34 protein-coding genes are annotated in these 40678 nt (G+C 70.0%); 16 read left to right on the top strand and 18 right to left on the bottom strand.

Features of this window, described 5'->3' with window-relative positions; all coding sequences use genetic code 11:
* From C1I95_RS06740 to C1I95_RS06710, 7 genes are all read left to right on the top strand, one after another.
* The coding region (locus tag C1I95_RS06740) for a PfkB family carbohydrate kinase (protein WP_146605654.1) at window positions 1–1207 on the top strand (1207 nt) is incomplete at its 5' end.
* A 62-nt stretch (window positions 1208–1269) separates the two neighbouring features.
* Window positions 1270–1521, top strand: a complete 252-nt coding sequence (locus tag C1I95_RS06735; RefSeq protein ID WP_111212895.1) for a phosphopantetheine-binding protein — start codon at window positions 1270–1272, stop codon at window positions 1519–1521.
* Window positions 1522–1629: 108 nt separating this feature from the next.
* The gene (locus C1I95_RS06730; RefSeq protein WP_111212894.1) at window positions 1630–4857 is read left to right on the top strand and encodes a non-ribosomal peptide synthetase; all 3228 of its coding nucleotides are present in this window, start codon (window positions 1630–1632) and stop codon (window positions 4855–4857) included.
* Between the two features lie 79 nt (window positions 4858–4936).
* A complete protein-coding gene (locus tag C1I95_RS06725) occupies window positions 4937–7165 on the top strand; it encodes a peptidase domain-containing ABC transporter (RefSeq protein ID WP_111212893.1) in 2229 nt (742 codons plus the stop codon).
* Between the two features lie 50 nt (window positions 7166–7215).
* The gene (locus C1I95_RS06720; RefSeq protein ID WP_111212892.1) at window positions 7216–7578 is read left to right on the top strand and encodes a VOC family protein; all 363 of its coding nucleotides are present in this window, start codon (window positions 7216–7218) and stop codon (window positions 7576–7578) included.
* Between the two features lie 68 nt (window positions 7579–7646).
* On the top strand, window positions 7647–8378 hold the full coding sequence (locus tag C1I95_RS06715) for an SAM-dependent methyltransferase (RefSeq protein ID WP_233513402.1): 732 nt from the start codon (window positions 7647–7649) through the stop codon (window positions 8376–8378).
* A gap of 22 nt (window positions 8379–8400) precedes the next feature.
* Complete coding sequence (locus tag C1I95_RS06710) at window positions 8401–9159, top strand: thioesterase II family protein (protein WP_111212891.1); 759 nt, start codon at window positions 8401–8403, stop codon at window positions 9157–9159.
* Here C1I95_RS06710 and C1I95_RS06705 read toward each other — a convergent pair.
* Window positions 9147–9413 (bottom strand): hypothetical protein, encoded by a 267-nt coding sequence (locus C1I95_RS06705; protein ID WP_233513401.1) that lies wholly within the window; start codon window positions 9411–9413, stop codon window positions 9147–9149. The genes C1I95_RS06710 and C1I95_RS06705 overlap by 13 nt on opposite strands.
* Window positions 9414–9678: 265 nt before the next feature.
* Between C1I95_RS06705 and C1I95_RS06700 the strand changes: the two genes are divergently transcribed.
* From C1I95_RS06700 to C1I95_RS06690, 3 genes are all read left to right on the top strand, one after another.
* On the top strand, window positions 9679–10800 hold the full coding sequence (locus C1I95_RS06700; RefSeq protein WP_146605653.1) for an effector-associated domain 2-containing protein: 1122 nt from the start codon (window positions 9679–9681) through the stop codon (window positions 10798–10800).
* Window positions 10801–10945: 145 nt separating this feature from the next.
* Window positions 10946–11164: a hypothetical protein gene (locus C1I95_RS06695; protein ID WP_111212889.1), complete on the top strand. Its 219-nt coding sequence runs from the start codon at window positions 10946–10948 to the stop codon at window positions 11162–11164.
* Entirely contained in the window at window positions 11154–13025 is a 1872-nt protein-coding gene (locus C1I95_RS06690; protein WP_111212888.1) for an HEXXH motif domain-containing protein, read from the top strand. Before C1I95_RS06695 ends, C1I95_RS06690 begins: the two co-directional genes overlap by 11 nt.
* A 24-nt stretch (window positions 13026–13049) precedes the next feature.
* Here the strand turns inward: C1I95_RS06690 and fxsT are convergent, their stop codons facing one another.
* From fxsT to C1I95_RS06675, 3 genes are all read right to left on the bottom strand, one after another.
* The gene (gene fxsT / locus C1I95_RS06685) at window positions 13050–16994 is read right to left on the bottom strand and encodes an FxSxx-COOH system tetratricopeptide repeat protein (RefSeq protein WP_111212887.1); all 3945 of its coding nucleotides are present in this window, start codon (window positions 16992–16994) and stop codon (window positions 13050–13052) included.
* 73 nt (window positions 16995–17067) lie between these two features.
* The gene (locus C1I95_RS06680) at window positions 17068–18564 is read right to left on the bottom strand and encodes a VMAP-C domain-containing protein (RefSeq protein WP_146605652.1); all 1497 of its coding nucleotides are present in this window, start codon (window positions 18562–18564) and stop codon (window positions 17068–17070) included.
* A 49-nt stretch (window positions 18565–18613) separates the two neighbouring features.
* Window positions 18614–19048: a hypothetical protein gene (locus C1I95_RS06675; protein ID WP_146605651.1), complete on the bottom strand. Its 435-nt coding sequence runs from the start codon at window positions 19046–19048 to the stop codon at window positions 18614–18616.
* Between the two features lie 409 nt (window positions 19049–19457).
* Between C1I95_RS06675 and C1I95_RS06670 the strand changes: the two genes are divergently transcribed.
* From C1I95_RS06670 to C1I95_RS06650, 4 genes are all read left to right on the top strand, one after another.
* Window positions 19458–19808 (top strand): PadR family transcriptional regulator, encoded by a 351-nt coding sequence (locus C1I95_RS06670; RefSeq protein WP_233513400.1) that lies wholly within the window; start codon window positions 19458–19460, stop codon window positions 19806–19808.
* Entirely contained in the window at window positions 19805–20866 is a 1062-nt protein-coding gene (locus C1I95_RS06665; protein ID WP_111212883.1) for a hypothetical protein, read from the top strand. The genes C1I95_RS06670 and C1I95_RS06665 overlap by 4 nt, the downstream gene beginning before the upstream one ends.
* 157 nt (window positions 20867–21023) lie before the next feature.
* Window positions 21024–21209 (top strand): hypothetical protein, encoded by a 186-nt coding sequence (locus tag C1I95_RS06660; RefSeq protein WP_111212882.1) that lies wholly within the window; start codon window positions 21024–21026, stop codon window positions 21207–21209.
* 683 nt (window positions 21210–21892) lie between these two features.
* Entirely contained in the window at window positions 21893–22099 is a 207-nt protein-coding gene (locus C1I95_RS06650) for a DUF397 domain-containing protein (protein ID WP_111212881.1), read from the top strand.
* 146 nt (window positions 22100–22245) lie between these two features.
* Here the strand turns inward: C1I95_RS06650 and C1I95_RS06645 are convergent, their stop codons facing one another.
* The 3 genes from C1I95_RS06645 to C1I95_RS06635 all read right to left on the bottom strand — a co-directional run bounded on the left by C1I95_RS06645 (window position 22246) and on the right by C1I95_RS06635 (window position 25098).
* Window positions 22246–23061 (bottom strand): SAM-dependent methyltransferase, encoded by an 816-nt coding sequence (locus C1I95_RS06645; RefSeq protein WP_233513399.1) that lies wholly within the window; start codon window positions 23059–23061, stop codon window positions 22246–22248.
* Between the two features lie 78 nt (window positions 23062–23139).
* Window positions 23140–23961, bottom strand: a complete 822-nt coding sequence (locus C1I95_RS06640) for a helix-turn-helix domain-containing protein (RefSeq protein WP_111212879.1) — start codon at window positions 23959–23961, stop codon at window positions 23140–23142.
* A gap of 501 nt (window positions 23962–24462) precedes the next feature.
* Window positions 24463–25098: a DUF998 domain-containing protein gene (locus tag C1I95_RS06635; protein WP_158566311.1), complete on the bottom strand. Its 636-nt coding sequence runs from the start codon at window positions 25096–25098 to the stop codon at window positions 24463–24465.
* 223 nt (window positions 25099–25321) lie between these two features.
* On the opposite strand from C1I95_RS06635, the gene C1I95_RS06630 reads away from it, so the two are divergent.
* A complete protein-coding gene (locus C1I95_RS06630; RefSeq protein WP_111212899.1) occupies window positions 25322–25846 on the top strand; it encodes an HAD domain-containing protein in 525 nt (174 codons plus the stop codon).
* Window positions 25847–25890: 44 nt separating this feature from the next.
* Here the strand turns inward: C1I95_RS06630 and C1I95_RS06625 are convergent, their stop codons facing one another.
* Window positions 25891–26316: a DUF6069 family protein gene (locus tag C1I95_RS06625; protein ID WP_111212877.1), complete on the bottom strand. Its 426-nt coding sequence runs from the start codon at window positions 26314–26316 to the stop codon at window positions 25891–25893.
* On the bottom strand, window positions 26313–27707 hold the full coding sequence (locus C1I95_RS06620; RefSeq protein ID WP_111212876.1) for an FAD-binding oxidoreductase: 1395 nt from the start codon (window positions 27705–27707) through the stop codon (window positions 26313–26315). Before C1I95_RS06620 ends, C1I95_RS06625 begins: the two co-directional genes overlap by 4 nt.
* 47 nt (window positions 27708–27754) lie before the next feature.
* Between C1I95_RS06620 and pdxR the strand changes: the two genes are divergently transcribed.
* On the top strand, window positions 27755–29173 hold the full coding sequence (gene pdxR, locus C1I95_RS06615; protein WP_111212875.1) for a MocR-like pyridoxine biosynthesis transcription factor PdxR: 1419 nt from the start codon (window positions 27755–27757) through the stop codon (window positions 29171–29173).
* A gap of 672 nt (window positions 29174–29845) precedes the next feature.
* Here pdxR and C1I95_RS06605 read toward each other — a convergent pair.
* The 9 genes from C1I95_RS06605 to C1I95_RS06560 form a co-directional block, all read right to left on the bottom strand.
* Window positions 29846–30325 carry an SRPBCC family protein gene (locus tag C1I95_RS06605; protein ID WP_111212873.1) on the bottom strand — a complete coding sequence of 160 codons (480 nt, stop codon included), beginning with the start codon at window positions 30323–30325 and terminating at the stop codon, window positions 29846–29848.
* Window positions 30322–30669 (bottom strand): ArsR/SmtB family transcription factor, encoded by a 348-nt coding sequence (locus C1I95_RS06600; RefSeq protein WP_111212872.1) that lies wholly within the window; start codon window positions 30667–30669, stop codon window positions 30322–30324. Before C1I95_RS06600 ends, C1I95_RS06605 begins: the two co-directional genes overlap by 4 nt.
* Before the next feature lie 93 nt (window positions 30670–30762).
* Window positions 30763–32100, bottom strand: coding sequence for a TIGR04013 family B12-binding domain/radical SAM domain-containing protein (locus tag C1I95_RS06595; protein WP_111212871.1), 1338 nt, complete (start codon window positions 32098–32100; stop codon window positions 30763–30765).
* A 77-nt stretch (window positions 32101–32177) separates the two neighbouring features.
* Window positions 32178–33125: a sugar phosphate isomerase/epimerase family protein gene (locus tag C1I95_RS06590; protein WP_111212870.1), complete on the bottom strand. Its 948-nt coding sequence runs from the start codon at window positions 33123–33125 to the stop codon at window positions 32178–32180.
* A gap of 19 nt (window positions 33126–33144) precedes the next feature.
* Window positions 33145–35277, bottom strand: coding sequence for a PQQ-dependent sugar dehydrogenase (locus tag C1I95_RS06585; RefSeq protein ID WP_233513397.1), 2133 nt, complete (start codon window positions 35275–35277; stop codon window positions 33145–33147).
* A gap of 291 nt (window positions 35278–35568) precedes the next feature.
* On the bottom strand, window positions 35569–37209 hold the full coding sequence (locus C1I95_RS06575; RefSeq protein ID WP_111212897.1) for an arylsulfotransferase family protein: 1641 nt from the start codon (window positions 37207–37209) through the stop codon (window positions 35569–35571).
* A 278-nt stretch (window positions 37210–37487) separates the two neighbouring features.
* Window positions 37488–37763 carry a hypothetical protein gene (locus C1I95_RS06570; protein ID WP_111212869.1) on the bottom strand — a complete coding sequence of 92 codons (276 nt, stop codon included), beginning with the start codon at window positions 37761–37763 and terminating at the stop codon, window positions 37488–37490.
* Window positions 37764–37953: 190 nt separating this feature from the next.
* Entirely contained in the window at window positions 37954–38772 is an 819-nt protein-coding gene (locus C1I95_RS06565) for a ribonuclease HI (protein WP_111212868.1), read from the bottom strand.
* Window positions 38773–38914: 142 nt separating this feature from the next.
* Window positions 38915–40657, bottom strand: coding sequence for a DUF6119 family protein (locus C1I95_RS06560; protein ID WP_111212867.1), 1743 nt, complete (start codon window positions 40655–40657; stop codon window positions 38915–38917).
* Between the last annotated feature and the right edge of the window lie 21 nt (window positions 40658–40678).

Genomic DNA, 40678 nt, shown 5'->3' with positions numbered 1-40678 from the left:
GGGCAGGATGCTGCGCGCCGGGCTGGGGGCGGCCGGTGTGCCGCTGACCTGGTTGGTGGACACGGACCGGCCGACGGTGGTCAAGAAGCGCATCAGCGTCGGGGGGCACACCCTGCTCCGGCTCGACGAGGGGCTCGAACCGCGGCCCAACCCGGCCACGGCGGGAACGACGTTGGTGGCAGCCGCGCAAGCGGCGATCGAAACCGCGGACGCCGTCGTCATCAGCGACTACGACCACGGCACGCTCGGCAACCCGGAGCAGATGTTCGGCGGCGTCGGCGACATGGTGCTCGTCGTCGACGCCAGACACCCCCACCAGTACGCCGGGCTGCGGCCGACCGCGGTGACACCGAACTACGCGGAGGCCGTGACGGCTCTGGGCCTGACCGCGCTCGACGACGGTGCCCAGCGGCTCGAACAACTCCGGGACAAAGGGCCGGATCTGCTCGGACGTACCGGCGCCGGATGCGTCGTGGTGACCCTGGCCTCGCTCGGCGCCATGGTGTTCGAGCCGAACCGGAGGCCGTACCACAGCCGGGCCCCGCAGCGGGTCCCCGGCGAGTCGATCGGTGCCGGCGACGCGTTCGCCGCGGCCTTCGTGCTTGCCCTGGCGTCGGGCGCGGATCCGCCCGTGGCCACGGAGCTTGCGACCCAGGCCGCGACCACGGCGGTCGCGGCGTCTGCGGGAACGGCCGTCGTCGATCGCGCCAGCCTGATGGCCCGGTGGCACCAGCCCAGCAAGCTGCTGACGCCCGACGACCTCGGGCAGTGGGTCGCCGCCACCCGCCGCGCCGGTTGCCGCATCGTGTTCACCAACGGCTGCTTCGACCTGCTCCATGAGGGACACGTGACGTTCCTGAGCCAGGCCAGAGCCTTGGGGGAGGTGCTCCTGGTCGCGGTCAACGACGACGCGAGCGTACGGGCACTCAAAGGGGCCCAGCGCCCGGTCGTCCCGCTCGACGGACGGTTGCGGATGCTGTCGGCGTTGAGCTGTGTGGACGGCGTCTTCGGGTTCGCCGCAACGACGGCGACCGAGCTGATCCGGCGGGTACGCCCGGACATCTACGCCAAGGGCGGCGACTACCGGGACAGCCGGCTACCCGAGTCAGCCGTTCTGGCTGAACTCGGGATCGAGGTCCGTGTGCTGGACTACCTTCCAGAACGCTCGACAACGAGCATCATCGATCGTGTCCGGGCGCTGGGTTGAGCGCCAGCGCGCCACTACCGAAGCGGGCCAACGTGGGTGCGAGCCGAGTAAGCGAAGAGGCGATGATCGCCGTGCTGGTCGACGCGTTCGAGGAGATCGGCGCGGCCGACCGTACGGCCCTCGGGCCGGCCTGCCGGATCGGTGATCTTGATTTCGACTCGCTGGACGCCGCGGAGATCTTCAACAAGGTCTCGGTCGCCTTCGACACGGATATCGAGCCACGCCAGGTGCGCAACAACTGGTCGGACCTGACGATCGCCGGACTGGCCGCGCACTTCGCGGAAGTGATCGACCAACATCGACGATTGGTCTAGTCCGGGTCGGCACGCGCGGCTGTATCTGGGAAACCGGATGTTTGGCTAGGTTGGCCGTGTCGGTCGTCACCGCACCGCTTAGGCCAGAGCATCCGAGGAGGTCTACCCATGACGCTTCCCGGCACGGCCGGCATCCCGCCACGGACAACGGACCCGAACCACCCGGCCCGCAGGCATTCCTGGAACGACACCGACCGGCCCTACCCCGGCGGACTCACCATGCACGAGCTGGTCCACCGACAGGCACTGCGCAATCCCGACGCGATCGCCGTCCGCCACACCAGCACCACATTGACCTACGCCGGCCTCGAACGCCGCGCCGACACCTGGCGCCGCCGACTGAACGCCCACGGCGTCGGACCCGGCGACCGCGTCGGAATCCACCTCGACCGCAACGCCGAGCTCGTGGCGGCGCTGCTCGGCGTCCTCAACTCCGGCGCGGCCTACGTGCCGCTGGACCCGGCCTATCCCGACGACCGGCTGGCGTTCATGACCGCCGACGCCGGCGTCCGCGCCATCGTCTCCACCGACGAGCGGCTGGCCACGGTCCTGCCGGGCACGCCCCTCCTGCACCCCAACGCCACACCACCGGCACGGCACCACCCTCCGGCGCCCACCCAGATCACCGCCGAGAGCCCCGCCTACGTGCTGTACACCTCCGGATCGACCGGGCAGCCCAAGGGAGTCACCCTCACCCACGCCAACGCCGTGGACCTGCTCCACTGGTCGGCCGAGACGTTCGGCGACGACCTGCGTCAGGTCCTCGCCTCGACGTCCATCTGCTTCGACTGCTCGATCCTCGAGATCTTCGGGCCGCTGGCCTGGGGCGGCACCACCGTCGTCGTCGACAGCGTCATGGACGTCGCGACCCGCCCGGAGGCGTCCGGGGTACGCCTGCTGCACAGCGTCCCGTCCGTCATCGAGGAACTGCTGCGGTCCGACCGGCTACCGCCGGCCGTACGCACCGCGATCGTCGGGGGAGAGGCGCTCTGGGCGAACCTCGTCGACAAGGTGTACGCCCGCAGCGCCATCACCCGGCTGGTGAACCTGTACGGGCCCACCGAGTGCACGAGCTACGCCACCATGGCCATCGCCAGGCCCGACAGCGGTGACACGCCGCCCATCGGCCGACCGATCGCGAACACCCGGATCTACCTGATCGACAGCGGCCTACAGGCGACCGAACCGGGCGAGCCGGCCGAGATCTGCATCGCCGGTGCCGGCGTGGCATCGGGATACCTGGGCCGGCCGGCACTGACCGCGCAGCGGTTCCTGCCGGAGCCGTTCAGCGGTCGACCAGGAGAGCGGATGTACCGCACCGGGGACCTCGGACGGGTCGACGACAACGGCGAGCTGTACTTCCTGGGCCGCATCGACGACCAGGTCAAGGTCCGCGGCGTCCGGGTGGAACCGGTCGAGGTGGAACAGGCACTGCTCGGACACCCCCACGTGCACGAGGCCGTGGTACTCGCCGCACCGGATCCCACCCGAGGGCTCGCGCTGACCGCGTACGTCGTGGCCGACCTCGACCTGTCCACCGGACCGGGACAGCTGCGCTCCTACCTGCGGGACCGCCTGCCAACCCCGCTCCGGCCCAGCGCATACGTCTTCATGCAGCGCCTGCCCCGCGCACCGAACGGCAAGATCGACCGTCGTCGCCTTCCCGCCGCCGCGCCCGCCGTGCCCTGCGCCTCGGCCGTCTCCCCGGCGCCACCGTCCGGGCTGGCGGGGCTGCTCGCCGGATACTGGGCGGAAGAGATCGGCATCGCCGCCGTCGACGTCGACGCCGAGGTGTTCGACCTCGGCGCGCACTCCCTGCCGGCCCTGCGGGTGCGGGCCCGGACGGCACAGGCGCTCGGCGAGGAACTACCGCTGCGCCTGTTCTTCGAACAACCCACCGTGGCGACGCAGGCTGCGGAGATCAGCCGGATCCTCGGACCGAGACTGCGCATACCCGACGGCTCCCCGACCCCGTCCCCCACGAAACCGGGCGCGCCGACCAGGGGCCGCCTGTCGCCGACCCAGGCGGCGATCCTGAGCCGCGCCCAGGCCCGCCCGGACGGCCAGCACGTCACCGTGCCACTGGTGGTCCGTCTCGCCGGCGACATCAACCCCACCGCGCTGCGGCACGCCCTGGATACCCTGCAGCGGCGGCACCACCTGCTCACCGACGTACTCCGCCGCACCGCCGACGACACCGTGACCTGGCAGCCCGGACAACCACAACCCGTGCCCCTCGTCGACCTGACAGGCTGTCCCGTGGACCGCCGGTCGCACCTCGCCCGCACGGCCGTAGAGCGCCTGCTGCGCCGGCCATGGCGGCTCGAACGGGAACCGCCACTGCGCTGCGCCATCATCCGGATGGCCGACGACGAGCACGTCCTCTGCGTCGCACTGCACGCCATCGCCGCCGACGCCTGGACCGTCGAGACCGTCAGCCACCAGATCCTCGCCCTCTACGCCGGCGCCATCCACGGGCGGCCAGCCGACGACGACGGCAACGGCTTCACCCAGTACCAAGAGGTGGCCGACGAGCGCCGCGCGCTCCTGGACAGCCCGCTGGGCGAACGCCAGCGCCGCCACTGGCAACGTCGGCTGCGCGGCCTCACGCCGTTGAGGCTGACCAGCGACAGCCAACGGACCGCGGATCCGGGGTCGAGCACCCAGACCGTCTGCACGATCCCGGCACCGATCGTCGAATCTCTCCAGCACGCGGCCAGGACCGAAGGGGCGACACCGTTCATGGCCCTGCTCGCCGCGTTCGCCGTGGTCCTGCACCACCGCTCAGGGCAGGACGACATCGCGATCGGTTGCCCCACATCCGGGCGACTGCGCCCCGAACTGGCCACCGTCGTCGGCCCCTGTATGGACGCCATCGTCATCCGCGCCGACCTGACCGGCCGCCCCACCTTCCGCGCCCTGCTGCGCCGGCTACGGGAGCAGGCGCTGGAGGCGTACGCCAACGCCGACGTGCCGTTCGTCGAGTTGGCGGCCACGGCACCGACGGAATCGAGCCGACATCCGCTGTTTCAGGCGAGCATCGTCATGCAGCAGCGACCATCACTTCTCGACCCCTCCTACAGCGCGGAACTGGCCTGGCGTCACCCCATCGGCGCGGTGGAACTGTCCGGATTCCTCGACCACCCGCCGATGACCACGCTCGACGTGGAACTCGCGCTGTTCGAGCGCGACGACGACATCGAGGCCGTACTGACATGCCGGACCGACGTCTTCGCACCGACGGACGTGCCGGCGCTGGCCGACGCGTTCGTCACCGCGGTGACGCGAGCGGCGCGGGCACCCGACCTGCCGGTCACCGAGCCGGCCCTCGCATAACTCCCATGTCCAGACCCCCGGGTGCCGCCTCGCAGCGACGACCCCGACATTCCCTCTCCCGAAAGGCTCAGACAGGCAGATGAGCGCAGCGATCCGGTCATGGTGGCGGCGACGGGTACCGGTCCGGCTCCAGCTCACCACGGTCGAGTGCGGAGCGGCATGCCTGGCGATGGTGCTCTCCCACCACGGCCGCCGAACCTCCGTGTCCCACACACGGCAACGCTGCGCACCTGGACGTGGCGGCGTCAGCGCCCTGGCCATCGCCCAGGCCGCCCGCTCCTACGGCATGCGGGTACGGGGCCTACGCGGCGAACCCACCGCGATGCCGCACGTCGCGCTGCCCGCCATCGCCCACTGGGAACGCGATCATTTCGTGGTAGTGGAACGGTGGAACCCCCGCTACGTCGACATCGTCGATCCCGCCTGGGGCCGTCGCCGGGTGACGAAGCAGCAGTTCGACGAAGGTCTGTCCGACGCGGTGCTCGAACTGCGCCCCGGCCCCGACTTCGACACCTCCGGCGACGAAGGCCCGTCCAGCGCCAAAATCCTGGTCCACATGATCACGCGGTTGCCCGGCATCCGGTTCCTGCTCCTGCAAGTACTGCTGGTCACCGTTGCGCTGCAGGTGTTCGGGTTGGCCCTACCCGTCACGACCAAACTCATCGTCGACGAGGTCTTCGGCCTCTCCCGCGACGACCTGGTCGCGCTGCTGGGCCTCGCCCTGCTGGTGATCATCGCGGCCCAGGTCATCGCTGCCTACCTGCGCGCCCTGCTCCTGATCTACCTACAGGGCAGAATCGACTGGCAACTGCTGGTCGGCTTCGCCGGTCACCTGTACCGGCTCCCGCTGCGGTTCTTCCACCAGCGCACGACGGGCGATCTCGCCACCCGGATCAACGGCATCGCCGCGCTGCGAGACCTGATCGCGAACCAGACGCTGACGGCCACGCTCGACGCGATGCTCGTCCTGACCTACTTCGTGCTCATGTTCGCGTTCGACCCGGTGCTGGCCTCCGTGGTCGCGGCGGTCCTCGTCATCCAGGTCGTCATCGTCGCCAGCACCCACGGCCGAGCCCGAGACCTGCTGGCCCGCAGCATCGCCGCGCAGACCGGCGTCAACGAGTACGTCATCCAGACCATCTCCGGGATCTCCACCGTCAAGGCGGTCGGCGCCGAACGGCGTGTGGTCGACGAGCTCACCGACCGGATCGTGGACTGGAGCGCCACGACGTTGCGACGCAACCACCTCGGCGCCGGGCTCGACACCGCCACCGGCATGCTGCGCATGCTCACCCCACTGCTCGTACTCTGGCTCGGCGCGTGGCGGGTACTCGACGGGCAACTCAGCATCGGCACCCTGCTCGGCTTCACCTGGCTCGCTGCCGCCGTCCTCGCACCGATGTCCACGCTGCTGGCGAACTGGCAACGCCTGCAGGTGGCCGCCGTACAGCTCGAACGCATCGGCGACGTGCTCAAAGCCGCACCGGAACGCGGGGGTGACCAGGACCCGAGGCCCGGGCCCGAGGGGTCGCGGCTGGAGCTACGCGACGTGACCTTCCACTATGACGAGGGATCGCCACCAGCAGTTTCCGACGTCACCCTGTCCGTCGAACCCGGACAGCGGGTCGCGATCGTAGGACGCAGTGGCGCCGGAAAGACCACGTTGGCGATGCTGATGCTCGGTCTCTACCAACCGACCTCGGGTGAGATCCGGTGCGACGGCGTTGCGCTGCCGGACATCGCGCCGGTGGCATTGCGGCGCCGATTCGGTGTCGTGCTGCAGGAGCCGTTCACCATGCGGGCCAGCATCCGCGACAACATCGCGTTCGGGCTGCCGGAGGCGACCCTGGACGACGTGGTCTGGGCAGCCCGCATTGCCGAAGTGGACCCCGAGGTGAACCAACTGCCCCTCGGCTACGACACGCCACTGGCCGAGCGGGGTGTCGGACTCTCCGGTGGGCAACTGCAACGACTCGCCATCGCCCGGGCGTTGGTCCGGCGACCGTCGATCCTGGTGTTCGATGAGGCCACCAGCCATCTCGACGCGGAAACCGAACAGCGGATCGTGGCCAACCTTCGCGGGGTCACCTGCACCCAGGTGGTGATCGCCCATCGGCTGAGCACGATTCAGAACGCCGACGTGATCGTTGTCCTGCACGAAGGGCAGGTCATCGAGGCCGGCAGCCACGCCGACCTGGTCGAGTCCGGTGGGCCGTACGCCGTCCTGGTCGCGGCCCAGACCGGGGCCGGCGGCGACCCGGAGCTTCTCGCCGAACTGCTTGCGTTCTACGAGATCGAACCGGGCTGACCGGCCGCGCCGGAAACGCCAATAGAATCGGTGCGAATGGGAGGAATCAGATGAAGATGATCAGAGCAATACCCGCGTTGCCCGTGTCGGACGTGGCCAGGGCCGTGGAGTACTACACCGGACGTTTCGGATTCGAGTCACGCTACGCCGACGATGACTACGGCATCGTGGGCAAGGACGAGGTGGAAATCCACCTCTGGCCCGCCAACAAGCCGAACACCCCCGGCGCGGAACCACACCTCGCCGGCAGCGCATCCTGCCGGATCCAGGTGTCGGATGTCGAAGCCCTCTACGGGGAACTCGACCGGGCCGGCATCGTGCACCCCAACGGCGCGCTGGACGATCATCCGTGGGGGCGGGAGTTCACCACTCTCGACGCCGACCGCAACGCCATCACCTTCTTCCAGCCCTGAACCCGGACCCGCCGCCAGCGTTGGCAGGCCGACAAGACGACGCAGGTTCGCAGTGGGAGAGTGCATCCGTGGCCATCGTCCGCCAACCGGGAGACGCACCAGCGCCAGCCGAAAGCGTCTCACATGCGGAGTTCACCGACCTCTACACCAAAAAGCCCGACCCATGGGACCTGGCCACCAAATGGTACGACCAACGTAAGTACGCGATCACCGTCGCATCCCTTCCGCGCCCCCGCTACCGCCGCTGCTACGAGCCCGGCTGCTCGATCGGGGAACTCACCAAGCTGCTGGCAGCCCGATGTGACGAGCTGTTGGCGGCCGACTTCGTCGAGTCGGCGGTCGCCCAGGCACGCACCGCGGTCCAGGACCTCACGAACGTCACGGTCACCAGAAGCGTGCTGCCGGCGGAACTACCCGATGGCCCCTTCGACCTCGTGGTGGTGAGCGAACTGCTCTACTACCTGTCCACCCGGGACATGAAGCAACTGGTCGACGGCATCGTCGAACGACTGGAACCGCACGGCGACCTCGTCGCAGTGCACTACCGCGACGACCGCCGCCAGCACTACGACGGCGTCACCGTCCACGCGGAGCTGCTGTCGCGGCCACAACTGCACAGCATCGTGCACTACGAGGACGAGGCATTCATCCTCGACATCCTCAGACGGCGTACGCGCGGCACCACGCTCATTCACGGCGCCGTACAGGCTGCCGGCAACCTGCTGCCACGAGGTGCCGAACGCCGCCGACCGACCCGCTTGACTCCCACCCCGGACGGCCATGACAAGGCCCGGCAATGAACAACCGCACCCGGCGAGCGCGATGACTGCACGCCCCCAAGGCAATCCTTGGCTCCGTCGCTTCCACGACGTTCCGACCAGCCGCCTCACGCTGGTCTGTTTTCCGCACGCGGGTGGCTCGGCCGGCTTCTTCCATCCGATGTCGGCTTCGGCCAAGCACGCCCTTCAGGTCGTCGCCCTGCAGTACCCCGGGCGGCAGGACCGCAGCGGCGAACCCCTCCTGACCACGCTCAGCGAACTGGCCGACCAGGCATACGACGCGCTGCGACCGCTGATGGGCAGGCCGCTGGCGTTCTTCGGGCACAGCATGGGAGCCACCCTCGCGTTCGAGGTGGCAGTTCGCATGAGACAGCGTCTGGAGAACAGCCCGGTGGCGTTGTTCGCCTCCGGCAGCCGCGCGCCCTGCCGGCCTCGCCTCACCGACGCCGTGCATCTGCGCGACGACAACGGGCTCGTGGCCGAACTTGCCGCACTCAACGGGACCGACCCGCGACTTCTTCGGGAACCTGACCTGCTTCGCATCATCCTGCCCGTCCTCCGCGCCGACTACATGGCAGTCGAGACCTACCGCTACGAGGTGAGCTTGAAGCTCGACTGCCCGATCATCGCGCTGGTGGGAGACGCGGACAGCAAGGTCGAGGTCGCCGACGCGCGAGCGTGGCGCGAACACTCCACCGGCCCCTTCGAGCTGAGGACGTTCCCCGGCGGCCACTTCTACCTGACGGACCACCGGACACAAATCACCGATCTCGTCATCAACCAACTGCTCTACCCGGCGTGAGGCGCCGCTGTGCGCCATCCGTTGCGGAGCTTGAGCGCCTGCTGGCTGACGTGTTCGGGTCGGATCTCGCTCGGGAAGGAACCGAGGAGGACTCGTCCGTTCGGCTCGATCCCGCCTTTGCAGCTGGCCAGCAATTCCTCGACTGCGTCGAGGTTCGGCTCCTCCGTCTGGCTGCCGTAGCTCAACGCCGTCGGCGTGATGAACCGGACGTCCCGCAGACCGCTGGGACGCTGCGAGCGCGCGACGGCGGACATGCTTGCCGCCTGCTGACCGAGCCCCGGCCCCCGCCGGGCCAGCTGGCATCGGCGACGTGAGAGGTGTGGCGCCCTGGCGGATCCTCAGGCGCAACGCGTAGTCGTGCAGTGGAAGACCTGGGCGGTCGCGCGCCCACGCCTTCGCTGCCGCCCCGATCCGGCACCGTCGCAGTAGGTCATTACACCCTGCCTGGTGCCTTGCGCCAGCACCCTTCCACTCGCAGACGAGCAAGTGCGGCCGCGGAACTGATCGATAGAGTGAGCCATGGGCCCTGACACTGATCCGCGCGATGTCCACGTGGTCGCTGTCGGCATCGACCAGTACGCGGCGGGCGGCGAGTGGAGCCTGGTCGGTCCGGTCGACGACGCCCTCCGGTTTGCCCGCTGGTTCGCGGCCCGAGGAGTTCCGCCGGGGCAGGTGACCGTGCTGTCGTCGCCCGATCCCGGTCCGGACGCCGTACCGCCGGGAGCCGTCCTGCGGCCCGCCGACCGGGCGACCGTACGGGAGGTGCTGCTGCGGGAGCTGCCGACGCGGCGGGGATCGACCCTCTACGTGATCTGGGGCGGCCACGGCTATGTCGACACCGGCCGGCACCGGCGGCTCTACTACGCCGACGCCACCACCACCGACGCCGGTGCCCTCGACCTCGACTCCCTGCTCGCCACCTTCGCCTCCGACCTCGTGCCGGCGTTCGGCCGGCAGGTGTGGATCGTGGACGCCTGCCAGCTGCACGATCGTCCGCAGGGTGCGCGCTCGACCGGCAACGAGACCTTCCCCGTCGGGGAACCGGTCGCCGGTCGGCGGCAGGATGTGCTGTTCGCCGCCGGTCTTGGCCAGGCCGCCGCCAACCTGCGGGTGCGGCGTACCGGATTGTTCAGCCGGGAGATACTGCGGCTGCTCGACGACGGCGACACGGATCGGCTCGCGGATCCGGAACGGCTCGTGACCACGCTGCGGGACCGGTTCACCGAGCTGCGGTCGAGCGGCCTCACCGCGCAGACCCCCACGTACCTCTGGTACCGCAACGCCCTCGGCGACGAGGGTTTCCTGCTGAGCAGACCCACGGCCGGGCAGCCGGCTCCCGCGGCGCCCGCGCCGCCACCGCTGACCGCCATGGCTCCCCTCGTGGACGCGCTCCTCGAGATACCGGAGTTCCTGCGACCGAACGACCGTGAGGAGATCCTGTCCCTGCTGCGCGGCCAGGTGTACGCGGCCATCCGGCGCAACAGCGCGGCGCGGCTCGATGCCATCAGTGTCGTACGAACCTGTCTGCGGTTTCCGGGTGCCCTTTCGGAACTCGTCGAGGCGGTTCGGTTCTTCGCCTCCGACGACGCGGCGATGGCCCGGGTCGAGGCCGGCGCGGCCTCGTTGGCGGCGCACATCTGAGCCGGATGGCGGCGGCCTGGCGCGTCCACATCGGAGGATTCCGTTCCGATCCGGTCTGTGGTGACGGTCGCTCGGCGCTTTCGCTGCCTGCACACATAAGTAATGATGGAGTTATCGACTGTCATCATCGGGAGGGTTGCCGTACATGGAGGAACGCCTCGCCGGTATCGAGTCTGAGCTGCTCGACCTGTCAGCGGTGACCGTAGCGACCCTGCGCACCGTTGACCTCACCGGCATGACTGCGGCGATCTCGCGGGTGCGAGAGCGAGTTGCCGATTCGGGGGGCAGCATCAGCGGCTACAACGGCTCTTTCCCGAGTCGGATGCGTCCCGCCGGGCCGGACAGGGAGGAACATGTCGAATGATCCCGTTCCGTTAGGTCCGACCTATCTCGAACACGCGCACTTCAACACCCTGGCCGCCGGTGCCGGAGACGAAGCGACCATCGCGGCGCTCCGGCGGTCCGAGCGCAGCTGGCGGCTGATCGTGCTACGGGCCCTGCTGGACGCCTGCGTCGCCCGAGCCGACGCGCGCGGTCCGCTCGCACCAGTCACCGACGCCTGGCATCTGCTGGTGCAGGCCCACGCTGCCGCTCCGGAGAGCACCGAGGACGTCCTGGCCCAGCCGCAGGTCGGCATCTGGGCCGCGCACACCCTGCGTCGGCTGGGCGACGGCACCGACACGCCGGTGCCGTTGTGGCTGGACGTCGGATACCTGCACGCCCTGGCGGCGGCGAGCGCCACCCGGGCCGGCCTCTCCTTCGAACTCGACATCCCGGCCCGTCAGGGGGCCGCGGTACTGCCCACCGTGGGTGCCGCGTCGGTTCCGCCGGACGTTGCGGTCGTCGGCGTACGGGCCCGCGACGGACAGGTCGATATCGAGACCGGCAGCCGCACCGTGCGGTGCCTACCGGGCGACCCGGACTGGCATGAACCCATCGTCGTCGAGGTCCGCGCGGGCGGCTTCGGCCTCCGGGTCGAGCTGCTCGACCGCGATGTGTACCGCGACCTGCGCGGGCCCTCGTCGCCGCAGCCGCTGCCGGCGGCCGAGGTCGCCCGTTGGCGCGCGAATCTCGCCGACGCCTGGAAACTGCTGGCCGGCGAGCAGCCCGAACGCGCCCAGGCAATCAGCGGAATCGTACGGACCCTGGCACCCGTGCCACGCCGTGAGCGCTTCCGCCCACTGTCCGCGTCCGGCGCCGAGGCGTTCGGGGGCATCCTGCTCTCCGAACCGGACGATGCGGTGGAGCTGGCCGTGACCCTGGTGCACGAGTCGCAGCACCACAAGCTCGGCGCCGTGTCGCACCTGCTCACCCTCTGCGAGGCTGGCGACCTCCGCTACTACGCCCCCTGGCGGGACGACCCCAGACCGCTGCCCGGCGTTCTCCAAGGTGCGTACGCATTCGCCGGCATCACCCAGTTCTGGGGGGTCCACCGAATCCAGGCACCGCCGGGGGAGCGGGCGGCCGCAGACTTCGAGTTCGCGCTGTGGCGGCGGCAGACCCTCGACGTCCTGCGGATGATCGCGGCGTCCGGCCGGCTGACCGCGCACGGCCAGCGGTTCGTCGAGACCCTGCACACGGAACTGAAAACCTGCCAGGACGACCCGGTGCCCGCCGCGGCACTCGACGCGGCCGACGCCGCCGCCCTCGACCACCGCTCGATGTGGCGGGGCCACAACATCCGCCTGGACCCCGCCGATCGGGACGCGCTCGCCTCGGCCTGGCAGCACCGTGCCCCGGCGGCGGAGGCGGTCGTCGCCGTCGGCGCCGCGAAGGTGCTGGCGGAACCGCCGCCGGGCCTGCTCGACGCTCGGGCCGTCCTGCGCAGACACCTGCTGGTCGACCCGGACGCCTTCGGCCGAGTGCGCGCCGCACCCGACGAGGTGGGGGACCGGGTGGACGGCACCACCGCGGCCGACCTCGCCCTCGTGACCGGCGACGTCGAACGGGCGCGTGCCGGCTACCTCGGCGAGCTGAGGCTGGACCCGTCACGCGTGCACGGCTGGGTGGGTCTCGGCCTCACCCAGATCGACCGTCCTGCCGATCCGGCGACGCGGGCCCTGCTGGGCTGCCCGGAACTCATCCTGGCCGTCGTCCAGGGCCTGCGGTCGCGCGGGTCCGCAACGGTGGCCCCGGATCCGCTGGAGCTGGCCAGCTGGGTCGGCCGTGGGCTCCCGGATCGGCAGTTCGACCCGGTCGACCCGGCGGGTTGGCCGGTAGCCTGACCCGCCGGATGGACCGCGGTCGCACTACAGGGGGAGCGGGTCGATGTCGCAGTTGGCCCGTACGCCGGCGCCGACCGCCGCGACCGCCGGGTGCCGGACACCGAGGACCTGCCGCAGCTGCTCAAGGCTGGTCTCGAACAACGTGCTCGCCTCCGCGCCGCGCCCGAGTTCCCGTAGATCCATGGCGAGGTTCAGCGCGCACACCAGCGTGGTGGGATGGGTGCTGCCGAGCACCTGACGACACTGCGTGAGGGTGTCCGCGTCGAGGACCTGGGCCTCGGTGTAGTCGCCGAGCTCGTAATGGTCGCTCGCCAGGTTGATCCGGGCGGCCAGCACCAGGGCATGCGATGCGCCGAGCCGGCTGACCAGCCGCTCCGACGCCGCCTGGTCGAGGTCCCGGGCGCGTTCGCACTCGCCGAGCAGCCGAAGCGTCACCGCCAGGTCGACCTGCGCACCCGCGGTGTGCGGGTGGTCCTCGCCGTACAGCCGGCGCAGACCCTCCACCGCCAACTCCGCCGCGTCCTTGGCTGCGCGCAGGTCGCCGGTCAGCCGCTGGTCGATGGAGAACGTCAGCGTGGCGAGCACCGTGTCCGGATGGTCGCCGCCGTAGCGCGTACGGAAGCGGCGCAGCACGTCGCTGGAGAGATCGAGGGCGTCGTGGTGGTGACCGGCCTTGCGCCGGAAACTCGCCAGCATGTGGCTCTGCCGCAGGAGATCCGGGTGGTCGTCGTACTTGAGCATCCGGCGGGCCGTGGCGACGACGTTCTCCTGATTCGCGTGCGCCGCGATGTAGTCACCGAGTTCCCGCCGGTCGAGGTTGATGCCGCCGAAGGTGCTCAGGCTGTCCGGGTGGTCGGTGCCGTAGATCTGCACCAGCCGCTGGTAGGTCTGCTCGTCGAGCTGGAGCGCCCGCCCGAACAGGCCGGACAGCCGCATGCTCACCGCGAGATTGTGCGCGGCACGCAGCGTGAACGGCTCCTCCTCACCGAAGTTCTGTTTCGCCTGTTCGTAGACGACGAGCGAGCGCTCCAGCGCGCCGGCGAAGTCACCGGCGACCCGGTGGTCGGCGGCCACCGCGCCGATCGCGTCCAGGGTCTCCTCCTGGTCCTCGCCGAGGGTCTGCCGGTAGAGCTCGAGCGTCCGGGCGTTCAGCGCGGACGCGGCGGCGTAGTCACCGACGACGAAGTGCATGAAGCCGAGCCAGCTCGCCATCCGGAGGCTGTCCGCGTCGGTACCGCCGTCGTCGGCGGTCCAGGCCGTCCACCCCCGCTGCGAAAGCTCCCGCGCACCGAGGTGGTCGCCCCACCGCCAGAGGTACTTCGCCTCGTTCAGCACCATGTCCCGCACGAGATCGTTCGGGCACTCCTCTGCTTCGGAGGCGACGATGTGCGGGTACAGCTCGGCGTACCGCGGCCAGTGGTCGGCGTTGTCGGGCTGGTCGGGGTCGTTGCCGGCCAGCAGCATGTGGGCGCCGTGCCGCAGGGCGTCGCGTTGCTCCGGTTCCATCTGGTTGATCAGTACACGTTGGACGAGGCGGTGCATCTGGAAGGAGTTCGTCCGGTGGTCGATTCTCGCCAGCGAGAGGCGGCCGATCGTGCGGATCGCCCGGTTGAGGCGGACCGGGTTGCGGACGAGGGGATCCAGGTCGGGATGGATGCGCAGCGCGCGTGGCTTCGACAGGAGCACCCTGCTGATCGGTTCGGGCGCGAAGAACGAACACATCTCCAACAGCCGTAGCGCCGCGAGGTCCTGGTCACGTAGCCAGTTGAGCGACACGTTCCAGGCCGCGGCGACGAGCTCCGGGTAGTCCTGCTGCGTCGTCTCGTCGTCGAGGACCGGCCGGCTGGCGTCGAGGAGCGCCAGATACTCGTCGGCCGGCATCCTCGTCTCGGCGCGCCAGGCCGCCGCCTGCTCGATGGCCAGCGGAAGGTCGCTCAGGGCGGCGGCGAGTCGGTCGGCGTCGTCGACGGCCAGGTCCGGCCCCCGACGGCGGAGCAGGTCGATGCTCTCCTGCCGCTCGAACACGTCGACCGGAAGGCTGTTCGCGATTTCTCGCCACCCGGCGTTGCGGGAGGTGACGACGATGCTGCCTGGTCCGCCCTTGGGAAAGAACTGCTCGACGTCGTCCGGGTCCTCGGCATTGTCGAAGATCAGCAACCAGTTCGAGTACGGACGGCCGATCCGCAGTGCCTCCAGCACCGCCGGCACCGCCGTGTTGGCGGTCGCCGGAACCGGTAGGTCCAGGCGCGCCGCCAACTCCACCAGCGCGGACTGGATCTGGGCCGGTCGCTCGGCCGGAATCCACCAGATGAGGTCGAAGTCCTGCTGATGCAGGTAGACGTACTCGATGACGAGTTGCGACTTGCCCACCCCGCCGGCGCCGTGCAACGCCTCCGGCAGCACGGCGGTGGTGCCGGCGCGCAGCCGTTGGTGCAGGGAATCGAGGAGTTCACGCCGGCCGGTGAAGTTCGTGTTCCGCAGCGGCAGGTTGCCGACGACGGCCGGTAACTGCCCGTCGAGCCGCTGTACGGACTGCAGGTCGTGGGTCGGTGGCCTGCTCGGGATGATGCCCGACTCGGCGTCCAGCGTGACGTGCGGTGCGGTGCCGAACGAGACCCCCGGGCCCGGCGAGTTCACTCTGTCAGACATTCCGGACTCCATGGTGCTCTGAGCGGTAACGGAAGGCGGCTGAAGTACTCGACGTACCTGCCGTGGGACGGGAGAGCCGAGCGCCTGGCCCAGCCGCGCGGCTGCCACGAGGTTCGGCCCACCCAGTGAGAGGTGAACAGCCAACTCGACCCGCAGGTACGGCTCGGCGGCCGGTGTGACGCGCTCGTACGACGCGTTCCGCGGATCCTTGACGCGAAGGGTCAGGTTGCGCACCGCCTCCACGTCATGCGCCAGTTCGTACTCCACGACGTGCTGGACCTCGACGGTGCGGTCGCGGTACCCGAGCGTGAGGAGCCGCTCGCGTACGCCGTGCACGAACTCGTACCTGATGCGGGTGTCGCCGGTCGCCGCCGCCCCGTGCGGAACCGGTCGCACCAGATCGCTCGTCAGCACCTCGGTCAGCTGCTCCGGCCCCGACCGGACCACTGTCCTCGCGACGGCGCGCACTACCTGGACGTTGAGTGGAGCGGCCGCCAGCCGTGTGGCCAGCGTGAACGCCGCGGGCGACACGGTCGCCCGGAATCGGGCGACGAGATCGGGAGCGGTGAGCGAGCGGCTCGGCCGGCGGCCGGTCAGCCCGTCCGGTGGCAGCAGCAGCGCGGGCATCCGCAGTTCGCCCGTGGCCGGCCCGGCCAGTAGCCGGCTCCATCGCTGCAACCAGTCCGTGCCGCGTTCGATGACCGGCACGGCCGTCAGCCGGGCGTCGTCGTCCCGTTGGTCGGTGGGACGAAGGTCCAGGCCGCTCACCCGCCACGACGATCGGGTGGTCGCCGGATCCGAGCCGTCCAGGCCCCACGCCACCTCGGTCGTCTCCAGTCCCCGCTCGCGCCAACGCTGCTGGGGTAGAAGGTGGACCACAGCAACGGTCATGTCGGCTGCCCAGGAGACGAGCACGGGGTGGACGAGCCCACCCCGCCAGGCGTCGGACGCGCCATGGGTCAACAGGAAGACGATCCGCCGTCCGGTGGGATCGACCAACTTCGCGGGCGGGGCGTTGACGGCGTCGGGCTCGCCGGTCACCCACAGCGCGCCGTCTTCGACAACCATGCGCCTGACCTCGACCGCGGCGAAGGCGCGTTGAGCCCGTAGCACCGCCACGAACGTCGAGATCTCGTCGGCCCAGAACTCCATCACCGGGTCGTCGTCGACGACCACGACGAGATCCCGGCCACCGTCCGCCGGTTCGACCCGCAACCAGTCGGCCGGTCGGCTCGCGGCCGCTGAGGTCACCGGCACCGATCGGCTCACCACGGAACCGCCGTCGCCGACGCGGGCCACGGCGACCGCACGCGACGGCACCGGCCGGCGACGCTGCCGTCCGTCCGGCGTGGATGCCGGTCGGCGGCGACCCACGTGCCGTGGCCGTTGCCGCTCATGCCAAGACCTTTCGCCTGTCTTCGTCGGCGGAGACCGTTCCACCTGGCTGTCGATCCGGATCGTCGAACAAGATCACAAAGCCGTGCCCGATGTGCTGGTCGAGCCCCTTGGGGTCCTCACTCCACGCCGACTGCCGCAGGTGCTTGGCACGGTGCGGAAGCCCGGTCACCCCTGGGCCCGATGTCTGGTCGCCGAGCATCGACGCAACAGTCTGGCACAGATCCTTTGTGGACGATGGGGTGCGGTGCCAGATGATCGCCGGCATCCCGGACCGCAGCCCGACGAGCAGTTGCCGCTCGCCCACGCTGTCCGCGGTCGGCGACTCGCTGAGCACCAGCACGACGACCCCGCTCTCGCGTTTGAGAGTCGCCTCGAGCTGGACGTCGGCATGGTGCTGCGACGCGCAGTGGATCAGCTGCCGCTCGCCGTCGCGGCCGGCGAGGCCCTGCCAGCGGCCCCGCCAGACCCGGTGCCACTGGCTGGCGCGGAGGCGTTCCAGGCTCCTGATCACCAGGGGATACTCCGTGGTCAGGGGACTCGGCATCGGTGACTGGAGTTCCTTGCGCCAGGTGTCGACCGGTTCGTTGATCAGCTGCCAGGGCAGCACGAACTCGATGGTCACCGCGCCGGTCTGATCCGCCCAGCGCCGTTCGGTCTCGTTGATGACCTGGTCGACGGCGGCCTCGAGGTCCCGGTACGGGATGTGTCGGTCCTCGCCGCGGATCGGCTGCCACACCGTGGACGCCCACTGATACCAGTGCGACATGATGTAGGTGTCGTCGTCACCGCCGTACTTCTCGAACTGGATCACCAGGTAGGCGGTACCGACGGGCGCCGGAGGGCTCGGCCGGGACGCCTCGATCCGGTCCGCGACTCCCCAGTCCTTGGCCAGCTGCGCGACGAACTCGCGCATCCGGTCCAGCGATGCCTCCGGTACGGCCGTCGCCAACCTGTCCAGCAGCGGCAGCCACGGCGGCACCTCGGCGTGCGAGTTCGCCGATGCGAGGTGGGTGAAGAGATCCCAGGCGGTCCTGCACCAGGGAGGGGCTGGGGTCGCCCGGGTCTCGGCGACGAACCGCCGCAGCTCCCCGGTCGCGTCGACGGTGGACAGCAGGCCCCGCAGCCAGGGAAGGTCGTAGTCGGCGAACAACTCGACCACCTGCCACTCGTCGGCCAGCCGCACCAGCGCGATGGTCTGGTCGCTGCCCGGCTCGAGCAGTTCCAGGCAGTCGACGAGGCAGCGCAGCCCGCCCGCTCGATCCACGCACACCGTGACCAGCTCGACGATCTGGGGCCGCAGCACGCTCAGCTCCCGGTAGCCCAGTGCGCCCCCCAATGCGTGGCCCAGCTCCTGAAGCAGCAACTGGCGGCTGTTCGGGTCGCGGATGACCGACGACTCCTCCATCACGGTCGCGATCTGGCCGACCAGCCGGCGGCGCTCCTCCACCACGGCTGGCGAATAGCGCCGCGGCCCCTCGTGCACGGGCCTCATCTGATCGCTCGCTGGCGCGAGCTCGGCGGGGCGCTGCGGCCCGCCGCCATCAGGAGGGCTCCGACCTGAACGGGTCGAGCCTTTCCAGCGCCTCGACGACAGCGGCCGCCTCTCCGTTCACCTCCACGCGTCGTCGCTGGACACCGTCGTCGAACGTCGCGCGCACACTGACCTGCCCGGTGCGTCGGCGCAGCATCGACTGCAGGGCGTACCACCCGGCGGAGGAGGCGATACCGACCATGATCTGGAGCAGGGTGTCGGTCACCAGACCGCGCGATGAGACGAAATCGCATTCCCCGGTGGGATGCCAGGTGTCCACCACAAGACCCGCTGCCAGCAGCTCCTGCATAAGAGCCGGGGTCGATTCGGGGTAGATCAGGACGCCGTCGTCCTCGGCGAGCGGAAGAAAGGTCACGTCGACGCCGGCTCTCGGGCCGGGACCTTGGTGGTGGTCCGCGGCGACAATCGAGACCTTTGGTGACATGCGCCTATCGTATTAGCCGAGGCTGCGGCCGTGGCATCGCGCGAAGTGTCGCCAACTTGACACATTTCAATGTCGCCGAACCTTGACTGCCCATGCCGGACTCGCCGGATGCCATTCGGGGCAGTCCAGCCCGCAAACCTGGTCGCACGGACGGGCATGCGGGCCGATCGGGCCGACGGCCGAGCCGCCGCCCTCCCGGGTGCTCGTCGGCGATGATCCCGCTTTCGCGAAACCGCGCGGTGGGCGCTCCGCGAGGTGTCCGGAGTCGCCCGACATGGGGACGCTGCGCGAGGCGCTGGCCGACCCCCGATCCGGCGGGCCGTGCTCTGCGGGTGCCGGGCCTTGAATCCACCGGCGTGGTCTGGCTTCCGGTCTGGCCGCATATCTTGTCTTCCACTATATTAGGTGCATGAGTTCTCGGGCGATGACGGAACCGGCCTTCTTCATCCTCACCGCGCTGCTCGACGCCCCGCGCCACGGCTACGGGATCGTTGCGGAGGTCGCAGAACTGTCGCGGGGGCGGGTGCAGCTGAAGATCGGCTCCCTGTACGGGACCCTGGACCGACTCGTCGGTGAAGGCCTGGTCGAACTGGACCGCGAGGAGGCATGGCAGGGACGGTTACGCCGGTACTACCGGTTGACCGAACACGGCCGCGAGGCCCTCGACGCAGAGGCTCAACGGCTGGCCGCCAACGCGCGCCTCGCCTCGACCCGGTTGCGCGACCGGCGGAACCCGATCACAGGGGCGACGCCGTCGTGAGCCGGCTCGAGGAACGCTACCGCTTCATCCTGCGACTGCTGCCCGCCGACTATCGGCAGGAATGGGAAGACGACATGGTCGCCGCCTTCCTGGAGAGCATGGACACCGGCGATCCCGAAACCACCGCGTACGCTGCGGACTACGGCTGGCCGAGCATGTCGGAGGTCGCCAGCATCGTGTCCCTCGCCGTTCGGTTGCGTCTCGGCGGAGCCGACGCGCCACCCCGCTCGTACGCCTGGGGGCAGGCCGTGCGACTGGCGACCCTGATGGCGATGCTGACCCACGCCGTCATGGTCACCGCCAGCATCGCCGTCACACTGTGGCTCTCCGGGAAGTTCGCCTGGTTGCCAACTCCCGCATCCGAATGGGCGATCACTCCACCGTCGAGCATCTGGCACACCGCCTGGCACCTCGCCGGCTACGCCTGGTTGCCGGCCTACATCGCGCTCGTACTCGGACACCGGCGGGTGGCCCAGGCAGTCGCCCTGCTCGCCATCGTGCCTACCACCATCACCACCGTCGTGGCACAAGCCACCAGTGACGGACCGCTGACCGTGTCGCCCTGGGCGGCGCTCTTCATCGACGTCGCCCTGCTACTGGCCATGACGGCCTTCCATCACGAGGCCCCACCGGTGCCGCGCCGCCCGTGGCTCCTCGCGCTGCCGATCGGCATTCTCCTCGTCCCCGTACCGCTGTTCACCATTCAGGCGACCACACCGGCGCTGAGGCTTCTCGACTGGCCGGGCCTGTCATGCGCGGCGGTGACCGCCGCCATGGTGATCCACCTGGCCGTTCGCGCATCCCGTCGTCCATCTCGCACCCTGCCATGGTCACTGGCGCTCACCCTGCTCGCCGTGACCACGCTCGCCCAGCGAACCGCGACCCTGCCCGACTACCGTCACCAGGTGCAACACGCCACCCTCACCACGATCGCCTCCGTGCAGGCCATTGCCGTCCTCGCGGTGGGCGTACCGCTCGCCGTGCTGGCAATCCGAGCACTGCGCCAACTTCCACCGATCCCCGCCGCCGCCCCGAGACCTGTCACATCAACCGAATAGGACTCGCCCAACTCGCCACATCGGCGTCCCGTTTCCCGGACTGCTCTCTGTGACGGTACTGCCGCGGCCGCCGCCAGGGGGTGGTGGTGGGTCGCTCGTCACCAGCGCGAAGAACCCATCAGCGGGGGACAATGGCACCCGACGAGGGAGGCCGGCGATGGGTGAGGATCGAGAGCACGCCGAACGGTCAACGGACGAGGAGTTCGCCCGGCTGCGGCACGTCAGGTTCGGCGAACTGCCCGCCCGAGTCGCGCCGACCGAGGAGCTGGTCGAGACCGTGGACACAGACCCCCCGCACGAGGAGCCGCCGCAGCCTCCAGTGCGCCGGGAGTGGGGGGCGTAAGCAGCCGCAGGGCGAGACTCAACCCCAGCGATCACGCGGTCTGCTCGAGGCCAGCGACTCGGCCGAGCTCGGTCGTCCGGTCGAGGAGCGGGTCGTGGTCGTCGCGGGCAGTCAGACTGCTGGCGATGACGGTGTCCACACCGGTGCCCCGGGCCTCGGCTGGCCGGTATCGGACGGTTGCTGCTTCTGGCGAAGACTGCAGGATGACGCCGGGGCGCCAGGATGTCCCGCGGTGTACCCAGACCCGGTCTCCTGGGCAGAACCCGTCGGGTGGGGTCGTGACGGTCGGCGTGCCATGGTGCGGCGCAGACATGATCTCACCTTCGTCGCGGGCCAGCTCCGGTCGTTGCTGCTCACCTGGCACCGGTGGGCCGGCGCCATCACGAGCATGTCAGCGCGGGAAGGTGCGTGCAAGATTTCACGACGACAAAACATCACGACGAGATCCTGCGCGAGCGCTGTCTTCGGTTACGCTGTGTCGGCCACGATTTCATAGTGAAAGGCCCTGCCATTGCTAGGCATGGAGGCTCAGGCCGTCCACCTGGGACTTCGTGCACGCTGGCTTTCGCTCCCCGTCGATAGGCGCGAACGGAAAGTAACCAAGCTGGGGTGGGATTGCGCCCGGGCAGTATCCAGGACCAGAGAGCCGGTCACCAGCACGCCGTCCATGGAGGAAATAACCGATGCACGAAAGCACCGGATGGATCATGTCCAGCAGGTCGACCGGCAACGGCGGCAGCTGCGTCGAGGCGCGCCGCCACGATGGTCTGATCGAGGTCCGCAACAGCAAGAGCCCGTCCGCCGGCAGCGTACGGTTCACCTCGGAGGAGTGGGACTCGTTCCTCTTCGGCGCCAAGCGGGGGGAGTTCGACGGGCTGCTCGCTGACTGAACGGCGTGGCCCACGGCACAACGCCGGGTTGGCGAACGCGGTGACCGCGAGACACCGGCGCCCGCCGAGGCAGATCGGCGGGCGCCGGAGCTGGAATGGGGAGAGGGCTGATCACGGCTGGCGGCGCACGTTCGCCGCCAGGCCGGTTACGGCTTCCGGCCGACGGCTACCAGACCGGAGCTGCGGGCCGGGTCGTCGGCGAAATCCGCCGGGTCCTCGGGCGTGGGCCGCCACTGCGGCAGCCACACCACGCCCGGCTCGACCAGGTCGAGACCGGCGAAGAACTGCTCGAACTGCCGCCGGGTGCGCAGGTGAAACGGAGTTGCGGTGTTCCGCCGGTACAGTCCCTGGGCGGTCTCCACGTCGTCCTGGTCGACGTCCCCGCCGTCGGCGGAGGCGTGCGACGCCACGAGATAGCTGCCCGGCGCGAGCGCCGCCCGCAACTGCCCTACCACGTCGTACGCCAACTCGTCGTCGGGTACGAAGTGCAGGACCGCGCCCAGCAGCAGGCCGACCGGCCGGTCGAGATCGAGCAGCGCCCGCACCTGGGGGTGCGCCAGGATGGCCTGCGGCTCCCGCAGATCTCCCCGGATGGCGGTGGCCCGATCGTTGCCGTCGAGAATATCCAGGCTCTCCGACACGGCGACCGTGTCGATGTCCACATAGACCACCCGAGCGTCGGGCGCGGACCGCTGGGCGATCTCGTGGACGTTGCCCTCGGTCGGGATACCCGAACCGATGTCGAGGAACTGTCGCACCCCGGCCTCGGTCAGGTGGCGCACCGCTCGCCGCAGGAATGCACGATTGGTGCGGGCCAGCACCGGTGCCAACGGAAACATCTGTGCCATCGCCTTGGCGGCTTCCCGGTCGGCAGGGAAGTTGTGTGTCCCGCCGAGGTGGTAGTCGTAGATCCTCGCCGCAGTCGCCGGCTTCGCTCCGCCAACCTCGTCCACATCAGACACCGATACGGCCCTCCATGATGAGTGTCGCCACGCGTCCCTGCCCCGACCGGGCTCGAGGGGGACCATACCCGCGGCACCTTATCGGAAGGCGTCCAACGGAACGGAGGCGTCGTGGACCATCATGAATATCCGGCGGTACTCGTCGATCTCGCGCGGCTCCTCCAGGTAGAGCGCGCCGATGTGGGACTCCAGGTACACCGTGTTCGGGTCGTCCGGGGCGTCGAAGTCCAGGATGCGAAACGCGCCGGCCATCGCGGCGTGCGCGCCGACTGAGAAGGGCAGCACCCTGATGTCCACCGAGTCGAGCTTCGCGACCCGGCGCAGGTGCTCGACCTGACCGTCGAGAACACTCTTACCGCCTACGGGTCGGGTGAGCACATCCTCGCCGAGGACGGTCACGATCCGCGGAGCCGGGGTACGCGTGAAAAGCGCCTTCTGCCGCTGCATCCGCAGCTTGACGTGCCGGTGCGCGGCCTCGGCGTCGGCTGGCTTTTCGGCCTCGAACACGGCCATCGCGTACTGCTCGGTCTGCAGTTCGCCGGGTATGACCTCGCCATAGTAGGTGGAGATCCGGCTGGCGCTGGCCTCCAGACCCACGTAGAGCTTGAACCAGTCTGGGATCACCGGGCTGCTGTCCCACCACTCCTGCTGAGAGGTGCCCAACGCCAGCTCGGCCAGCGCGTCGGTGATGCTCTGGTCGGCACCGTAGAGCCAGCAGAGCGCCCGGACGTTCGCCGCCGTCACCGGGACCTTGCCGGTCTCGATCCGGTGCAGCGTCGGCTCGGAGATGCCCAGCTTCGCTTCGGCGACCTCTCGCCGGCTCTTGCCGCAGGCCACCCGGAGTCGGGTCAGCCGCCGGCCCAGAGTCCGACGTACCACGCGCTGCCCTGTGATCGGCATGGCCCCACCTCCGCGCTGCGCCTCTCACGACGAAAGACGCCCGCCACCCTACAGCCTGCAAACGTGCCGTCACATAACCTGCCCCTGAAAGCCGTGCAGGAGGGCGGTCATTACAGGTACGGATCGCGAGGTGGCACGTCCTGGAGCCATATCGGACGCTTCCCCCAAGAGCCCGACGTCGCGCTGCCCCATTCGCACGCCGGCCCCACGAGGTGATCGATTTCTAGCGGCGAATTGTCAGGATCAGTCGCGAACAGTTCCAGGTCCTTGGCGTAGCGGACGAGCAGTTGCGTCCAGGACGGAGCCAGCACGTCCCACGAGGCGCGACTTGATGTCGATCCACTCGCGCAACTGGGCGGCCAGGTGCGCATCGTGGATTTCGGTCAGGTGCCACCGGGCTGCACTGAGCCAGATTCCTCGCCTGCCGGGAGTGGCGCATCTGCTGTGTGGTCAAGGCCGCCCAGGTCTCGGCCGCCGGCGCGGGTCGGGCCCGCGGAGGCGTCAGTCTCGTCGGCCTGCCGGCGGCGGGCCAGCCCCTCGGCGCAACCCGGCGGCCACCAGCAGGGGTGCGAGCGCCTCCGCGCCGGCCGCGACCCGCTCGGCCAGGCCGACCCGCTCACCCCCGGCGGCCATCTCGACCACGAACCAGGCCACCGGCAGCAACAAGCCGACCGCCAGCGCCACCCAGGGTGCCCGCCGTCGCAGGTATCCGGCCGTCGGCCCCGCGTACCCCGTTGTCGGCTTGGCGCGCGGCGGTGCGAGGGCCGGCCAGAGCGCCAGCGCGCCGAAGGCCACGGCCGCAGCGAGCGTGTGCGGCACCGAACCCCCGTCGCCGGACGGCAGCGGGAACGCCGCCACCGCCAGGGTGCCCATCCCGCCGAGGGCGAGCAGCGCCCTTCCGGCGGGCGCAAGTGGACGTAGCCCGGCGGCGGTCACGCAGTGACACAGCCCGAGGCCGGCCAGACCCAGCGTCATGATCCATCGGTCGGTCGCGCCGACGGCGGCGAGCGCGCTGATCGTGCCGGTGATCTGATCGAACCCGCCGGGCTGGCGGGCCGCGCCGAGGGTCCAGCCACCGACCAGGAGGATCGGCGCCGCCACGGCGGAGGCCAGCGCCCATCCGGGTACGACTCGCATCCCAGCACCGTACGTGCTGACCCTCCTGGCCCGTGTCACCGGCACAGGTGTCAAGCACCTGGCCCGGAGGTCCGGTGCGAACACTGGCGTTCTCAATTCGGGGCCAGGCCGCCCAATCGGGCCTTCGCAACCATGGTTGTCGGCGCCAACCCTCGTGGGGCGGATCACCTTCAGAATTGAGGCGCGCAAACGCCCGGAACACCAATCACGGTACGGTTCGACAATGCCTGCCAGGATCGGACGACCGTTGATCTTTGTCGACATCGACGGCGTGCTGATCCCGCTCAGAGCCCGGCCATCCGGAGCCGATCGGCGTTGGAACGGCGGGGCGGGAGACGATCCCGACGGCTCGGGCAATCCGCTGCTGGACCGTCTTGATCCCGCCGACGGTCGTCGGCTGCTCGCTCTGCCAGGTGAACTGATCTGGGCCAGCACCTGGATGGCCGAAGCGAACGAAGTCGTGGCGCCCCGGATCGGCCTTCCCGCTCTGCCCGTCATGAACTGGCCCGACGATGACGAGGAACCACCGCGCGGCGTGCACTGGAAGACCAGATCGTTGGCGCGTTGGGCGGCGGGACGCCCGTTCGTCTGGCTCGACGACGAGACCACCGACGTCGACCGACGATGGATCGCCGCACACCACCCACAACCGGCACTACTACACCGTGTCGATCCGCACCTGGGACTGACCGACATCGACCTCGCGGCAGTGTGTCAATGGCTTGACCTTCGCAACGAAGTCGGTTGATCGGCCGCGCATATCTGCCGCTCCGGGCGGATTGGTGTTCGTCGTCAGATTGCCAGCCGGCGGGCGATGATGGGGATCACGACTGCGGCGGCGATCAGGTGTGCGAGCACGAGCGTGCATTCGGTGGCGAGGTTGGCGTCGACCAGAAACGGTGGTACGAGCGACAGCGCGGTGAGTGCCACCGCGGTGCGGACCCAGATGCGTGCTGGCTGAGACGCCCAACGGCGGATCGCCAGGGCGACAAGGATGCCCACAACGCTGAAGGTGAACGTGAGCTGTGTGAAGCCGAGCAGCGGAATCGACTCGCCGCCGTCGGGCAGCTCGAGATCGACACCGACCGCCATGGCGATGGCCGCGAAGGCCGTCACGGCGACGGCTGCGGCCGCCGCTGCGGCCAGGCCCGGCAGGAACAGCCGGCTGCGCTGCTGGCGGGGGGTGCTGAGATGGACGGTGGGGTCGGTGGAGGTCATGAGCATCCTTTCCATCTGTCGGCATTCTCAATGGCGGCTCCGGCGTGGCTGGGCCGGATGTTGTGGTTGAGGTGAAAGACGTTCTGCGGATCCCAGACGGTCTTGAGGGCGGTCAGCCTGGCGAGCTTGGCGGCCGGGTATGCACGGCGTACCCCGCGTTGCCCCTCGTCGGCGGCGAGCGAGTTGACGTAGACCCCGTCGGCGTACGGGTCGAGCGCGGCTCCGGCACTGCGAGCCGCTGCCATCCGGTCGTCGTCTTCGGATGGCTCGGTCCAGCGGGAGCCGGCGCCGAACTCGAACGTGGTGCCGCGGTGACTGAAGGCGGCGTCGGTATCCCCGACGTCGGCGATCGCGCCACCGTACGCCTGCAAACCGACGCCGGGCAGTTGGGCGCCGGCGTGTAGGTCTGCCGCGCCGCGCAGCAGGAACGCCTCGATCGCGGCGGTGGGGAACTGGCGCAGGTAGTGCGCGCTGGAGTACCGGCGGTAGGCGTGGCCGCCGGTGGTGTCGTCGCGTTGCTGGAGTTCGAGGTATGACGGGGTGGTGACCCGCTCGGCGACCGGGCGCCCGAGCGCGCGCATCGCCGGCAGCAACCGGTGACCCGGTGCAGAGTCGCCGACCCATACGAAGCCGACGGTGGCGATAGGGCCGCTGGCGGTGCTGTGGACATCGGCGGTGAAGGTCGCCTGCCGTGGCGCGACGGCGTTGAGGTCCCGCCAGCCTTCGAGCACCGGCACGGCGTCCTCGGCGCGGAAGTCGAACTCGGCGACCAGGGTCTGCGTTCCGGTGTGGTGCAGTTGGAACTCGAATTCGGTGACGGTGCCGAAGTTGCCGCCTCCGCCGCGCAGGCCCCAGTAGAGGTCGGGGTTCTCGGTTCGGCTCGCGGTCACCACCTCCCCGTCGGCGGTGACCATCCTGAAGGAGACGACGTTGTCGCAGGCCAAACCATGTTGGCGGGCGAGCCAGCCCATGCCGCCGCCGAGGGTCAGGCCGCCGACCCCGGTGTGCGAGACATTGCCGGCGGTCGTGGCGAGGCCGTATCGCTGCGACGCCCGGTCGAGTGCGCCGAGCAGCGCGCCGCCCTGGACCCGGGCGCGCCGACGGATCGGGTCGACCCGCACGCCGTTCAACGGGGTCAGGTCGATCATCAGGCCGTCCGCGGGTACAGCGAGGCCGGCTACGTTGTGCCCGCCGCCGCGTACGCCGATCTCCAGGTCGAGTTCGCGGGCCAGGCGCACCGCGGTCACCACGTCGGTGACGCTCGCGGCCCGCACGATCATCCGCGGGCGCCGGTCAATCATGGCGTTCCAGACGGTGCGGGCCGCGTCGTAACCCGGGTCGCCCGCGGTGAGGAGGCGGCCGTCGAGGCGAGGGCTGTTCGCTGTCGTCATACGTCTGAGCCTGACGGAAATCGGTACACCCGGTAAGGTCCGATTGCATGGGCCGAACCAGGACCAATTCGAGTACGGCCGAAGACCTGCTCATCGATGTCGACCGGTCCGCGGCCGAACCGCTGCACCGGCAGATCGCCGCCTCGATCCGGGGCAGCATCCGGGCCGGCCGGTTGCGTCTCGGCACGTCCCTGCCACCCAGCCGGACCATTTCAGCCGATCTGGGAGTGTCCCGCGGGGTCGTGGTCGAGGCATACCAGCAACTCGTCGCCGAGGGCTACCTGACCAGTCGGGCGGGCGGCTACACCCAGGTTGCGGTCGAGCCGGTTCCGACGGGAATGGATCGCCGCGCCGGGGATCGGCCGGCGGCCCGGATCGACTTCGGGTACGGCCGCACCGACGTGTCGTCGTTCCCCCGGGCCGCGTGGCTGCGTTCGGTGCGTACGGTCCTCACCACCACGCCGAATGAACGCTTCGCCTACCTCGACGGGCGGGGCGTGCCCGAACTGCACGCAGCCCTGACCGACTACCTCAACCGCGTCCGTGGCACGTCGGCCCGCCCGGAGAACGTCGTAATCTGCAATGGCTACGGCCAGGGCGTCGCGCTGCTGATCCAGGTACTCGCGGCGCGCGGCGCCCGCCGGCTGGCCGTCGAGGATCCCTCCCCGGACGACGACGCCCGCCTCGTCGCGGCCAACGCCGGCCTGGACGTGATCGGCATCCCGGTCGGGCCGGACGGCATTCTCGTCGAGGAACTGGAACGTACCGACGCGGACGCCGTCGTCCTGACGCCCTCGCACCAGTGGCCCACCGGCGGGGTCCTGTCGGCCTCCGCGCGGGCCCGGGTGATCGACTGGGCGCAGCGTCGACGCGCCGTGGTGATCGAGGACGACTACGACGCGGAGTACCGCTACGATCGCTTGCCCATCGGCGCCATGCAGGGGCTGGCACCCGACACCGTCGTGTACTGCGGCACCGCGAGCAAGACCCTGGCGCCGGGGCTGCGCCTCGGCTGGCTGCTGGCGCCGTCACACCTGGTCGACGACATCACGGCGGCCAAGGTACTTGCCGACCGCGGCTCTCCCGTCATCGACCAACTGACCTTCGCCGACTTCCTCGCCCGTGGCGAATTCGACCGGCACCTCCGGCGCATGCGCCCGGTCTACCGCCGCCGCCGCGACGTACTCCTGGCCGCACTGCGCACCCGGCTGCCCGAACTGAAACCGGTCGGTGTCGCGGCGGGCCAACACGTCGTAACCTGGCTCCCGCACGACCTCGACGAGGCCGCGGTGGTGGCCGCCGCCGCCCGGCACGGACTGGTCGTGCAAGGCGTCTCCCAGTACCGACTGAGCCCCGCCGGACCCGGCGGTCTGATCTTCGGCTACGGCACTCTCACCGAACGCGTCATCACAGACGGAGTGGAAGCCCTTGCCGACGCGGTCGCGGAGGTCCGCGCGGACAAGTAAGCCTCGAACCGGGGTATCGCCGTTGCTGCCCGGCACCAGGACGAAATGGGTGGCCTCGCCAGCCCGGCCCGCCCTACCTTGTAGCTGGATCTTCTTCGCCGATCCACTCACGAGAGGACTTCACCCCGCGTGACCCCGCCTGCTCTTTAGACCTGACACCTTCCCGCGCATCGGTCGCCGACGTCGCCGTCGGCTCGTTTCCCATGCCTTTCGTCAGGTCTTCAGAGAGAGATCATGTCTACGCGTCCTCATATCGTGCTGCCCTGGACCGTTCGGCGTACGCGCCTTCCCCTGCTCGCCTTCGGCTGCGTCCACTGCCGTTCCGGCCTCGCCGGCACGGGCGACGGGAAGATCCGCGTCACTGCCAACGGCAAACTCCTCGACATCCGGCTCCTGGCCGCCCGCGTTTCCGGCGACCGCACCAGCAACGTCACCGTTCACGAACGCGTCGCGGTCCGGTACCTGGATCCGAGCCTTCTGCCGGGCTGCTCCGGCAACTCCTCCCGCCCTGGCCCTGAGCCGGGGCGAGAGGCAAGGTGGCCTTGCCCCGGACTTCATCATGCCGCGGTCCGGGCGCGGTCGCTCATGGTCGGGCGCGAACGAAGGTCAGGGCCGGCCCGATACCGGCGACGAAGGTGAACGCCCGGGTGCGCCCGTCTCATCGCCCCCGCGTCAACTGGCGTCGATGAACAGAGCGGCGTAGCGGTCCAGGTACAGCGGCCAGCCCTGGTCGTGAGCGACGCCGTCACGAACCGACTCCCAGCCCGGACCGTGCCGGTCCAGGTTGCGGTGCTCCAACTCAACCCGGGTCCGCTGTGGTGTCTCGGCAACGAACCGGACCTCGACCTCGCTGGCGTTGTCCGGATCCTGTTCGACCTGCCATGCCGGGCTGATGTCCCAGCTGAACACGATCCGGTCCGGCGGCTCGAAGGCGAGGATTCGCGCCCAGGCGCACTCACTGCCGTCCTCGCCGCGGTCATAGATGTGCCCACCGACCTTCGGCTCGAACACAGTCTCCGCGATCGGTGAACCCAGCAGGTTGTGCTCCTTCGGCTTGAAGTCGCCAAACCGCTGCGTGAACACCGCGAACGCCCGTTCAACTGGCGCGTCGACCACGATCTGCCGCCGCACCACCGTATCCGTGCCACTCATGATTCCTCCTCGTCCGGACGCTCGGTAACGTCCCTGAAGCCGTCCAACGCCCGGCTCCAGTAGGTGTCGAGCTGATCTCGTAACGCGGCCACGCCGGCGGGATTGAGTCGGTAGACACGCCGCGTGCCCGCGGTGCGGTCCGTCACCAGACCTGCGTCCTTCAGCACCCGCAGGTGTTGGGACACCGCTGGCCGGCTGACCGGCAGCACCGCGGCCAGCTCGCCGACCGCCCTTGGCCGCTCCGCGAGACACGCGATGATCGCCCGCCGCGTCGGGTCGCCCAGGGCGTCCCACCCGTCCTCTGTTCGGTAACTGGCCACGAACGGTAAGCTACGGCTTACCAACGGGGTCGGTCAAGTCCCGCCATTTCTCAGGGCGGCCGAGTCGGCCGGCGCCGGTAGCGCTGAGTGCCCGTGGGTAGTCGAAGCCCTGAGGCGTCAGTCCGCTGCCAACGGTGTTTCGTTCCGGGGGAGCTGAGGCAGGATCGTTCGGCTGCGTCCGGGGCGGGGATACGCCTCGGCGGCCGCCGCGAGACGGGCGGCGTGGTCGCGCTGCTTCTGCCAGTGTCCGTAGAGGGCGCCGCGCTGCGAGAGGCGGTCCACCTCTCGGATCGTCTCGGGGTCGACGTCGCCGGGCGGGGCGTCGCGCCACGGGGTGCCGGGCAGTGGCATGAAGGTGTGCGCGTGGATACGGGCTCCGAGGTCGGCCAGGTCACGAGCGAGGCCCAGTGAGTCGGCGACGTCCTTCTCGCTCTCGCCGGGCATGCCGAAGATCATGTCGACGTTGATCCGGAAACCTTCCTCGATGCCGAGCCGCGCGGCCCGCTTGACCTCCTCGACACCGTGGCCGCGTTTGGCGGCGTCGAGAACCCGGTCGGAGCCGGACTGGGCGCCGACGATGATGTTGTTGTTCGCGCAGTACTTCTTGACCAGCCTGAGCGCCTGCCGGCTGACGTGCTCGGGTCGGATCTCGCTCGGGAAGGAACCGAAGAAGACCCGCCCGTTCGGCCCGATCCCTTCCTTGCAGCTGGCCAGCAACTCCTCGACTGCGTCGAGGTTCGGCTCCTCGGTCTGGCTGCCGTAGCTCAACGCCGTCGGCGTGATGAACCGGACGTCGCGCAGGCCGCGGGCCCGCATCTGGTCGACGTGCCACCGCACGTTGGTGACGCTCCGATGCCGGAAGCGAGCCGAGAACATGAAGGGTGTTTGACAGAATCTGCAGGAGAAGACACAGCCCCGGGTGATCTCCAGGGCGTTGAACCGGTCCCAGCGCAGCGAGAAGCCACGGAAGTCGTCGAGCGGCTGGCGCTGCGGGCGGCCGGTCCTGATCACGGTGCCGGTGGCGTCCCGGTAGGCGAGACCGGCGATGCCGGTCGGGTCGCCGACCGCGTCCACCAGGCTCAGCAGCGTCGTCTCGCCCTCCCCGACGGCCGCGATGTCCCAGCCGGCGTCCAGGGTCTGCACCGGCTCGGCGGTCGCGTGCACCCCGCCGGCGAGGTGCGTCACGTTCGGCGCGTCGGCCATACCGCGGATCTCGGCGAGTTCCCGGGCGAGGGACTCGGCGTCGGGGGAGTAGAAGGACCACAGCACCAGCACCCGGGCCGCTGCGGGGGCCGCGTCCCGGATGTGCGCGGCGGTGGCCTCCGGCGTCTCGCCGAAGCGCACCTCGTACCGGGTGCCGGTGGCGTGCTGCTCCAGCGCGCCGAGCAGGACGTGCAGGCCGTACGTCACCGCCTTGCGGTAGCGCAGCACCAACACCAGCTCGGGAGCGCTCATGGCGGCGATTGTGCCAGGACACCGGGGCCGACTCGGAGCGGCCGGCCCCGGTGTCCGTCAGCACTGCTGACCGGGAATCAGTACCGCAGGTTGCGCAGGTAGCGGTAGCCGACCTCGGCGGTCTGCTGGGGGGTCACATCGGGGGTGTCGTTTTCCACGATGTATTCGAGCACCGAGTGCTTCCGGAAGATGCGACCGAAGTCGATCATTCCGGTGCCCAGGTCCGCCATGTCGCCGTCGGCCGCGTGCCGGTCCTTGACGTGGTACTGCAGGACCTCCTGCCGCGCGCACCGGATGACGTCCAGGGTGAAGCCCTCGGGGTCGGCCACGCCGTCGCCGGAGTTGATGCCACCGGTGACCGCCCAGTAGATGTCGATCTCCAGGTGGACGAGTTTGGGATCGAGTTCCGCGGTCAACACGTCCCACGGGCGCCGGCCCCGACCGAGGTCGATGGTGAACTCATGGGCGTGGTTGTGGTAGCCGTACCGCAGGCCGGCTTTGCGGGCCGCCGCGGCCTCAACGTTCATCTGCTCCGCCCAACGCTTCCAGTCGTCGGCGTTCTCGGAGTACAGATACGGCACCACCATGAACTTCTGGCCCAGGGTGACCGCGTTCTGGATCTTTTCCCGCAGGGCGGCCGGGTCGCCGCTGATCCCGTCGTGGCTGGAGCTGGCCTTGATCCCGATGCCGTCCAGGAACCGGCGCAGCTGGCCGGCGCTGCGCCCGAAGTAGCCGAGCGCCAGCTCCACCTTCGGGTAGCCGATCCGGGCGAGATGCTTGAGGGTGGCGTCGTACCCCGGCGCACCCGACAGGGCGTCGCGGACCGTCCACAGCTGGATGCTGATCAGGCCCGGGGGCACGTGCTTGCGCCCGGTCGTACCGGGACCGGCCGCCGCGGCCGTCGCGCCGATCCCCGACGTGGCGAGCCCGACGCCGGCGGCCGCCGCCAACGAACCGCGCAGCAGTCCCCGTCGGTCAATGACGGATCGCCGCAGCGCGGCCTTCCCGTCGTATCCGTAACACATGTTTCACTCCTTCCGTGGTCTAGTGGCTGGGGACGAGGACGACCTCGTCGGTTCCGGTCAGGGCCGGCAGGCCGTCCCCACCCGGGTCGGTGTACGAGGCGACGAACACCGCGGACAGGTTGTCGGTCTCCGGGTCGTGACCGGAGGGCACCGTGGTGGTGATCGAACCGGTGCAGCCGTTGGCGGTGGTCATCGGGTGGCCGTGGTCGTCGTGGCCCAGGATGTACGTCACGCTGACCCGGGCACAGTCCACCGGCTGGTCGTCGGTGACCCGTACCTCGAACTGCACGGTGTCGCCGAAGGTGAACGGCTGGCCGACGACCGGCGTGACCAGCTCGACCACCGGCTCGGCGTTGCCGACCACCACCCGGACCGACGCGGCGGCCGAGCGTCCCTTCGGGTCGGTCACCTTGAGCGTCGCGTGGTAGATGCCGTTCTTCCGGTACGTGAACGTCGGGTTCGGCGAGCGCGCGTCGACCTTGTTGTCGTCGTCGAGGTACCACTCGTACGTCAGTCGGTCACCGTCGGGATCCGTGGTGCCCTCGCTGGAGAACTCGACGGTCAGCGGCGCGAGTCCGTTGGTCTGCGTGGCCGAGACCTGGGGCACCGGGCTGTGGTTGCCGTCCCAGCCGATGTGGTCGATCCGGGCCAGCTGCGCGTCCGGGTTCTCACTGAAGAAGCCGTCGCCGTACTCCAGCACGTAGAGCGCGCCGTTCGGACCGAACTCGAGATCCATCGGGTTGTCGAAGATGACCGACGGCAGCACCGACTCGATCCCGCTCAGCTTGCCGCTCCGGTTCAGCTGAAACGCCTTCACGTAGTCCCGGGTCCACTCGTAGAACAGCGGCTTGCCGTCGTAGTACGCCGGCCAGGCCACCGGCGCGCGGCCCCGGGTCGCCGGGAAGGAGAACTGGTACGCCGGCCCGGCCATCGGTCCGATGCCGCCCGTGCCCAGCTCGGGGAACTGCGGCGAGAGGCCGTAGCCGTACCACACGTCCGGCTGCTCCACCCGAGGTAGCTTCCGCAGCCCGGTGTTGTGCGGGGACTCGTTGACCGGCGCCGAGCAGTCGAACGTCTGCCCGGACCGGCCGGTGGCGAAGTCGTAGTCCACGTACGGCAGCTGCGCGGTGGCGCAGTAGGGCCAGCCGTGGTTGCTGGCTTTGCGGGCGACGAGCCACTTGCCCTGCCCGGCCGGTCCGCGCTGCGGGTCGGGCTGGCCGGCGTCCGGCGAGTAGTCGGCGACGTACAGCTCGTTGGTCTTGCGGTTCAGCTCGATCCGGAACGGGTTGCGCAGACCCATCAGGTAGATCTCCGGCCGGGTGCCGGCCGTGCCCTTCTTGAACAGGTTCCCGTCCGGAATCGTGTACTTGCCGTTCGCGCCCACCTTGATCCGCAGGATCTTGCCGCGCAGGTCGTTGGTGTTGGCCGAGCTGCGCTGCGCGTCGTACGCCGGGTTGCGGCCGGGGCGCTCGTCGATGGGTGCGTAGCCGCCGGACTCGAACGGGTTGGTGTCGTCGCCGGTGGACAGGTACAGGTTGCCCTTGCCGTCGAAGACGATGTCCCCGCCGACGTGGCAGCAGATGCCCCGGTCGACCGGCACGTCGAGGATCTGCTGCTCGGTGGTCAGGTCCAGCTTGTCCTTGACCAGGCGGAACCGGGAGAGCCGGATCACCCCCTCGAACGGCGCGAAGTCCGCCTCGGTGCCCCAGGCCGGCGCGTCGCCCTCGTTGACGTCCGGAGTGGACGGGTCGTCGACCGGGGTGTTCATCGGCGGCGAGTAGTACAGGTAGACCCAGTTGTTGCCGCCCTTGCCGAAGCCGGGGTCGATCGCGACGTTCTGCAGGCCCTCCTCGTCGTGCTGGTAGACGTCCAGCGTGGCGGCGAGGGTGTTGCGGCCGGTATCGGGGTTGTGTAACCAGACTTCGCCCTTGCGGGTCACGTGCAGCACCCGATTGTCGGGCAGCACGGCGAGGTCCATCGGTTCGCCCGGGCGGTCGTTGAGGGTGACCTTCTGGAAGGCCGTCTCCGGGGGTGCGGTGGTGGAGCCGGGTGCGGCCGCCGAGGGGTTCGGGGCGGCCGACGAGATGGTGGGCGTGGCGACGAGGGCGATGGTGGTCAGGCCCGCCACGGCGAGCGCGAGTCGTCTCTTCAACTGCCTCTCCTTCTACTGAGGACTTATCGGGCAGGTCGGGGACGTACCGGTTCGGTTCCTCCTAGCTGGGTGCGGTGGGCAGCACCAAGTCGCCCGTCGCCGCCGCAGGTGGGCGACGCGGGCGCAGGACCTGGGCGTGGTTGGGTGTTGATCGATGCCGCCGGCCCGAAGCTAACAAAAGGAATGTAGATATGTCCATGGCTTACGGCAGACTTCGGCACAACTTTTCGCTAAGACGACGAAAGGGGGCATGATGATGGGGAAACCGGCGGCTTCGCCTACCGGACCCGGTCAGCCGTCGAGGCGAACCACGGCCGAGGTCGACAGGACCGCGCGATCCTGGTCCAACGCCCGCACCTGGAAGTACGGCCCGGCGTTGACCGTGCCGACCGTCGTCTCGAACCCGGTCCGCATGGCGTGCTCGACGACCACCGCCAGCGACTCCGGATCCGGGCCGGCGAGCACCTGCCACGCCCGGGTCTCGGTCGACCCGTTCCACGAGGCGTGGACCACGCTCTGCGCGCCCTCGCGCCGCACCGCCACGCTCGGCGGATAGTACGGCGTACCGACCCACTCGTTGCGGAAGGCTCGGTAGGAGGCGTTCTCCCCGGGCATCCGCGCGTCGTAGAGCAGGTTCCGCTTACCGTCGCCTGAGGTGCTGCCGTCGCCCGCGTACTCGGAGTAGTACGGCTGCTGCCCCCACCCGACGAACTCGTTGCCGTTCGGCAACGCCTGCAGGTTCCCCGGCGACTGCGAGGTCGGCGCCGGCTTGTGGTGGTACGCCCGGTCCACGCTCGCGGTACGGTTGTCCAGGTCGAGGCTGAGGACCAGCCCGTGCGACCGCTGCCCGGGGTTGCCGCCGGGCTGGCCGCAGCAGCCGTCGCCGAACATGCTGATCCGGTTGCCGGCCCGGAACCGGGCGTCGTGCGGCCAGGAGAAGCTCGCGTCCGGGCCGAAGGTGAAGTCGCTGCGCCGGCCGCCGAGCCGCCACTGGATGTCCCCGCTGCCCCGGTCGACGGCGTAGACCGCCCAGGTGTTCCCGGCGGAGATCAACAGCTGCCCGTCGGGGCCCTCGTCGACCGAGTTCACCTGGTACGCGTCCCACGCCCCACCCGAGGTCACCGGCGTCTGCGACTCGGCGGGGTCGACATGCTCGCGGACGTTCCAGGAGAAGACCAGATCGCCGGTGGCCAGGTCGACCTCCTGCACCTCACTGTTCAGGAGGACCCCGTCAGCCGGCCCACCGTACGGCCGCAGGTCCGTCGGCTCCGGCCGGGACGCGATGAACAGGGCCGTACCCCGCGGGGTGAGCAGGAACTCGTACGGGTCGGCGCGGAAGCCGTTGCGCGCGCTGACCGTCTGCCGCAGCCGATACTGCGAGTCGTAGACGTAGTAGCAGCCACCCGGCTCCGGCACCCCGCCCGGCGGATCCGCGACGGTGCCCTGCCACCAGGTCAGCACCGGCTGCGACGTCCCGGCTGTCGGGTCGTACCAGGTCTGGACCTTGAAGTCGGCGTTGTGCAGGCTCGGCGACGGCAGCGGCCGGAACCACACCGGATCACCGCCGTCGCCGAGAATCAGCGACCCGGTCTGGCCGACCACGGTCGACCGGCTGTACGGAGCGACGAAGATCTGCCCGGGCGCGGTGCCGGAACGGTGCGTCGCAACGGTCACCCGCATCGGCCGCAACTGCGGCGCGGACACGAAGCTCCACACCTCCTTGCCGGAGATGATCGGCGCCTGCCCGGCCGGGTCTGCGGGAGAGGGCTCGGTCGCGCACAGGGTCGGTCGTGGGCCGCCCGCCGGCGAGTCCGGATCCGGCGGGCCACCGGCCCACGCCGGGATCTCCGCTTGTCCGGGGCCGTCCGCCTGCGTGGGACCGTCGGCCTGGGTGGGACCGTCGGCCTGCGCGGGACCGCCAGCATCCGCCACCCGGCCGGATTCCGTCGCCGGGCCGGCACCCGGAACCCCGCCCGCCCGTGGCGGCCTGCTGGTGCACGCCACCCCGCCGGCACCCGCCAGCACGACGGCGGCCAGCGCGAGTATCGCCGGCAGACGCCGCCGACCGTGCCTGCCCGCGGGACGACTCGTCCGCGCGGATCCGATCGGGTGCGACACCACTACCCCCGCACTCCGGAGGGAAATGCGAATTAGGCTCCTACCTGGTCAAGCTATCAGTTTTCGGGCGGATCGGCGGGGCCCTCGCCGGGTCACTCCCGCTTCGCCGAGCGCAGGTGCCCGACCAGAATCTCCACCGGGATGCCCAGCACGTCGGCCAGCAGCGTCAACGGCTCCGGGTGGCCGCGCGCGTTCAGCTCCTCGTAGATCTCCAGCAGGCCCCGCAGCCGGGCATCGGTGCCCTCCGGCCGGTGCGGGAGCTCGGCCAGCCGCGCCTGCACGTACCGCCGGGCCATGAGCTGGTAAGCCCCGACCCCGAAGGCATCCTCGTCCTCGTCGCTCGGCTGCGGGTTCCGGTCGTTCGGCACGGCGATGTCCTCCCTGGTCAGGCGCCGGCCAGGCCGGGGCCGGCCCAGCCGGCCACGGCCGCGCTCCCGTGGTGCTGACGGACGACGAACAGGTGCGACTCCATCCGGTGCTCCCTTCGGTGAGAACGGGCAGGGTATGGGTGTGCGGGTTCAGCGGGTGACGTGCTCCCTCGGGGCGGGAGCGAGCCGGTCAACGTGGGACGGCCGCGTGCCAGTCGCGCAGGAAGGCGTCGACCAAGGCGTGCGCCCGCGGACGGACATCGAACGACTCACCGAGTCGCCGGCGAGCCATGTGTGACAGGCCGTCGGCGGCTTCGTTGAGCGGGTGGCCGGTGTGCCCCTTGACGTGCCCGAAGGACAGATCCGGCCGGCGGTTCACCGACCCGGCGAGCCGTACGAGGGTGGGCTGGTCGGACCATCTGCGGGTACGCAGGCTGTAGCCGGCCGGCATGGCCGTCGTCTCGCCGGCCTGCCAGCGGTGCAGATAGCGCAGGGCGGCAAGGCTGTCCAGCAGCACGGTCATCCCGGCCGGTGCCGCGTCGTACGCGGACAGCAGGAAATCGACCGCCCGCAACTCATTGATCAGGACGCGGGAGAACCCGGTGGGATCCATCCGGCCGGTGCCCCGACCGCGCAGGCCGTAGTGGCCGTCGCTGACGACGTACCCGATGCCACCGGCACGTCCCTTCCAGCTGGCGTCGGTCGCGGCGACCACGGCCACGGAGGCTGTCGCCCAACGACCGACCCGGCCGCGACCCCGTTGTTGGTCGGGCTGGGCGCGGCAGGCCGAACCGTGGCGGCCAGCCAACTGCTCCGCGGTGTCGAGCAGTTGGCCGGCCGAGGCGAACTCGTCGTAGCGCGCTGCGGTGAGGCAGAGCCGCAGGGCGTCACCGATTCGTTGGCACTCCTCGCAACGGGTCACCCCGGCATAGGCGCGCAACGCGAACGCACGGTCGTACAGGGCGGTGGGAAGCAGGTCCAGGGCGCGGAGGAACTCATCAGGACGCACGGCGCCTCCTCGGGGCGGCGGTGGGAAATTTCTGGATGGGGGTGAGGAGAGTGGTCAGAGGATCTTGAGCGGACAGGCATAGCCGTCGCGCCACCGATCGGGGTGTCGCAGCTCAATGAGCTGGCCACCATTGCCGCTCGGCTCAGGTGGCGGCGATTCCGATGACTTCGACTTCGACGCCCTCGGTGCGCAGCGACTTGACCGCGCGGTACAGCGCGACCTGTGCGAAGGTAAACAGCGTCGCCGTGGTGACCGGCCGGCCGCGCCCGAGGGCGATGGCGTAGACGACCTTCCGCGGGCGGAAGTCCGGCGCCAGTTCCCGTCCCGACTGCCGGGCCACCATTTCGATCAGCGCACGCCGCGCGTCCTCCTCGTGGAGCAATGCGTCGACGGACACCGTGCCCTGGGTGAACAGGTGGCTGAGTGGGGCGCTGGTGTCGGCCCGCTTGACGTGCACCAGCTCGTCGCTTGGGCCGAGCAGGTCGCACGCCTCGATGCCCCGGTGGTGCTGGGCCGTCCGCAGCAGCTTCCGGTCCAGCAGCACCATCCCGGCGCCCGCCGCGCGCTCGTTGTAGATCCGCTCGTTCTCGCCGAGGGGCCAGGGCGGCAGGTGCACGTCGCTGCTGCGGGACAGGATCTGGTCGACCTCGTCCCGCAGGAACCGCCGGTGCTGGTCGCCGATTTCGTACCAGTGGCCCTCGTGCAACATCAGCTGGCTGGTCCCGTGTGCGAGCTGGGCGGTGAGCCACCGAGAAGCCGGAGCGGTGGCGATCTCGTCGCGGCCCGCCGCGTCGGCGCATACGGTGACCTGTCCCGTCCGTAGGCTGGTCCAACGTTGCCCGTCGGGCACGCCACGGGAGTGTGCGAGCAGGTCAGCAAGCTCCAAATCCGCATAGACCGACCGGCGCCGCCCCGACCGGGGCATCCGGATCGTGTACGAGCCGGCCTGGTCGACGGCGTCTGCCGCGTGCCCCGGAACGGCCACGCCGATGTCGGTCGGCGCGACCTGCCCCAGCTGATGGTCCAGCTCGGCGGTGAGCGCGGCCAGACGCGGGTCGGCGGGCCGGACGGGGCGGATCTGCGTGATGAACTCCAGATCCGCCAGCGGCGACGCCTGCCGGCACACCCGGGCGACCTCACGCAGGTCGTCGCGTAGACCGTCGGGCGACAAGGCGAGCCGAAGCTGCAAGGAGTCACTGCCGGTGACCCGCATCGGCCGCCCGGTCCGGCGGCACTCGGTCAGCGTCGGGTTGTCCGTCCGGCCGGTGATCTGCCCGACGATCTCCCCCCATTTGTCGATGCCGTACATCCGGATGTGCGTGCCGCCCGGCACCAGGCTGCGGTCGACCCGCCCGCGCGTGCCCATCACCCGGCGCCGGACCTGGCGGATGTCCTCCGGCACCAGCGCCCGCACGGCGAACTCGATGCCGAACGTGGGATCCATAGCCGAGTCGGCGACCATGAACCGGCCGAGGGTGCCGTACGTCAGCGCGTAGACGTGCTCGTCGACGCCGAGTAGCAGGGCGGCACCGCCGTTGCTGTAGCCCAGCGCCACCTCCTCCCCGGTGAGAGAGGCAAGCGCATCGCACCAGTCGGCCCGCTGCCGCGCAACGACCCCCTGCAGCAGCAGTGCCGGCGAGTCACCGACGGTGCGCTGCTGCGGTGCGAAGCCGTGCTCCCGCAGATAGCGGAGGTTCAGAGCGGTGGCGAGACCGTCGTAGGTCGGCTCGACCCGCAGGCGGTAGACAGTCGTCAGGTAGGTGGTCGGCGCGGTGTTGGGCGGGGCATCGAAGAGGGACGGCTGGTGGACGTCCGGACGCCGGCTGTCCCGCCGGCCCGCAGGCCGGACGGCCGGCTTGCTCGTTCGGTGCGTCGCACGGTTCATGGCGGATCTCCTCGCGTAGAG

The sequence above is a fragment of the Micromonospora craterilacus genome, from assembly GCF_003236315.1.
Taxonomy (GTDB): domain Bacteria; phylum Actinomycetota; class Actinomycetes; order Mycobacteriales; family Micromonosporaceae; genus Micromonospora; species Micromonospora craterilacus.
The sequence above is the reverse complement of the archived record's forward strand: the minus strand, read 5'-3'. Positions and strand labels throughout refer to the sequence as shown.

What these genes read in the sequence shown, in the direction of transcription:
- C1I95_RS06710 (WP_111212891.1), top strand. Translation starts at nt 8,401, where the DNA reads ATGACTGCACGCCCCCAAGGCAATCCTTGGCTCCGTCGCTTCCACGAC.
- C1I95_RS06595 (WP_111212871.1), bottom strand. Translation starts at nt 32,100, where the DNA reads ATGAGCGCTCCCGAGCTGGTGTTGGTGCTGCGCTACCGCAAGGCGGTG.
- C1I95_RS06705 (WP_233513401.1), bottom strand. Translation starts at nt 9,413, where the DNA reads ATGTCCGCCGTCGCGCGCTCGCAGCGTCCCAGCGGTCTGCGGGACGTC.
- pdxR (WP_111212875.1), top strand. Translation starts at nt 27,755, where the DNA reads ATGGGCCGAACCAGGACCAATTCGAGTACGGCCGAAGACCTGCTCATC.
- C1I95_RS06730 (WP_111212894.1), top strand. Translation starts at nt 1,630, where the DNA reads ATGACGCTTCCCGGCACGGCCGGCATCCCGCCACGGACAACGGACCCG.
- C1I95_RS06720 (WP_111212892.1), top strand. Translation starts at nt 7,216, where the DNA reads ATGAAGATGATCAGAGCAATACCCGCGTTGCCCGTGTCGGACGTGGCC.
- C1I95_RS06725 (WP_111212893.1), top strand. Translation starts at nt 4,937, where the DNA reads ATGAGCGCAGCGATCCGGTCATGGTGGCGGCGACGGGTACCGGTCCGG.
- C1I95_RS06605 (WP_111212873.1), bottom strand. Translation starts at nt 30,325, where the DNA reads ATGAGTGGCACGGATACGGTGGTGCGGCGGCAGATCGTGGTCGACGCG.
- C1I95_RS06630 (WP_111212899.1), top strand. Translation starts at nt 25,322, where the DNA reads ATGCCTGCCAGGATCGGACGACCGTTGATCTTTGTCGACATCGACGGC.
- C1I95_RS06680 (WP_146605652.1), bottom strand. Translation starts at nt 18,564, where the DNA reads ATGAGGCCCGTGCACGAGGGGCCGCGGCGCTATTCGCCAGCCGTGGTG.
- C1I95_RS06690 (WP_111212888.1), top strand. Translation starts at nt 11,154, where the DNA reads ATGTCGAATGATCCCGTTCCGTTAGGTCCGACCTATCTCGAACACGCG.
- C1I95_RS06560 (WP_111212867.1), bottom strand. Translation starts at nt 40,657, where the DNA reads ATGAACCGTGCGACGCACCGAACGAGCAAGCCGGCCGTCCGGCCTGCG.
- C1I95_RS06660 (WP_111212882.1), top strand. Translation starts at nt 21,024, where the DNA reads ATGGGTGAGGATCGAGAGCACGCCGAACGGTCAACGGACGAGGAGTTC.
- C1I95_RS06635 (WP_158566311.1), bottom strand. Translation starts at nt 25,098, where the DNA reads ATGCGAGTCGTACCCGGATGGGCGCTGGCCTCCGCCGTGGCGGCGCCG.
- C1I95_RS06620 (WP_111212876.1), bottom strand. Translation starts at nt 27,707, where the DNA reads ATGACGACAGCGAACAGCCCTCGCCTCGACGGCCGCCTCCTCACCGCG.
- C1I95_RS06670 (WP_233513400.1), top strand. Translation starts at nt 19,458, where the DNA reads ATGAGTTCTCGGGCGATGACGGAACCGGCCTTCTTCATCCTCACCGCG.
- C1I95_RS06590 (WP_111212870.1), bottom strand. Translation starts at nt 33,125, where the DNA reads ATGTGTTACGGATACGACGGGAAGGCCGCGCTGCGGCGATCCGTCATT.
- C1I95_RS06640 (WP_111212879.1), bottom strand. Translation starts at nt 23,961, where the DNA reads ATGCCGATCACAGGGCAGCGCGTGGTACGTCGGACTCTGGGCCGGCGG.
- C1I95_RS06695 (WP_111212889.1), top strand. Translation starts at nt 10,946, where the DNA reads ATGGAGGAACGCCTCGCCGGTATCGAGTCTGAGCTGCTCGACCTGTCA.
- C1I95_RS06650 (WP_111212881.1), top strand. Translation starts at nt 21,893, where the DNA reads ATGCACGAAAGCACCGGATGGATCATGTCCAGCAGGTCGACCGGCAAC.
- C1I95_RS06735 (WP_111212895.1), top strand. Translation starts at nt 1,270, where the DNA reads ATGATCGCCGTGCTGGTCGACGCGTTCGAGGAGATCGGCGCGGCCGAC.
- C1I95_RS06700 (WP_146605653.1), top strand. Translation starts at nt 9,679, where the DNA reads ATGGGCCCTGACACTGATCCGCGCGATGTCCACGTGGTCGCTGTCGGC.
- C1I95_RS06675 (WP_146605651.1), bottom strand. Translation starts at nt 19,048, where the DNA reads ATGTCACCAAAGGTCTCGATTGTCGCCGCGGACCACCACCAAGGTCCC.
- C1I95_RS06625 (WP_111212877.1), bottom strand. Translation starts at nt 26,316, where the DNA reads ATGACCTCCACCGACCCCACCGTCCATCTCAGCACCCCCCGCCAGCAG.